Annotated in this window: 52 protein-coding genes, 1 tRNA gene, 1 pseudogene and 1 riboswitch (1 of these 55 only partly in view); of the genes and pseudogenes, 7 read left to right on the forward strand and 47 right to left on the reverse strand. The window is 32.3% G+C overall.

What is annotated here, in order from left to right; genetic code table 11:
• The 15 genes from rpoC to ACLUJM_RS04120 all read right to left on the reverse strand — a co-directional run.
• A partial coding sequence (gene rpoC, locus ACLUJM_RS04050) for a DNA-directed RNA polymerase subunit beta' (protein WP_412412271.1) occupies positions 1-3,011 on the reverse strand: 3,011 nt, incomplete at its 3' end.
• Positions 3,012-3,027: 16 nt separating this feature from the next.
• Positions 3,028-6,582 carry a DNA-directed RNA polymerase subunit beta gene (locus ACLUJM_RS04055; RefSeq protein WP_294685082.1) on the reverse strand — a complete coding sequence of 1,185 codons (3,555 nt, stop codon included), beginning with the start codon at positions 6,580-6,582 and terminating at the stop codon, positions 3,028-3,030.
• Between the two features lie 195 nt (positions 6,583-6,777).
• A complete protein-coding gene (locus ACLUJM_RS04060) occupies positions 6,778-7,464 on the reverse strand; it encodes an acyl-[acyl-carrier-protein] thioesterase (protein WP_294685081.1) in 687 nt (228 codons plus the stop codon).
• A 1-nt stretch (position 7,465) separates the two neighbouring features.
• A complete protein-coding gene (locus ACLUJM_RS04065) occupies positions 7,466-9,286 on the reverse strand; it encodes an ATP-binding protein (RefSeq protein WP_294685080.1) in 1,821 nt (606 codons plus the stop codon).
• Positions 9,286-10,239, reverse strand: a complete 954-nt coding sequence (locus tag ACLUJM_RS04070) for a DNA double-strand break repair nuclease NurA (protein WP_294685078.1) — start codon at positions 10,237-10,239, stop codon at positions 9,286-9,288. The genes ACLUJM_RS04065 and ACLUJM_RS04070 overlap by 1 nt, the downstream gene beginning before the upstream one ends.
• Positions 10,236-11,063 carry a 16S rRNA (cytidine(1402)-2'-O)-methyltransferase gene (gene rsmI, locus ACLUJM_RS04075; RefSeq protein WP_294685077.1) on the reverse strand — a complete coding sequence of 276 codons (828 nt, stop codon included), beginning with the start codon at positions 11,061-11,063 and terminating at the stop codon, positions 10,236-10,238. The genes ACLUJM_RS04070 and rsmI overlap by 4 nt, the downstream gene beginning before the upstream one ends.
• Positions 11,044-11,757 carry a tRNA1(Val) (adenine(37)-N6)-methyltransferase gene (locus ACLUJM_RS04080; RefSeq protein WP_294685076.1) on the reverse strand — a complete coding sequence of 238 codons (714 nt, stop codon included), beginning with the start codon at positions 11,755-11,757 and terminating at the stop codon, positions 11,044-11,046. Before ACLUJM_RS04080 ends, rsmI begins: the two co-directional genes overlap by 20 nt.
• Positions 11,758-11,807: 50 nt before the next feature.
• Positions 11,808-11,978 carry a DUF362 domain-containing protein gene (locus ACLUJM_RS04085; RefSeq protein ID WP_002835022.1) on the reverse strand — a complete coding sequence of 57 codons (171 nt, stop codon included), beginning with the start codon at positions 11,976-11,978 and terminating at the stop codon, positions 11,808-11,810.
• 88 nt (positions 11,979-12,066) lie between these two features.
• Complete coding sequence (locus ACLUJM_RS04090; protein ID WP_294685075.1) at positions 12,067-12,909, reverse strand: stage 0 sporulation family protein; 843 nt, start codon at positions 12,907-12,909, stop codon at positions 12,067-12,069.
• Positions 12,902-13,720: a DNA polymerase III subunit delta' gene (locus ACLUJM_RS04095; protein WP_294685074.1), complete on the reverse strand. Its 819-nt coding sequence runs from the start codon at positions 13,718-13,720 to the stop codon at positions 12,902-12,904. The genes ACLUJM_RS04090 and ACLUJM_RS04095 overlap by 8 nt, the downstream gene beginning before the upstream one ends.
• Positions 13,720-13,992, reverse strand: a complete 273-nt coding sequence (locus ACLUJM_RS04100; protein WP_294685073.1) for a cyclic-di-AMP receptor — start codon at positions 13,990-13,992, stop codon at positions 13,720-13,722. Before ACLUJM_RS04100 ends, ACLUJM_RS04095 begins: the two co-directional genes overlap by 1 nt.
• A gap of 8 nt (positions 13,993-14,000) precedes the next feature.
• On the reverse strand, positions 14,001-14,327 hold the full coding sequence (locus ACLUJM_RS04105; RefSeq protein ID WP_002837271.1) for a cyclic-di-AMP receptor: 327 nt from the start codon (positions 14,325-14,327) through the stop codon (positions 14,001-14,003).
• Positions 14,324-14,935: a dTMP kinase gene (tmk, locus tag ACLUJM_RS04110; RefSeq protein WP_294685072.1), complete on the reverse strand. Its 612-nt coding sequence runs from the start codon at positions 14,933-14,935 to the stop codon at positions 14,324-14,326. Before tmk ends, ACLUJM_RS04105 begins: the two co-directional genes overlap by 4 nt.
• Positions 14,936-14,985: 50 nt before the next feature.
• Positions 14,986-15,624: a 50S ribosomal protein L25 gene (locus tag ACLUJM_RS04115; RefSeq protein WP_294685071.1), complete on the reverse strand. Its 639-nt coding sequence runs from the start codon at positions 15,622-15,624 to the stop codon at positions 14,986-14,988.
• An 87-nt stretch (positions 15,625-15,711) separates the two neighbouring features.
• Positions 15,712-15,951 carry a pro-sigmaK processing inhibitor BofA family protein gene (locus ACLUJM_RS04120; protein WP_294685070.1) on the reverse strand — a complete coding sequence of 80 codons (240 nt, stop codon included), beginning with the start codon at positions 15,949-15,951 and terminating at the stop codon, positions 15,712-15,714.
• An 80-nt stretch (positions 15,952-16,031) separates the two neighbouring features.
• Between ACLUJM_RS04120 and tpx the strand changes: the two genes are divergently transcribed.
• Positions 16,032-16,538, forward strand: coding sequence for a thiol peroxidase (gene tpx, locus ACLUJM_RS04125; protein ID WP_294685069.1), 507 nt, complete (start codon positions 16,032-16,034; stop codon positions 16,536-16,538).
• A gap of 115 nt (positions 16,539-16,653) precedes the next feature.
• Here tpx and ACLUJM_RS04130 read toward each other — a convergent pair whose 3' ends face one another.
• From ACLUJM_RS04130 to rpsF, 9 genes are all read right to left on the reverse strand, one after another.
• Positions 16,654-18,729: a heavy metal translocating P-type ATPase gene (locus ACLUJM_RS04130; RefSeq protein ID WP_294685068.1), complete on the reverse strand. Its 2,076-nt coding sequence runs from the start codon at positions 18,727-18,729 to the stop codon at positions 16,654-16,656.
• A complete protein-coding gene (locus ACLUJM_RS04135) occupies positions 18,729-19,055 on the reverse strand; it encodes a DUF6110 family protein (protein WP_294685067.1) in 327 nt (108 codons plus the stop codon). The genes ACLUJM_RS04130 and ACLUJM_RS04135 overlap by 1 nt, the downstream gene beginning before the upstream one ends.
• 207 nt (positions 19,056-19,262) lie before the next feature.
• On the reverse strand, positions 19,263-19,571 hold the full coding sequence (gene trxA, locus ACLUJM_RS04140) for a thioredoxin (protein ID WP_002835037.1): 309 nt from the start codon (positions 19,569-19,571) through the stop codon (positions 19,263-19,265).
• A 9-nt stretch (positions 19,572-19,580) separates the two neighbouring features.
• Positions 19,581-20,948: a D-alanyl-D-alanine carboxypeptidase family protein gene (locus tag ACLUJM_RS04145; protein WP_412412272.1), complete on the reverse strand. Its 1,368-nt coding sequence runs from the start codon at positions 20,946-20,948 to the stop codon at positions 19,581-19,583.
• A 12-nt stretch (positions 20,949-20,960) separates the two neighbouring features.
• Positions 20,961-22,796, reverse strand: a complete 1,836-nt coding sequence (locus ACLUJM_RS04150; RefSeq protein ID WP_294685063.1) for a polysaccharide biosynthesis protein — start codon at positions 22,794-22,796, stop codon at positions 20,961-20,963.
• Positions 22,797-22,881: 85 nt separating this feature from the next.
• Positions 22,882-23,943, reverse strand: coding sequence for a branched-chain amino acid aminotransferase (locus tag ACLUJM_RS04155; RefSeq protein ID WP_294685062.1), 1,062 nt, complete (start codon positions 23,941-23,943; stop codon positions 22,882-22,884).
• Between the two features lie 53 nt (positions 23,944-23,996).
• Complete coding sequence (gene rpsR / locus ACLUJM_RS04160; protein ID WP_002835041.1) at positions 23,997-24,221, reverse strand: 30S ribosomal protein S18; 225 nt, start codon at positions 24,219-24,221, stop codon at positions 23,997-23,999.
• Between the two features lie 20 nt (positions 24,222-24,241).
• Positions 24,242-24,757, reverse strand: a complete 516-nt coding sequence (locus ACLUJM_RS04165; RefSeq protein ID WP_294685060.1) for a single-stranded DNA-binding protein — start codon at positions 24,755-24,757, stop codon at positions 24,242-24,244.
• 21 nt (positions 24,758-24,778) lie between these two features.
• The gene (gene rpsF / locus ACLUJM_RS04170) at positions 24,779-25,066 is read right to left on the reverse strand and encodes a 30S ribosomal protein S6 (RefSeq protein WP_002835043.1); all 288 of its coding nucleotides are present in this window, start codon (positions 25,064-25,066) and stop codon (positions 24,779-24,781) included.
• A 181-nt stretch (positions 25,067-25,247) separates the two neighbouring features.
• On the opposite strand from rpsF, the gene ACLUJM_RS04175 reads away from it, so the two are divergent.
• The gene (locus ACLUJM_RS04175) at positions 25,248-25,937 is read left to right on the forward strand and encodes a hydrolase (protein WP_294685059.1); all 690 of its coding nucleotides are present in this window, start codon (positions 25,248-25,250) and stop codon (positions 25,935-25,937) included.
• Entirely contained in the window at positions 25,930-26,463 is a 534-nt protein-coding gene (locus tag ACLUJM_RS04180) for a biotin transporter BioY (RefSeq protein WP_294685058.1), read from the forward strand. Before ACLUJM_RS04175 ends, ACLUJM_RS04180 begins: the two co-directional genes overlap by 8 nt.
• Before the next feature lie 46 nt (positions 26,464-26,509).
• Here the strand turns inward: ACLUJM_RS04180 and fni are convergent, their stop codons facing one another.
• The 5 genes from fni to tadA form a co-directional block, all read right to left on the reverse strand.
• The gene (fni, locus tag ACLUJM_RS04185) at positions 26,510-27,520 is read right to left on the reverse strand and encodes a type 2 isopentenyl-diphosphate Delta-isomerase (RefSeq protein WP_294685057.1); all 1,011 of its coding nucleotides are present in this window, start codon (positions 27,518-27,520) and stop codon (positions 26,510-26,512) included.
• Positions 27,521-27,546: 26 nt separating this feature from the next.
• Complete coding sequence (locus ACLUJM_RS04190) at positions 27,547-28,497, reverse strand: LCP family protein (RefSeq protein ID WP_294685056.1); 951 nt, start codon at positions 28,495-28,497, stop codon at positions 27,547-27,549.
• A gap of 123 nt (positions 28,498-28,620) precedes the next feature.
• Positions 28,621-32,826, reverse strand: coding sequence for an acyl-CoA dehydratase activase-related protein (locus ACLUJM_RS04195; protein ID WP_412412273.1), 4,206 nt, complete (start codon positions 32,824-32,826; stop codon positions 28,621-28,623).
• A gap of 67 nt (positions 32,827-32,893) precedes the next feature.
• A complete protein-coding gene (locus ACLUJM_RS04200; RefSeq protein WP_412412274.1) occupies positions 32,894-33,775 on the reverse strand; it encodes a TIGR01212 family radical SAM protein in 882 nt (293 codons plus the stop codon).
• A complete protein-coding gene (gene tadA, locus ACLUJM_RS04205) occupies positions 33,753-34,223 on the reverse strand; it encodes a tRNA adenosine(34) deaminase TadA (RefSeq protein WP_412412275.1) in 471 nt (156 codons plus the stop codon). Before tadA ends, ACLUJM_RS04200 begins: the two co-directional genes overlap by 23 nt.
• Positions 34,224-34,336: 113 nt before the next feature.
• Here tadA and ACLUJM_RS04210 point away from each other — a divergent pair, with 113 nt between their 5' ends.
• A complete protein-coding gene (locus tag ACLUJM_RS04210; RefSeq protein WP_412412276.1) occupies positions 34,337-35,443 on the forward strand; it encodes a ribose-phosphate pyrophosphokinase in 1,107 nt (368 codons plus the stop codon).
• Between the two features lie 9 nt (positions 35,444-35,452).
• Positions 35,453-36,529, forward strand: coding sequence for a pyridoxal phosphate-dependent aminotransferase (locus ACLUJM_RS04215; protein WP_412412277.1), 1,077 nt, complete (start codon positions 35,453-35,455; stop codon positions 36,527-36,529).
• A gap of 148 nt (positions 36,530-36,677) precedes the next feature.
• Here ACLUJM_RS04215 and fdhF read toward each other — a convergent pair.
• The 5 genes and pseudogenes from fdhF to ACLUJM_RS04240 form a co-directional block, all read right to left on the reverse strand.
• Positions 36,678-39,368 (reverse strand): annotated as a pseudogene (gene fdhF / locus ACLUJM_RS04220) (formate dehydrogenase subunit alpha); the annotation flags it as partial.
• Positions 39,369-39,375: 7 nt separating this feature from the next.
• The gene (locus tag ACLUJM_RS04225) at positions 39,376-39,831 is read right to left on the reverse strand and encodes a ferritin-like domain-containing protein (protein WP_094210024.1); all 456 of its coding nucleotides are present in this window, start codon (positions 39,829-39,831) and stop codon (positions 39,376-39,378) included.
• A gap of 39 nt (positions 39,832-39,870) precedes the next feature.
• Entirely contained in the window at positions 39,871-40,794 is a 924-nt protein-coding gene (locus ACLUJM_RS04230) for a 2Fe-2S iron-sulfur cluster-binding protein (RefSeq protein WP_294685049.1), read from the reverse strand.
• A 5-nt stretch (positions 40,795-40,799) separates the two neighbouring features.
• Positions 40,800-42,680 (reverse strand): NADH-quinone oxidoreductase subunit NuoF, encoded by a 1,881-nt coding sequence (locus tag ACLUJM_RS04235; protein WP_294685048.1) that lies wholly within the window; start codon positions 42,678-42,680, stop codon positions 40,800-40,802.
• Positions 42,681-42,694: 14 nt separating this feature from the next.
• Positions 42,695-43,180: a complex I 24 kDa subunit family protein gene (locus tag ACLUJM_RS04240; RefSeq protein ID WP_294685046.1), complete on the reverse strand. Its 486-nt coding sequence runs from the start codon at positions 43,178-43,180 to the stop codon at positions 42,695-42,697.
• 367 nt (positions 43,181-43,547) lie between these two features.
• Between ACLUJM_RS04240 and selB the strand changes: the two genes are divergently transcribed.
• Complete coding sequence (gene selB, locus ACLUJM_RS04245; RefSeq protein ID WP_294685044.1) at positions 43,548-45,425, forward strand: selenocysteine-specific translation elongation factor; 1,878 nt, start codon at positions 43,548-43,550, stop codon at positions 45,423-45,425.
• Between the two features lie 119 nt (positions 45,426-45,544).
• A tRNA-Sec gene (locus tag ACLUJM_RS04250) sits at positions 45,545-45,641 on the forward strand.
• A gap of 109 nt (positions 45,642-45,750) precedes the next feature.
• Here the strand turns inward: ACLUJM_RS04250 and metK are convergent.
• The 13 genes from metK to ACLUJM_RS04315 all read right to left on the reverse strand — a co-directional run.
• A complete protein-coding gene (gene metK / locus ACLUJM_RS04255; protein WP_294685043.1) occupies positions 45,751-46,929 on the reverse strand; it encodes a methionine adenosyltransferase in 1,179 nt (392 codons plus the stop codon).
• 46 nt (positions 46,930-46,975) lie between these two features.
• Positions 46,976-47,071: riboswitch (SAM riboswitch) on the reverse strand.
• 57 nt (positions 47,072-47,128) lie between these two features.
• Entirely contained in the window at positions 47,129-48,337 is a 1,209-nt protein-coding gene (locus ACLUJM_RS04260) for an ABC transporter permease (RefSeq protein WP_294685041.1), read from the reverse strand.
• Complete coding sequence (locus tag ACLUJM_RS04265; RefSeq protein WP_294685039.1) at positions 48,337-49,251, reverse strand: ABC transporter ATP-binding protein; 915 nt, start codon at positions 49,249-49,251, stop codon at positions 48,337-48,339. The genes ACLUJM_RS04260 and ACLUJM_RS04265 overlap by 1 nt, the downstream gene beginning before the upstream one ends.
• A gap of 1 nt (position 49,252) precedes the next feature.
• Positions 49,253-49,624: a VOC family protein gene (locus ACLUJM_RS04270; protein ID WP_412412278.1), complete on the reverse strand. Its 372-nt coding sequence runs from the start codon at positions 49,622-49,624 to the stop codon at positions 49,253-49,255.
• Between the two features lie 11 nt (positions 49,625-49,635).
• On the reverse strand, positions 49,636-51,372 hold the full coding sequence (gene pepF, locus ACLUJM_RS04275) for an oligoendopeptidase F (RefSeq protein WP_412412279.1): 1,737 nt from the start codon (positions 51,370-51,372) through the stop codon (positions 49,636-49,638).
• Between the two features lie 83 nt (positions 51,373-51,455).
• Complete coding sequence (locus ACLUJM_RS04280; protein ID WP_294685036.1) at positions 51,456-51,815, reverse strand: hypothetical protein; 360 nt, start codon at positions 51,813-51,815, stop codon at positions 51,456-51,458.
• 84 nt (positions 51,816-51,899) lie between these two features.
• Positions 51,900-52,517 carry a V-type ATP synthase subunit D gene (locus tag ACLUJM_RS04285; RefSeq protein WP_094207409.1) on the reverse strand — a complete coding sequence of 206 codons (618 nt, stop codon included), beginning with the start codon at positions 52,515-52,517 and terminating at the stop codon, positions 51,900-51,902.
• 4 nt (positions 52,518-52,521) lie between these two features.
• Positions 52,522-53,898, reverse strand: a complete 1,377-nt coding sequence (locus ACLUJM_RS04290) for a V-type ATP synthase subunit B (protein ID WP_294685034.1) — start codon at positions 53,896-53,898, stop codon at positions 52,522-52,524.
• Positions 53,899-53,906: 8 nt separating this feature from the next.
• Positions 53,907-55,673, reverse strand: a complete 1,767-nt coding sequence (locus ACLUJM_RS04295; protein WP_294685033.1) for a V-type ATP synthase subunit A — start codon at positions 55,671-55,673, stop codon at positions 53,907-53,909.
• On the reverse strand, positions 55,666-56,274 hold the full coding sequence (locus ACLUJM_RS04300) for a V-type ATP synthase subunit E (RefSeq protein ID WP_294685032.1): 609 nt from the start codon (positions 56,272-56,274) through the stop codon (positions 55,666-55,668). Before ACLUJM_RS04300 ends, ACLUJM_RS04295 begins: the two co-directional genes overlap by 8 nt.
• Positions 56,275-56,282: 8 nt before the next feature.
• Positions 56,283-56,591: a V-type ATP synthase subunit F gene (locus ACLUJM_RS04305; protein ID WP_294685031.1), complete on the reverse strand. Its 309-nt coding sequence runs from the start codon at positions 56,589-56,591 to the stop codon at positions 56,283-56,285.
• A 2-nt stretch (positions 56,592-56,593) separates the two neighbouring features.
• The gene (locus ACLUJM_RS04310) at positions 56,594-57,013 is read right to left on the reverse strand and encodes an ATP synthase subunit C (protein WP_002835084.1); all 420 of its coding nucleotides are present in this window, start codon (positions 57,011-57,013) and stop codon (positions 56,594-56,596) included.
• A gap of 13 nt (positions 57,014-57,026) precedes the next feature.
• On the reverse strand, positions 57,027-57,671 hold the end of the coding sequence (locus ACLUJM_RS04315; RefSeq protein ID WP_294685029.1) for a V-type ATP synthase subunit I. Its footprint extends 1,287 nt past the window's final position; only the last 645 of its 1,932 coding nucleotides appear in the window; its start codon lies beyond the right edge, outside the window; its stop codon occupies positions 57,027-57,029.

Here is a 57,671-nt window from a genome sequence, read left to right on the forward strand (position 1 = left end):
TTGATTGAACCTTCTGTTAATGGTTCTCCCTTTTCAACATGATCTCCATCGTTAACTCTGATGTGAGATCCGTAAGGAATTTGGTATATTCTTTCTTCACCATCTTCAGCAGTTACTATAACATCATTTCTCTTTTTGTTTTCTTGAATTTTTACAGAACCTTCTATTTCAGTAATATATGCAAGTCCTTTTGGTTTACGAGCTTCAAATAATTCTTCAACTCTAGGAAGACCTGATGTGATTCCTACTCCGGCAATACCACCTGAGTGGAAAGTTCTCATTGTCAATTGTGTACCCGGTTCACCGATTGATTGTGCAGCGATAATACCTACGGCTTCACCAATATTTACATGTTTACCTGTAGCTAAGTTTCTACCGTAACATTTAGCACAAACACCGTGTTTCATCTTGCAACCAAGAACACTTCTAACTTTTACTTCCTTAATACCTTTTGATTCGATTTTTTCAGCGATTGCTTCATTAATCATATCATTCTTGTGAACGATGATTTCGCCAGTATCTAGATCAAGAATATCTTCAAATGCATATCTGCCGATAATTCTCGATTTCAAATCTTCTACTTGTCTGTTGCCGTCTTTGATTTCTTTTGCAACTATATATTCATCTGTGCCGCAATCATCTTCAGTTATTATAACATCTTGTGATACATCAACAAGTCTTCTTGTCAAATATCCAGAGTCTGCAGTTCTAAGAGCTGTATCTGATAGACCTTTTCTTGAACCGTGAGTTGAGATAAAGAATTCTTGTACTGAAAGACCTTCACGGAAGTTAGATGTGATAGGAATTTCAATTGTATTACCAGCAGTATCGGACATAAGACCACGCATACCACCTAATTGTCTGATTTGGTTTTCACTACCACGGGCTCCAGAAACAGCCATGATATTCAAGTTATTGTCATCAGGAAGGTTGTTCATCAACGCTCTTGTAACGTCTTTAATACATTGTTCCCAAATAACAATTACTTTCTTGTATCTTTCTTCGTTAGTAATATCCCCTTGAAGATAGATATCTTGAACCATATCAATTCTTTGTTCAGCTTGATCAATTATTGTTTTCTTAGAATCTGGAATTGTAATATCTCCCATTGATATTGTCAAAGCACCAATTGTGGAGTACTTGTATCCCATAGATTTAATATAGTCCAATAACTCAGCTGTTCTAATATTTCCATATTTTCTAAATGTCAAATCTATGATTTTAGATAGCATTTTCTTATCAACTTGCAAATCAACTTCAAGTGAATATGGATCTTCTTCTCTATTTACCATACCCAAATCTTGAGGAATTCCTTCGTTGAAAATAAATCTACCCACTGTGCTTTCTACGATTTTGCTTGTTCCATCGTTATTAACACTATCACGTTTAACTTTTACAATTGTTTGTAATGTTACATAATGCATTGCATAAGCTAGCATCATTTCGTCAATATCTTTAAATACTAAACCTTCGCCTTTTTGACCTTCTTTTCTTGTAGTCATGTAAAATGAACCAAGTACCATGTCTTGAGAAGGTGTAGTTATTGGCTTACCATCTTTTGGTGCAAGTATGTTGTTCGTACTTAACATCAAAAGTCTAGCTTCAGCTTGTGCTTCTGGTGAAAGTGGCAAATGGACTGCCATTTGGTCACCATCGAAGTCCGCATTGTATGCTGTACATACCAATGGGTGAAGTTTGATAGCTTTTCCTTCAACTAGAATTGGTTCAAATGCTTGAATACCAAGTCTATGCAAAGTCGGTGCACGGTTTAATAATACTGGATGATCGACTATAATATCTTCCAAAACATCCCACACTTTGTCGTTTTCTCTTTCTACTAATTTCTTAGCGTTTTTAACATTGTGTGAAATCTCTCTTTTAACTAATTCACGAATAACAAATGGTTTGAATAATTCAAGCGCCATTTTCTTAGGAAGACCGCATTGGTAGAATTTCAAGTTTGGTCCGATAACTATTACTGAACGACCAGAATAGTCAACTCTCTTACCTAACAAGTTTTGTCTGAAACGACCAGATTTACCTTTAAGCATATCTGACAAACTCTTTAATGGTCTGTTACCAGGTCCTGTTACAGGTTTACCACGTCTACCATTGTCGATAAGTGCATCTACTGCTTCTTGAAGCATTCTTTTTTCGTTTCTTACAATGATTTCAGGAGATCCAATATCCAATAATCTTTTTAGACGATTGTTTCTATTGATTACTCTTCTATACAAATCATTCAAATCACTTGTAGCAAATCTTCCACCTTCAAGTTGCACCATAGGTCTGATATCTGGTGGAATAACTGGGATAACATCCATAATCATCCAAGAAGGATCATTTTTGGATTCTATAAAAGCTTCAACAACTTCAAGTCTTCTTAAAATCCTAACTTTCTTTTGTCCAGTTGCGCCTTCAAAAGTTTCAGTAAGATTTTTGTATTCTTCTTGTAAGTCTATTTTTTGAAGAAGTTCTTTGATTGCTTCAGCTCCCATTTTAGCTCTGAAATCAACATCTTCTTCGTATTTATCGCAGTATTCTTCGTATTCTTGTTCAGTTAATAATTGTTTTTCGTATAAATCAGTTTTACCTGGATCTATTACTACAAATGATGCAAAATAAAGAACTTTTTCAAGTGCTCTAGGACTCATATCCAATAACAATCCCATACGTGATGGAATTCCTTTGAAATACCATATATGACTTACAGGAGTTGCAAGTTCAATGTGGCCCATTCTTTCACGTCTAACTTTTGATTTAGTAACTTCTACACCACATTTTTCGCATACAATACCCTTGTATCTTATTCTTTTGTATTTACCACAATTACATTCGTAATCTTTTGTAGGTCCAAATATTTTTTCACAGAATAAACCTTCTTTTTCAGGTTTTAGTGTTCTATAATTTATAGTTTCTGGTTTTTTAACTTCTCCCCAAGACCATTGTCTGATTTTGTCTGGTGAAGCCAAACCAATTTTCATAGCTTCAAAAGTATTTTTTTGTACCAAGGAGCCCTCTCCTTTCTTATAGTCTATCATCGCTGCCGAATTCTGTAGAATCATCGTCTTCTTCTATCAATTCGACTTCTTCATTATTTTCATCAAGTAATTTAACATCCAAAGATAATGATTGAAGTTCTTTAATTAAAACTTTGAATGATTCTGGAATTCCTGGTTCAGGAATGTTTTCGCCCTTAATAATAGCTTCGTAAGTTTTAACACGACCTACAACATCATCTGATTTTACTGTTAAAATTTCTTGAAGAGTATGAGCTGCACCATATGCTTCTAATGCCCAAACTTCCATTTCTCCAAATCTTTGACCACCAAATTGAGCTTTACCACCCAATGGTTGTTGAGTTACAAGAGAGTATGGTCCAGTTGATCTAGCGTGGATTTTTTCTGCAACCATGTGGTGTAGTTTCAACATATACATATATCCTACAGTTACTGGGTTGTCGAAGTATTCTCCACTTCTACCATCTCTTAACCAAATCTTTCCTGTCTTTGGATATCCTGCTTCTTCCAAAGCATCTTCTATTTCAAGGTCGCTTGCACCATCAAATACTGGTGTAGCAACTTTCCAACCTAATTTATTAGCTGCAAGTCCCAAGTGAACTTCAAGTACTTGTCCGATGTTCATACGACTTGGCACCCCTAATGGGTTAAGAACTACTTGTACTGGTGTACCGTCTGGTAAATATGGCATGTCTTCTTCTGGCATAATTCTAGAAACGACACCCTTGTTACCGTGACGACCACACATTTTATCCCCAACCATGATTTTTCTCTTAGTAGCTACGAATACTCTAACTACCTTATTTACACCTGGTGATAATTCATCGCCGTTTGCTCTTGAATAAGTTTTAACATCGACAACAACACCAGATTCCCCATGAGGAACTCTCAATGAAGTATCTCTTACTTCTCTGGCTTTTTCGCCAAAGATTGCTCTCAATAATCTTTCTTCAGCAGATAATTCAGTTTCTCCTTTTGGAGTAACTTTTCCTACCAAAATATCTCCTGATTTTACTTCAGCACCAATTCTTATAATTCCCTCATCGTCTAGATTTTTTCTCATGTCTTCGCCGACATTAGGAATATCCTTAGTGATTTCTTCAGCGCCTAATTTTGTTTCACGAGCTTCTGATTCGTGTTCCTCTATATGAACAGATGTCAATACATCGTCTACAACTAATTTTTCGTTTAAAAGCATCGCATCTTCGTAGTTGTATCCTTCCCAAGTCATGAATGCAATAAGAATGTTCTTACCTAAAGCCATTTCTCCCATATTTGTACTTGGACCGTCTGCGATTATATCATCAACATCAACCTTGTCCCCTTTATTTACGATAGGTCTTTGATTGAAAGTAGTGCCTTGGTTTGCTTTTTTAAACTTACGAATAGTGTACTTATCAACTTTTCTATCTTCGTCACGAGTAATTTCAATCATATCAGAAGATACTTTAGTAACTGTACCTTTGTGTTTTGCTTTTACAACAACACCTGAATCTTTTGCAGCCTTGTGTTCAATTCCAGTACCAATAATTGGCGCTTGAGTTGCTAACAATGGAACTGCTTGTCTTTGCATGTTTGAACCCATCAATGCACGAGTGGCATCGTCGTTTTCCAAGAAAGGAATCATAGCTGTACCTACAGATACGATTTGTTGTGGACTAACGTCCATAAAATCAACAAGTTCTCTTGGATAAATATCATTTTCGCCGTTAATACCACGACCAGAAACTCTTTCATTTATAAATCTTGAGTTTTCGTCTAATGGTTCGTTTGCTTGTGCAATTATATATTTATCTTCTTCATCAGCTGTCAAATATACAATATCTTCTGTAACTTCTCCAGTTTCTTTGTCTACACGTCTGTAAGGTGTTTCCAAGAATCCATATTCATTAGTAGTTGAATAAGTTGTCATAGAAGTTATAAGACCGATGTTTGGTCCTTCTGGTGTTTCTATTGGACAAATTCTACCGTAGTGAGAGTCGTGAACGTCACGCACTTCAACGCCTGCTCTATCTCTTGACAATCCACCAGGTCCTAATGCAGATAATCTTCTCTTATGTGTAAGTTCTGCCAATGGGTTTGTTTGTTCCATAAATTGTGACAATTGACTTGAACCAAAGAATTCTTTGATTGCAGCTGTAACTGGACGAACATTAATCAATGATTGTGGAGTTGCCAAGTCAGGATCTTGAGTGCTCATTCTTTCTCTAACAACTCTTTCCATTCTTGATAGACCAATTCTGAATTGATTTTGTAACAATTCCCCAATAGTTCTAACACGTCTGTTACCCAAATGGTCGATATCATCTGTAGAACCAATTCCAAAGAATAAATTGAATTCGTAGTTAATGGATGCCAAAATATCTGAATGGATTATATGAATTGGGGATAATTGATGAACATTTTCTTCAATTGCTCTTCTGATTGATTTTTCGTCATCATTTTCTTCCAAGATTTTTTCCATAATAGGATAATAAACTTTTTCTGACAAATTCAAATCAGATAAATCCATATCCAAACCAAAACTATCCAAATCAACAAAGTGGTTACCAATAACACGAACACTTTGACCTTCGTGTCCAATAACATCAACAACATTGATACCTGCATTTTCGATTCCGATTGCCATTTCTTCAGTAATCAAATCTCCTGCAGTAGCTAATATTTCTCCTGTTGATGTATCCACAACATCTTCTTTTGCTTTTTGATTAGTTATTCTGTCTCTCAAAGATAATTTTTTATTAAATTTGTAACGTCCTACCTTTGCTAAGTCATATCTTCTACTGTCGAAGAACATGTTGTTTATCAAAGGTTCTGCACTTTCTAAAGATGCAGGATCTCCTGGTTTTAATTTCTTATAAATTTCAATTAAAGCACTTTCTCTGTCTTTTGAAATTTCTTTTTCGAGAGTTTTTCTTAAAATTTCAGAATCTCCCATAGCTTCAATTATTTCATCATCAGTGTCAAATAATAAAGCTCTAAGTAATGTAGTAACAGGTAATTTTCTAGTTCTGTCGATTCTAATATTCACTACACCACTTGCATCAGTATCCATTTCGAGCCAAGCACCTCTGTTTGGAATAACTGTAGATGCGAAATTGCTATTACCTGATTTATCAATTTCTTCGGCGAAGTAAACACCAGGACTTCTTACAAGTTGGCTTACAATTACCCTTTCAGCACCATTGATGATAAATGTACCGCTGTCTGTCATCAAAGGGAAATCACCCATAAAAACTTCTTGTTCTTTTACTTCTTCTGTGTCGGTGTTAATTAATCTTACTTTCACTTTTAACGGGCAAGAATAGTTAGTATCTCTGTCTTTTGCCTCTTGGATTGTATATTTTGGATTTTCCTCAAAATAATAATCCACAAATTCCAAAACAAGACTACCCGCATAATCTTTTATAGGACTAATATCTTCAAAAACTTCCTTAATACCTTTTTTTACAAACCAATCAAAACTATCAGTTTGAATACCAATAAGATTTGGAAGTCCCAAAACATTTTCGTTCCTAGAAAAGCTAACTCTGTCCGTTACTCCATACTTTTCAGTATGCATATACTTCACCCCTTATACTATCTTAAACTCCTAAATAATCTACTTTATAGCATAATTATCCATTTTTATACTGTATCTTAGAATTATATAACAACAGTTTTATTTTGTCAATTATTTTTTGCGAAATTTTAGCTATTTCCTAAAATTCAAAATAAAAAAACTCACAAAACAAAAAATTCATTTTGTGAGCTAAATTTATTTCGTAATTTTTATAATTGTTTTCAAAACTCCATCAGAAATTAATTTGAAATAAACGATGGAATCTTCTACCAATTTATAAATTTCAACAGTTTCATCTAGTTTAAGTTCTTTCTTATATACAACTTCCACCTTTTTAATTGTGTCATAGTCAAGATAATTTTCAATCCATTCTATATATCTAGCATTGTTTGCGTGATAATTGTAATCTATATCTGTTTTTCTTACAGTATACTCACCACACTTTTCATAATCGCCATCTAGTAACTCCACATCTTTTTCTATTATTTCATATCCATCTTCTCTTCCGTAAATCACTCCGAGATCATCACCTATTCTCATAGGAAGCTTCTTTTCCGGATTTACAAGCAGCCATTTTGTTTTAGCTCTTACAATTAGTTCGCCATTTCTAAAAACATCGTAGTTACGAAAAGCGTAGAATTTTCTGGTATAAGTGTGGTAAGTTTGAATTGTCAAATCGTCAAATCTTTCAGGCATATCATATATATCAACATCCCATTGATATATAATCCAACTCCCTTTCAAATCTTTAAGCTCTTCTTTAAGAATTTCTTCCTGTTTAATGGAACATTCAAGCATATAATCAAATAACTTGTTCAATCTTATTTTTGAATTTATCCCACAAAAAACGTTCATAACTTTCGTATTTAAACTAACTTTCATATTACTCCTCTTTTAAATAGTAGCTTTCTCCCATAATCGACTTTTTCTTAGTTATATATCCATCTTTGCTAAGTTTATTCAATTTATCTTCCAACTCATTAACCCCTATTTTTAGGTTATGTCTTTCTTCTATAATTTTGCATATTCTGAACAAATCTAATGTTATCGGAAATACATTGTCTTCTATTAGCATTTGTAGCAATTGTTTGTCGGATTCATTCTTTTTTTCTACGCTTAGTTGAAGCATTCTATACATCTCATCAAATGGGTTTTTGAATTTAGGTTGTGTAGTGTAGGCTAATCTAATTCTTGCAAACAAAGTTTTCCCAATTTGAGCTTGCGATATGAATACATCACCGTTTGATAGATATGGAAGTCTTCTTATTTCTTCAGAAGACAAATCGGTTTCTTTCCTAATAACTTCAAGGTCTTTTTCAGTTGAAATCCTGAAAATAAATTTTGTAGATAATTGTGCAATTGTAGTTTGTTCGATTGCTGCCATTCTTTGAGATGCTAGTATCAAAAATACCCCGTATTTTCTACCTTCTTGTGCGATTTCTTTAATTATTCTCCTAGTTACAGAAATCTGGTCGCTGCCACAGAAATTATGTGCTTCATCAAAAACCATGCAAATAATAGGAAAATAATCGCCAGTCGTAGCATCAACGTATCTTCTTCTTTTTCTGTAGCAAGAATTTACCGCATAAGAAGCATATAAGTTGAGCATTTTTTGAGTCCCTTGAATTATAACTGTCTTACCCTCTAATAGTGCTTCAAAAAGTTTTTGTGAGGAATTCAAGAATATATCTGTATTCAATAATCTGTTAAACCTTCTTATAACAGCCTGAAGTGAATCGACATTTACAAGTTGTGAAAATCTTTCATAATATCCAGTAGTATCATCGTCTTTGTCAGACAACGCTTTGGAAATAGTAGTCAAATAATCTAAGAAATCATTAGCACTTGAATGGTTAATATAATCTTTGTCTAAAATCGCTTCGTAGGCGGATTTCATGGATTCTGTAAGTTCTCCTTGGGTTTCGATTAAACTTATAAGTTCGTATCTGTTCAAATCTGGAAAATTAATCCCCAAATCTTCTCCAACTTTTAAAACTTCAAATCTATCAGAAAAATCTATCCCGTAATTTTCCATAGTTCTGTCTTTAAAAACCATTTGATTATGAGGGTCAAATACTATTGTCGGAACCGATTTTTTCATGAGTTCTTCTATCACAACACGAAGCCCATATGATTTACCAGAACCCGATCCTCCAAAAATACCTATGTGAGGATATTCAATCATGTTGTAGTAGTTAAACAAATACACCAATTCTTCTTGGTCGTGAATTTTTTGATTGGAATCCATTATTTTAAGCAAATTCTTGTATTCATCAGGGCAAGTTTTATAAATTTCTTCGGTGTTTTTTATAATTCCTATTTCTAGGGATTTGTCAATTGAACCAGAGTAGAATAAGTGTTTAATTTCGTCAAATTTTGGTTTTCTAACAATAGATCCTGCTTCTATTGCAAATGCTGGATCGTCCATCACGCGGAATTTGTATATATATTTGATTCCATCAGAAATGTTGTATCCTACTGATTTGAGTTTTAAAATCTGTTCTTTTGTTATATAAGAATCCGCCGTATTAGACTCCATAAATTCGTTGACGCTGTGAGTTTCAGTAACTTGACACAATATATCACCTTGTTTCAAATCTTCCACTATCATGTATTCGTTGATCCTTAATCTATCGTATTTACTTGCCACGAAACATTCGATTTGGTCGGTCATTCCGACTACTCTAAAATCTAAATCTTGCATTATATAACCCTCTTACTCCTTTGAGTTCGAAATATTGATTGATAAATTTCTGTATCCAAATATTTTTTCGCCAAAATTTCAGCTTGTTTGTTGTCAATTCTAGTTTTCTTATCAACCATATCTAATAAAAATGGTATTCCTCTCGTATTTTCATCACACATCGTAAGTACAAATGAAATTATTTTATTAAAATCATTCCTATTTATCTTTGGAATATCAATAGCTATCACACTAGGTTCCTTAGAAGTCCTAATGAATGCTTGCTCAATTTCGTACTTTTCTTTTCTGGATTTATGATCATCCACAATAAATCCTTCATTCATATCCAAAACATTAAACAAAGCTTCCCTGTCGAAAAGCATTCCAATTTCCTGTTTCAAAGATATCATTGTTTCCATTATAATTTTAGTGCTGACCTCTTCAACCACGCCAACCATAAGAATGCCTTTGTCCTTGCAAACATTGACGAGATTTTTGTATTCATTTTCCGCTTCAAGTGCATACCTCATTAGAGTTCCATCCATCATAAGTATTTTTACATTGTGATTTAGCACTGCATCAGTCGCAACTGCAAGTTCAGTAGCACATAATGTTTTCTTAGATATATCAAATTGGTCCTTTTCTGAAAAGTTATCAACCAAAGGGCACAAAATATCCGCCCTAACCACAGGCTCTTGGTCGGATCCTAAAAGTGCCATGGATTGAAAAAACTCTACATAGTTAGGATAATTGGCACCAATTCTATTTACAGACCCATCGACAACGCAAATATCTCCTGCATTTTTAATCTCTTTTAGCTTTTCAATGCTAAATGTATCAAAAAATTTAATATCGCCAATTTCTCCTGTTATTAATTTTCTAACATCTTTTCTGGTTAATTTTGCGATATTTTTACGCTGTTTCAAGCTTTTGTCTAAATTAGATACTGCATCAATCAAATCTTTTGAAATCATAATTCTAAGCTCACTTTGTAGACATCATTTTTCTTAAGATCGTATAAGTCACTTACTATTTTAACTGCTTGTTTTTTTGAAATTCCATCGTCAATAAGTTCTGTAAGCTTTTCTTTTACATCTATATCTTCATCTTCTTCGATGAGCTTGTCAATTACAATTACAAACTCCCCTTTTACAGTTTCATTTTTTAGCATTTCCATCACTTCAGCGCACGTTCCTTTGATAACCGATTCGTGAATTTTAGTAAGCTCTCGTAGAACACAAATTTTCCTACTTCCTAAAAACTTACTAAGTTCTTCTACTGTGGATTCTATCCTGTGCACCGATTCGTATATTATAGTAGTCATTGTAGCATTTTTGATTTGCTCGTAGAATTTGTTTTTTTCTGCGTTTTTTCTTGGCACAAATCCCAAAAACATAAATTGCAAACTATCAAAACCACTTCTCACCAGAGCAGTTATAGAAGCACTTGCACCAGGCAACACTTCAATATCAACATCCCTATCAATCGCTTTTTCCAATAAAATTTGTCCCGGATCGCTTATTGATGGCATTCCTGCATCACTTACTACTGCGCAGTTGATATTTTCCAGTAAAATTTTGTCGATAATTTCTTCTGACCTGCTTTGTTCGTTGTGCTTATGATAACTCACAAGAGGTGTTTTAATATCATAATAATTTAATAATTTTGAAGTATTTCTCGTATCTTCACAATAAATAATATCTACGTTTTTCAAAACATCCAACGACCTCAATGTCATATCTTCTAAATTTCCAATTGGAGTTGGCACAACGTAAATTTTAGATTTTTCTAATTCCATATATATCCATCACCTCTTGTGTGTAGTCTTCATTTTTGTATATAATCAAATTCTTCTCAAAAGTCAAGAAAGGTTTCTGATTTTTCACAAATTGTATCATAACTAAATTGGGCTTATCGTCAAATCTAGATTGTACAAATCTAATTCTTTTCGCTTCCATATTATAATTTCTTCCAATACTAAGTAAATCAACCAATCTTTCGCATCTATTTATCATAAACAAAGACCTATTCGATTTGAGCTTTAACTTTGCAAATTCAAACAAATCTTCCAATTTCATTTCATTATCGTATCTCGATGTATGAAAATTGGTATTCTTATTAGAAATACCATGTCCATTTTTCTGATAAGGTGGATTGACTATTATGTTGTCGATAGAATCGTTTTTGATGTCAACATTTTTAAAATCATCATTGATAACATCGGCATTTTTCAGATTATTTATGGCTATAGTTTCTTTTAACATCTCTGCCACATCTTTTTGAATTTCAATTCCAATGCAATATGACAAATTATACAAACTCATACACCTTAACATCAGTATTCCCGTACCACATCCTATATCGATAAGGTTAGTATCTCTTTTTATTTTCGCAAAATCAGTAAGGAGTATTGAATCTATCGTAAAAGAAAATTTCTCATCATCAGCAATTATTTTTAAATCTGTTTTCGGTATAAAATGTTCTCTTTTCATATTAAAAAAATAGACCACTCAAAAATGAGTAGTCTAATTCTCCCCTAAAATTAGCAGTCTTGATGTGGAGCATCTACTGGACATACGTCAGCACAAGAACCACAATCGATACATGCATCTTGATCAATTGTATAAATGTCCCCTTCAGAAATACAATCTACTGGACATTCAGGTTTACATTGTCCGCAAGCGATACAATCGTCAGAAATTTTATAAGCCATATTGCTTTACCCCCTTGTAATTTTAGAGCGTATTATGTATTTATGCTCTACAATCATTATTACACACTATTAGAATAAATGCAAGTGTTTATTGACATTTATGATTACATCCACCGCACTTATTGAAATCAACTAATTCATCTACATTCATTTGAACTAATTCTTCAGTTTCATCCTCAGTTTTCACTTTAACTTTTACGGATTCCAAAAGAGTATTCGTTTCAGTAACGACACCTTCACCCATTGTAGTTGTAACTTTTTGACCTACATAAGGCATTTTTTTCAATTTGCATTCATATCCTTCCTGCTCATAATTCAAACAGCACATAAGTCTGCCACAAAGTCCACTAATTTTTGAAGGATTCAGTGATAGAGATTGATCCTTAGCCATTTTGATACTAACTGGATTGAAGTTTCTCATATATCTATTGCAACAACATCTTTGACCACATGGGCCAATTCCTCCAGCAATCTTAGCTTGATCTCTCACTCCAATTTGTCTCAACTCTATTCTGATTTTGAAAATTCTGGCTAATTCCTTTACTAATTCCCTAAAATCGACTCTTTCCTCTGAAGTAAAATAAAAAATAACCTTGTTATTATCAAATGTATATTCACAGTCCACTAATTTCATATCCAGCCCGAATTCTTCAACTTTTTCTTTGCAGATTTCGATGGATTCTTTAGCTTTCTTCTTGTTTTCCATGTAAATATAATCATCAGCGCTATCAGCCATTCTTATAATCGGCTTCAAGTCTGAAGATAATTCTTTTTCATTTATTTCAAAATTTTCTTTTACAACAACTCCATATTCAATACCACGAGCAGTTTCCACAATAACGTGGTCCCCAATCTTGTATTTCAAATTATTGGAGTCGAAGTAATACACTTTACCAGCTTGTCTAAAACTAACACCAGTTACATCAAGCATAGTTTTCCTCCATTATATACAATAAAAGCTCTTCCATAGAAAGCTCAAAATTCGCATTAACTTTAAAATATCCTCTTACAGACTCAATCTTGTCCAAAGTATCCACGATAATTCTCTCATTAGCCTTTGGATATTTCTTGTACAATTTCACAAAATCTTGGTTTAATGAAGATCCATCGTGAGTTTTCACATACTTTAAAAAAGACGAATAAAACTCGACAAAAAAATCAAATAAAACATCATAATCTTTTTGAAATCCCGACAAATATTCCTTTGAATCCAACATAGTCAAAAGATTTTGTCCCATAGATTTATCCAATATATCTAAAATCTCTGAGTAATCAAAATCTTCTCCTTCTCTTTCACTTAGATAATTGATAACTTGACACCTGGAAATAATAGTTTTGAGAAGTTTATTTTTGTTGTCTGTAAGTAATATAAAATATACAAAAGACTTTGGCTCTTCTAAGTTTTTCAAAAGAGCATTCGAAGCCTCTGTTCTCATCAAATCGGCCTGTTTTATCAACACGACCTTGTTTTTAGATTCAAAAGGCTTTGTTGATACAAACTTTGCAATATCTCTAATCTTATCTATTGTTATCGAATTTTTCTCAGGTTCAATAACCAAAAGATCGGACAGTTTCTCCCTTTCAAATTTCAACTTCAAATTTGAATTACTAACAAGCAAATTGTATATCAAAGCCTTCGCATCATAATTTATTTCGTTTACATTCTCACCATATAGCAAATATTGGTTAGAAATTTTATTATTCTTAACTTGATTTATCAAAGTTTCGTTCTTAGGTAACATTAAAACTTTTTAAAATCCTCTAAATCCATAACGAAAATATTAGCCTTTGATTCATTATCAGACTCAATATCATTTTCGTCACATACTTTTTTAATCAAATCTAAAATAGATCGTTCTTTTTCCACATCAGTACCTATCAACATTGTAGTATTTCCTTTTTTCAAAAAACCACCTGTTGATGATAATTTAGTAGAAGAAATTTTATTCTCCAACAATTCTTTTGAAAGAATATGACTCAAATCATCTTCCATAATTACAACTATAAGTTTCATAAAATCACCTAAAATCTCAAATACTTATCTACTTCTAGTAAAAATACAGTAGCTCCACCTACCATAACCTCTACAGGATATGATATGTAGTTAGTTCCTGGCATACTAACAGAAAGCATTGAAGTTGTAGTTTCTCTTGATTTGCAATCATTTTCAATGATTTCCAAACATTTATCTACATTTTCATCTTCAGTACCTATCAACAAAGTACTGTTACCTGTCTTCAAAAATCCCCCAGTTGAAGCCAACTTAGTAATTCTAAAACCAGCTTCAGTAAGGTCTGCATTCAAATTATATACATCTTGATCTTGAACAATTGCAACAACTAGTTTCATAAAACATTTCTCCTTTTTAAAACGTTAATACATTGATTAAATACATCTTCAATAGATTGAGTTGCATCAATAATTTCTATATCCTTTTCAGAATTTAGAATTTGCTTATATCCATTATATACCCTTTCATGGAAATTATTACCCTCTTTTTCAAGTCTATCCGCTGTATCCAATGAAGATTTTCTCTTTAAAGTAGTAATAGGATCCACATCGAAAAACAAAACGAAATCAGGAAAAACACCATTAATAGCAAATTCGTTTATTTTTCTGACATTTTCTATTCCCAAATCTCTTCCTACGCCTTGATACGCAAGTGAAGATATAAGAAATCTATCGCACAATACAATTTTATTTTCGTTTAGTGCTGGTAGAATTGTTTCTTCAACATGTTGTGCCCTAGAAGCTGCATATAATAAAGCTTCTGTTCTATAACCCATCTTCGTGTTTTCAGTGTCCAGTATCAAATCTCTTATTTTTTCGGCAATAGGACTTCCGCCAGGTTCTCTAGTTTTGATTACTTCATAATCATTTTCTATTAAATAATCATAAACTTTTTGAATTATAGTTGATTTCCCACTGCCATCTGGACCTTCAAAAGTAATAAACATATTTTATTCTATAAAAAAAGCGAGTTAACTCGCTTTATTTTTTCTATTTATTATTCTGCGTCTTCTTCTTCAGTTTCGCCAACTGTTGGAACATCTGCAGATACTTCAGCATTATCATCTTCGATTACTTCTTCTTTTGGTTCAGATAATGAACATACTGCTTCTGTTTCTTCAGCAAGAACTTTAATGTCTGCATTCTTGAATACATCTAAGTCTTTTACTTCAAAAGTGTCACCGATTTGCATATCAATAACTGATACTACAGCTTCGTTTGGTAAGTTCTTTGGTAAACATTCGATTTCGATTTCGTCTAATAATTGCATCAATACTGATGGTTGAACTCTGATTTCATCTCTTCCTTCTAATACAACTGGAATAATAAATGTAGAAACTTCACCCATATTGATTGATTTAAAATCAACGTGCACATAGTTGTTTTTGAATGGATGTTTTTGAACATCTTTAATAATTACAGTGTGATCTTCACCATCAACATTTACATCTATTAGGCTTGAAGTACCTGCCATTTGATGAACTTTTCTCAATTCTTTTTCATCAACACATACGTTAATTGGTTCTAAGTCTTTTCCGTAAATAACTCCCGGAATCATTTCTTTTACTCTTAATTTCTTAACTGCATTTGAGCCAGTTTTATCTCTTTTTTGCATATCTAATTTATAGTTAGTCATTTATTTTCCTCCTAAGTAATCTAAAATCTCTATTAATTATACCAAATAAGTGATTTGTTCGCAACAAATTTAATATATTAGTTGATCTTATAAGACAAAATAATAGAGACACAAAATAATCAATCCAGGAATTCCTAAAATTCCAGCAATTAACATATCAACTAAATTATATGGAATATGAAGATTTGCTAAACTTAAAAATATATTTAAAATAAAAATTCCAACAAATCCAGATAGTGCATGCATTCCTAATTTAAATGAAATTTTAAAAAACAGTGCCAGAATCGCAAAACTAACCAGTACGACAATAATAGTAGCTAAACTCATTAAAATCAACTCCTCTTGTTTATTTAAATAAATTTTTGGGTATAAAAACATGTGAATAAAATTATAAGGAGGTCTATAACATGGACAAAAGACAAGAAACAACATTTGCAAACAACCCTGTAACATTATTAGGAACTAAAGTAAACGTAGGAGACAAAGCTTCCGACTTCACTTGCTTAAATGCAGAATTGAAACCAGTAAAATTATCTGATTACGATGGCAAAAAGAAATTAATTTCTGTTGTACCATCAATCGATACTGGAGTATGTGAATTCCAAACAAAAGAATTCAATAAAAAAGCTAGTGAATTTGACAACACAATTATATTTACAATTAGCTGTGATTTGCCATTTGCACAATCAAGATTCTGTGCAGCTGAAGGAATCGACAACCTATTAGTCCTAAGCGATCACAAAGATTTAGATTTTGGTTTGAAGTATGGTTTCGTTATGGAAGAATTCCGTCTTCTTAACAGAGGTATTGTAATTTTAGATGAAAACAACGAAGTTAAATACGTTGAATACGTAAAAGAAAATACAAATCACCCTGATTACGATAAAGCTATAGAAGCCTTAAAATCACTTTAATAAATTATATCATGCAAAAAATTGATAATACTTTCGAAAAGTATACAAAATATTAAAGATTAATAAACAAAAATCTCGTAACCGATTTTTCGATTACGAGATTTTTTAATTTAAATTAGATTTTGTATTTTTTCATATTTCTACCAGCAATCATAACCGTAGATAAATTGTGAAGAAGTGCTGATGAAGTATTGGTCAATATTCCCATAACTCCTAATATTATCAAAGTTGAATTGAATCCTACAATTTGTCTGTAATCAGAATCAATTCTTTTTTTCATTACTTTTGATAATTTCACAACATCAACAAGTCCATCTAAGCTGTCTGATCCTATCGAAATATCCGAGATTTCCTTCGCAATATCTGCTCCTTGATGCATTGAAATTCCCACATCTGCACTTGATAATGCAACAGAATCATTGATACCATCGCCAATCATTACAACCTTATTGCCCTTTTCTTTTTCTTGCAAAATATAGTTTTGCTTATCTTCAGGTAAAACTTGTGATTGATAATAATCCAAATCCAATTGTGAAGCAACACTGTGAGCAGAATTTTCTGCATCTCCTGTCAACATTGTGATGTTTGTAAACGACAAATCTCTCAATGATTTTACAACATCAAAAGCTTCATCTCTTAGAGGATCTTCAATACAAATTACAGCGATTAATCTTCCGGCAAATGCCAAGTACAATAGCGAATAATCTTCTTTTAATTTATCTATAATTTGTTTTGTTTCATCATTAATTTTTATTCCTTCATCATCAAGAATGAAATGTTCAGATCCAATCAAGGCATCCTTGTCGACAATCTTAGTTCTGATTCCATGAGCAACAATATACTCTGGTTTAGAGTGCATTTCTTCGTGCTTCAAATTTTTATGCTTTGCATGTTCAACCACAGCTTTAGCAATCGAATGTGGGAAATGTTCTTCAAGACAAGCCGCTATTCTTAAACACTCATCTTTCGAAATTTTATCGAGAGCTATTACTTTTACTACTCTTGGCTCAGATTTTGTCAACGTACCAGTTTTGTCAAACACAATCGTATTTGCTTCAGACAAGTTTTCCAAATATTTTCCGCCCTTTACAAGGATTTTTTCTTCAGATGCTTGACTAATCGCCTTCATTACGGCAATTGGAATAGTTAATTTTAATGCACATGAGAAGTCCACCATTAAGAACGACTTAGCTTTTTGAAGATTTCTTGTGAACAAATAAGTCAATGCTGCGCCTATAAATGAATACTTCACAAGACTATCAGCTGTGTTCTCAGCTTTCTTTTGAGCGAGTGACTTGTTCTTTTCACTTTCTGAAATCAAACTGATAATATGAGATAATCTTGAATCATCGTGTTTTTTCGCCGTTTCGATTAGAATAGAACCTTCTTCAATTGCAGTTCCTGCAAATACAACACTGTCCGATGTTTTTTTGACAGGATTTGATTCTCCAGTGAATGAAGATTCGTTAACCATGGCAACACCATTGATGACTTTTCCATCAACAGGAATGCTATTACCTATTTCAACTTCGACAATATCTCCAATTTCAACATCTTTAATATTTTTAATGATTTTTTCGTCATTTTCAATGACAAATACATTATCGATATTCAAAGCCAAAGAATGCGCCAAATTTTCTTGAGATTTTTTCATTGTATAATCTTCTATTTCTTCACCTAATCCCAACAAGAACATAATATTCGCAGCATCTGCAAATTGTCTTGTTGCAAGAGATACTGAAATAGCTGTTGCATCCAACAATTCAACATTTAGTTTTCTATTGAGTAAAGATTTAATTCCATTTTTTATGAACGGATAAGCTCTAAAGAACAATGCAACTGTTCCGATTGGAGCAGGAAGCATATATTTGAAAAAGATTCTTCGATACATCGCATTTCTCAGAATATTAAACAAATCATTTTCTGATTGTGCTTGAAAATCCACATTATCTATTGATGTATTCTCAATTGTATCCATATCTAAATCAAGAATAAACTTCGCCAATTTCGAAACACAGTTTTCATCATAACTAACAGTAATAGAATTAGTAAGAAGTGAAATCTTACATGATCTCACTCCACTAACTTCTTCTATACAATATTTAAGTTTATTAAGATTTTCTTTTTTTAAATTATCTTCATAAACAAAACGGCATCTGCCCTTTATTCTGTGGGCTATTGACGCTCTCATTATTTATTTTCTTCCTTTTTTTTATCTTCAACCTTTTCTTCAGTTTTTTCTTCTTGTTCTTCAGCTACTTTTTCGATGTCTTTTTCATCGTTTTTCTTGGCTTCTTCTTTTTCTTCTCTTTCTTTTACATCTTTTGCTTCTGCAATAACATCCTCTGCAGAAATTCTAATATTTTCAACAGTTTTATCAATAGATTCTTTAACTTTTAATCCTCCAACAACTGTACTAACAGCAGCTTTTTTAGCTAGCTTTGAATTCAAAACTTTTCCACCAATAGCTCCAGCTATTATTCCTGCACCTACGCTAATTATTTTTTTGTTTATCATATTATACCTCCATAATTTTATACCTTAGAATATTTGTAAATTTTTACATAAAATTTACAATTTCTTTATATTCTATCTCACCCTTATTATATAATCTTTTTTAAAAAAATATAAGTCTTTTCTTGTTTTTTTATTATTTATTTTGCTTTTTATAAAAAAGAACTAATCTTTTTTGTGATTAGTTCTCGCTTTCAAATATTTAACTTGTTATTTTAACATATCCAAGATATATTCTTTTTCAACCATACCTACAGTAGATTTTATGATTTCTCCATCTTCAAATACTAAGATTGTAGGAATACTCATTACTTTGTATTTTCTTGAAATTTCTTGTGCTCCATCTACATTTAGTTTGCAGATTTTGATGTTTTCGTCTTTGTTTTCTTCATCAATTTCTTCAATTATTGGGGCAAGTCCTTGGCATGGTCCACACCAATCTGCATAAAAATCTACTAAGATTTTTCCCTTTGCTTGTATTACTTCTTCATCAAAATTTTCGTTGTTTAAATAAATCATATTTCACCTCTAATTATTGTTATCAATGTTGCTATTATTTTCGTTGTCTCTGTCATTTCTATTGGTATTTTGTTGTTCATTTTCAGAATTTTGATTATCTCTTTTTCTTTCGGAATTTTCGTTGTCTGAATTATTACCATTTTCTGAATTTGAGTTATTATTATCTTCTGAATTTCTATCAGAGTTGTTCTCAGAATTATTGGACTTTCTATCTTCGTCGTTTTGTTTGTCGTTATCTTCTTTGTTGTTTTCAGTATTTGATACATTTTCATCTGCAACTTTTAGGTATTCTTCCAAAGTTAGATTTTGATCGTGAAGAATTTTTGCCAAATCAATTCCCACATATCTGAAATGCCATGGTGCAAAGCTTACACCTGTGATATCTTTCTTTCCTTCAGGATATCTTAGAACAAAACCGTATTTGTATGCATTGTCCATTAACCATTTATATTCTTTGGATTTTGAAAAATCTAATTTGTATTTTAATGTGTAGTCTTCGCCTATTAAATCATAAGCAAGTCCTGTTTGATGTTCTGATGTTCCAGCTTTAACGAATTTTACATCTTCTACATCTTCTAATTTGGATTGTTGCTCAAATGATCTGTAGTCGCTTACACTTCTCAAAATTATACTATCTTTATTTGCATCATTAACCATCAATGTGAAAGACTTACGAGCATCTTCGTCAATTCCTGGGTCATAATCTGAAGGCAATGTATAATCGCTATTTACGATTAAAACTCCCTTGATTACTTTGAATTGATTTTTGTTTTGTATATCAGACAAATCAGATTTTAAGATATATCCTTTTTTGCCATTATACACAACATACGAAAAATCTCCTTGGTCGGAGTAGTATTTTACATAAGAGTTGTTAGGAACTTGTTCAAGCACAGTGGATACTTTTTCGCCCTTTTCGTATAAATTTGTCATTTTATTAGTCATTGAGAATTTCACCAAAGATTGAACAACTGGTTGTGGTTTTACTGGTGTTTGGTTAGTAATAGATGTTTGAGGTTGCGGTTTTGCTTTATCTTTGTTAGCTACTTTTTTCACTGCAAAAATAATCAAAAGTATCAAAACTATTGCCACAATAGCCAATATAATTCTTCTACGCATCAGCTTTTTCTTTCTAGCTAGTCTTTTTTGTCTAGCTATTCTTTTTCTTTCCATTTCAACCATTTCTGGAGTCAAAACTATTGTTTTGCCCATATCCTGTTCGTGGTTGTAGCTATTTCTTTGTCTTCTCATTTCTCTACGATTTTTTTCGGCATTTTTCTTTCTGCGTCTCATTTCGCTTTCCGAAACTCTTCCGCTTGAAAAATCGTATTTTTTATTAATATCACTATAACTTGATTTTTTTCTATTATCAGCCATATTCCACCTCTCTTATTGATGTTCTACATCCGGAGTATAATTTGGTACGATTTTTTGTAACTGATTTACAATTACTAACTTAGAGTTTTGTTCAGTAGTTTTCTTCAAATCTACTAAATCGTTAGATAATTTATCAATATCGTGAACCACCGGTTCTTCTACAAATATCATATCATATTTTGTCTTGCTTATATTGTTCGCTTCTATTAAAGTTTCTTCGTAAAGTTTTTCTCCTGGTCTAAGTCCTGTAAATTCTATCTTGATGTCTTTGTCTAATTCTAAACCAGATAATTTGATAAGTTTTTTCGCCAAATCTACTATTTTTACAGGATCTCCCATATCTAATACAAATATTTCCCCACCTTCAGCCATAGCACCTGCTTGCATAACCAATTGGCAAGCTTCAGGTATTGTCATGAAATATCTGATAATATCCTTATGAGTAACAGTAACTGGTCCACCTTCTTGAATTTGCTTTTTGAATAGTGGAATTACTGAACCATTTGATCCAAGAACATTTCCAAATCTAACCGCAACATATTCTGTCTTTGAGATTTGGTTTTTGGATTGAACTAAAAGCTCACATATTCTCTTAGTGCATCCCATTACTGATGTCGGATTAACCGCCTTATCTGTGGATATCAAAACAAATTTCTTAACGTTATGAATATCGCAACAATCTATAATGTTTTTTGTACCAAATACATTGTTAAGGACTGCTGCTTGTGGTGAATGTTCCATTAAAGGAACATGTTTATGAGCTGCTGCATGAAATACTACATCTGGTTTGTGAATTCCAAATATAGCGTTCATTCTATCGAAGTTTCTTATAGACTCTATAATAACATCAATAGGTGCATCATGATCATTTCTTAAAATTTCATTTTGTATATCATAAGTAGTATTTTCGTAGATATCAATCATGACCAATTTTTTTGGTTTGTATCTTAAAATTTGTCTACAAAGTTCACTACCAATAGATCCTCCTGCGCCAGTAACCATCACAACTTTATCGGTCAAAAATTCATTTAGAATTTTCTTGTCCAAAACCACTTGATCACGACCAAGCAAATCTTCGATTTGAACATCCCTTAAATCTTTCAAATCCATTTTAGAATCTATGAATTCATAATATCCAGGCATTATTTTAACCTTGGCATTTAGTTTTTCACATTCATTTAGAATTTGTTTTTTTCGTTCTGAATCTATTGTTGGAATAGCTAGTACTATTTCTTCAATGTTGTATTCTTTTGCTTTTTCAACGATATCTTTTGTGCTTCCAACTACAGGTACCGATGATATGCTTTTATTTATTTTAGTATTGTCATCATCTAATATGCATACTGGCGTAGATTTCATTTCGGGATGTTTAAGCATTTCGCGAACTACCAAAACTCCTGCTGCTCCTGCACCGATTACCATAGAATTTACTTGACCTTCGACATTGTTTTCTGGTGTAGATTTTTTATCCGTTTGAGTTCTAGCAATCATACGAACTATCAAGATTAAAACAACTTCAAAAACAAGTGCAATCAAGAAACTTGACCTTGGAAGTGTTGATTTTGCAACAATCAAAAACAACGACGACACACCACTTGCAATAGCAGTATATACTCCAGCTTTAAGGTAATCTTCAAATGTCGCATATCTCCACATTACCTTGTACATTTTGAAAATAAAAAGTATCAAAATTTGTATTATAGTAACTATAGCCGCGTATTTAAAGTAATAACCCATATATCTTGCTGGTACTTGTCCATCAAATCTTAAAAGTAATCCTACAATATACGATATATTAATAATTAGAGCATCTAAAATCCCTAATACGATATTTCTGTATTTATTCATTCTAACTCCTCTGATAAATATTTTTTATCGTATCTATTATATCATAAATACAAAATAAAAATATCTACCAATTAACTTTTGACGTTTAAATCTCAACTCTCCAATTAAAATCGTCTTTTATTTTTCCAAATTGTAAATCAGTCAAAGTTTCATAAACATGAAGGCTAATTTCTCCGATTTTTCCAGCATTAACTTCCATTTCATATCCATCATACAAGAGCTTACCCACAGGACTGATTACAGCAGCTGTTCCCGTTCCAAATATTTCCAAAAGCTCTCCTTTTTTGTAGTAATCTACAATATCCTCAATCGAAATTCTTTCTTCACAAACTTCCATTCCTTCGTGTCTTAGTAATTCGATTACAGATTTTCTAGTTATTCCTTCCAAAATGCTTCCATTAATCATTGGAGTTATAACTTTGTCTTTTAATACAAAGAAAATATTCATAGCTCCTACTTCTTCGATGTATTTTCTCTCAACACCATCTAACCACAATACTTGTGAGTATCCCTTTTCATGTGCGATGTCTTGACTTTTCATACTAGCAGCGTAATTACCGCCAGTTTTTGCCATTCCCATTCCGCCTCTTACAGCTCTTACATACTCTTTTTCAACATAAATACTAACAGGATTCAATCCATTTTTGTAATATGAACCACTTGGAGAAGCAATTATAATAAGTTTGTATTGACTACTAACCTTTACTCCCAATTGTGCATCAGTTGCAATTATGAAAGGTCTTATATACAATGAACAACCCTCTTCCTCAGGTATCCAATCTCTTTCTAAATCTACAAACTTGTACAAATATTCCAAAACTTTTTCTTCATCGATTTGTGGAATACACAATCTATCATTACTTTTATTTAATCTTTTTAAGTTTTCTAAAGGTCTAAACAAATATACTTTTCCATTGTTTTTATAAGCTTTCATTCCTTCGAAAACAGTTTGTCCGTAATGAAAAACCATAGCAGATGGATCAAGACAAATATTTTGATAAGAAACAATTCTTTCATCATGCCATCCTTTTTCTATATCATAGTCCATAATAAACATATGGTCAGTAAAAATTTTACCAAATTCTAATTCATCACTGCTTAAATATTTTTGTTTTGGGTTTGTAGTCTTCTCTATTTTTAAACTCATTTTCTTCTCCTTATATGTAAAAAAAGCTACCATCAAGGTAGCTTAATTATTTCTTATTCAGCACTGTATGGTAATAGTGCAACTTGTCTAGCTTTTTTGATAGCGTCAGTTATTTGTCTTTGATGTTTTGCATTTAAACCAGTTACTCTTCTTGGTAAAATTTTACCTCTTTCACTGATATAATTTTTAAGCATGTTTACATCTTTGTAATCAATAACTTTTGTTTTATCCTTTTGGAATGGATCTATCTTTTTTCTAGGTCTAAATCTTCTTTGCATATCTTTAAAACCTCCTACTTTTAGAATGGAAGTTCATCAACATCAGTTGGAACTGCATTGTCTCCCATTCCGAAATCATCATTACTCTTATGAATATCGTTTGAATTTTGGAAATTGTTGTTTTGGAAAGAATTATTGTTTAATGATTGGTTATTGTTGTTGTAACCTTGATAGTTACCTGCATTTGATTGTGAACCACTTGATTCAACAAAATCAAATTGATCGACAATTACATCAGTCGTATAAATTCTTTGTCCTTGTTGGTTTTCATAAGATCCTGTTTGAATGTGACCTGTCACAGCAATTCTATTTCCTTTGTGGAAATATTGTCCAATAACTTCTGCCGTTCTACCGAAAGCTACGCAATTGATAAAATCTGCAGTTGGTTGATTGTTGTTTTCAGCTTCCATTCTTTTTTCTTTAGATAATCTTCTATCTACAGCAACACTAAATCTAGCGTTGGCTAATTGAGTATTAGCTGAATATCTAACTTCAGGGTCTCTTGTCAATCTACCCATCAAACTAACATTATTCAAAACATTTCCTCCTCTTAACGATTATTGTTCGTCAACTCTAACAACCATGTATCTAATGATTTGGTCGAATAATCTACATCTTCTTTCGATTTCCTTAACAAATTGTGGATCCAAATCGAAGTTTACAATATAATAGTAACCTTCTTTGATGTAGTTGATTTCATAAGCTAATTTTCTTTTTCCCCAATCGTGAACTTCTTCAAGTTTACCATTTTCGTCGATAACTTGTTGAATTCTTGAAAATACAGTATTTCTGTCTTCTTCTGATAATTCTGGCTTAAAGATTAGCACTAATTCATATTTATTCATATGACACCTCCTTGTGGTCTATTTGGCTCCTATCCGGAGCAAGGATTTACTTATATATATTACCATAATTTAGTAACAATTACAACAAATTAATCAAATATTTTTTTTGAGATTTTCGTTTGCCTTAATCCACTTATCTATTATAATATAAATATGAAATTCATTTTTAAGGAGGCATCTTATGGAAAAGAAATATATACCAGAAGTAGAATCAAATTTGAGACATAGATTAGTACATATTCCAGAGGCAATGTATAAAGCATCTGGCATAACAGTTTTAGGAAAAAGAATTAAAACTCTTGTCTTCACAACAGACATAGCGATAATAAATAACACAAATGGACACGCAATAATGGCAGTATATCCTTTTACACCTACATTATCAATCACAAATGCTATTATAATGTCTTCTAGCCTGCCAGTTTTTGCGGGAGTTGGCGGCGGAATTACTTCAGGAATTAGAAGTGTAAACATTGCATTGCAAGCTGAAATGTTAGGCGCTTATGGAGTAATTGTCAATGCTCCTATGAAAAATGACACGATAGTAGAAATGAAAAAAGTGTTGGATATTCCTATTGTTGCTACAATTGTATCTGCATACGATGATATCGAAGGCAAAATAAATTCCGGTGCTGCGATTTTAAATGTATCTGGAGGAAAGAAAACAGCTTTCTTAGTCGAAGAAATCAGAAAAAAAGTCGGATACGAATTTCCAATAATTGCAACAGGTGGTGACAATGAACAAAATATTATGGATACAATAAATGCCGGAGCAAATGCTTTAACTTATACACCACCAACATCTGGAGAAATTTTCCACAAAGTAATGGCAAATTACAGAGAAGATATGAGAGAAAAGCAAGATGAGTAAAAGCATCAATACTAAAGAACTCATAAAAATCGCTCTATTTAGTGCGTTAATAATAATCGGATCTTATATAATAATTCCATTATTCCCAGTTCCTATATCGCTGCAAAGTTTGTTTGCAATAGCATCTGGATATTATTTGAGTAAAAAATATTCAAATATGTCTGTTTTGTTGTATATTGCACTAGGACTTATCGGTCTTCCCGTTTTTGCTGGAGGAAAAGGTGGACTACAAGCAATATTCTCACCAAGTTTTGGTTATATATTAGGGTTTTTGGCACAGACTTTTTATGTAAAATACAAAAAACAAAACTTATCTAATTTTAATTTATTTATTATGTTCATGATTTCATCTTTAATAATCTATGCTTTTGGAGTCGTGTACATGGGAGTATTTTTCAAATTATCCGACAAGCAATTCGATTTATGGAAATTATTATTTACAGGTATGATAGTTTTCTTGCCTGGAGATATTTTGAAAGCATTGCTTTTTAGTTTTGTTACAAAAAGAGTAGAAAAATACATTTAAAAAAGTCATACAAGTTTGATAATAAAATCAAATTTGTATGACTTTTTTATTCTGTAATTTCTTTTAATTTACCAAATACTTTGTAGTCTATATTACGCAATTCACTTATGTTCTTTGCTCCAAGCATTACCATAAGCATCTTCAACTTATATATTAAGCTATCCAAAAATTCCTTAGCGAATTCGTAACCACCATGCATTAGATAAGATAGCACTTCCCCACTCATAGCAGTCATATCAGCACCAAGTACCAATGCTTTTACTATATCTATGGATGTTCTAATTCCTCCACTTGCAATCAAAAACAAATCATCTGGTTTATCTTGTAAGTCTATTAATATTTTCGCCGTTGGAATTCCCCAACAATAAAACTCAGAAAATTCCATATCAAACCTTCTGTTATCTTCTATTTCAGAAAAATTTGTTCCTCCAAATCCAGCTATATCGATGTATCTAACACCTAAATCGTACAGCTCATTTACAGTTTTTTTGTTCATTCCATATCCCACTTCTTTTACAATTATTGGGATATCTGTATTTTGAATAATATTTTTAATATTATCTTTGATACCTGTAAATTCTCTGTCTCCTTCTTCCATTATCAACTCTTGAATCGGATTGAGGTGCAGACCAAACATGTCAGCATCAATCATTTTAATGGATTTCTTAACGGATTCTAAGCTTTCTCTTGCAGAAAGATTTCCTATTACTATATTTTCATTCTTTGTCAAATTTTCTCGTACAAGTTCAAAACTTTCGATTGCTTCTGGTTCAACAAGCGCAATTTTTTGACTACCAACTGCCATTGGAATATTGAATGTCTTACACAATCTAGCCAAATCTTCATTTATGTCACAGCAGGAATCTCCCCCACCTGTCATTGCGTTTATCATAAATGGATAGTCGATTTTTTTACCGTTAAATTCCATAGATAAATCAACATCATTTAAATCAATTTCAGGTAGAGATGTGTGTTCCAAATACACACAATCCAATAAATTATTGCCCTTATATTCAGATTTCAAATAATTTTCAATGTGTTCTTGCTTTCTTTCCACAAACATACCTCCCAAAAACAAAACCACTAATTATTTTGAGATTCTTCCTCATCTTCTTTATTGTCATGATTAGTGATAGTATCGTCCAGTTTGTATTCAGCAAATAATCTGTCTACAATTTCTGGTAATTTTTCTTCATCAGCCATATACCAACTTATTCCATCATCCTTGTATTCTCCTGGAAGTATATAGCTATGTATTTTGCTAGATGAAAAGTTAGGAAGTTTTGTCAGATAAGCAGTCATATCTCCCAACGGAATGTTTGTCTTTACATCTTTTTTGAAAATATCAACCATCTTTGGCATTTTCGTAATATTCGATGGGCTCAATAATTGATCCAATAATGTTTTTATGAAGTAGTGTTGATTTTCAATTCTAGCTTCATCTGATCCTCCAAGTGGATGACGAGCTCTTACATATTGCAACGCTTCAGCTCCATTTAGCTTAGATTTTCCTTTTGGAATATGCATTTTTATTGTAGGAAGATTAATTTCTACTGGAGAATCAACCTCAACCCCTCCCATAGCATCTACAATATGTTCAACACTATCAAAATCAACTTCAACATAATAATCTAAATCTATTCCCAGTAAATCTCTCAACGCTTTCAAAGATCCTTTTGGACCTTCATACGCGTGTGCTGCATTTACTTTGTGAATATTGCCATTTAATCTAATTTGTGTATCTCTCGGTACAGATAATATGTCAACATTTCCCGAATTAAAATTAACTTTGCAAACCATTATCGTATCAGATCTTTGATGATCCGTTGTGCTTACTTCTTTATCAATGCCTAATAATACAAATAAAAATTCATCTGGTATATTTTGTTCAATTACGTTATTTTTTCCTAATTCATCGCCTTTAATATCAGAGCCAGTTGTTTTTAAGCTTCCCAAAAATTTACCAGCACCAAAATATCCCCCTAAAAATAGTGCTAGCGAAATAAAAAAGACAATAACAGCTCTTTTCTTCATTCTTTCCTCCAATTACTTTCTTAATGAACAAAGCACACGGATATACCGGTGCTTTGTCATAACACTTATTTAATTATATCAAAAACAATGAAAATTTACACTAATTTTGATTTTTTGTAAGTTTTAGTTACTAATTTTCTCTTTTGCTTGCGAAAGCATAAGCTTAATTCTGTTGATTTGGTTAACTTCACTTGCACCAGGATCGTAATCAATAGGAATGATATTTGCTTGCGGATACAATTGTCTAATTTTTTTGATAACGCCTTTTCCTGTAATATGGTTAGGAAGACAACCAAAAGGTTGTATGCACACAATATTATTGGCATTTATGTGAATTAATTCTATCATTTCAGCCGTTAATAACCATCCCTCACCATATTGATTTCCAAGTGATACAACTTCTTGTGCGTAATCTTCTAATTCTTGTATTTTTAGTGGATGAGTAAACTTCGACTTTATTAATTGACTTCTGATGTATTTTCTATAGTGTTCAATTAAATTTACTCCCATGTTGCACATAAATCCTGTGAATTTTGATTTGGATAAGAAGTTTCCCTTATGGTATTCATTTCTCAAACAATAAAGCACAAAATCTGTCAAATCAGGCATAACAACTTCACAGCCTTCTTTTTCTAATAAATCTTGCAAATTATTGTTAGCTTGAGGAAGATATTTTACTAGAATTTCTCCTACAATACCAACTTTTGGTTTTTTGATATCCAAAAGTTCAATTTTAGAGAAATCTCCTATAATTTCATCGACAGTTTGTCTGAATAGTTTTGAACTTGATTTCAAAACTCTCTTTTGACATTCTTCAATCCATTTTTGTTTTAACATATCTGTTTGTTTTTCTTTTTCGTATGCTCTGGTGAAATTTGATAATCTCATAATCAAATCTCCGTACAATACTGCAACAATCATCTTTTGTAAAACCAATGGAGAAAGGTTAAATCCTTCGTTTGTTTCGATGTTTTGCCATGAAATAGCAATCACTGGAATATTTTCATAACCTGCTTCTTTTAATGCTTTTCTTATAAATCCAACATAGTTACTTGCTCTGCAAGCTCCTCCAGTTTGACTCATTAATAAAGCTAGCTTGTCAGTATCATATCTTCCAGAATTTATAGCTTCCATCATTTGACCTACAACGGTAATTGAAGGGTAACAAGCGTCATTGTTTACATATTTTAATCCTTCGTCGATAACTTTTGAATTTACATCTTTCAAAAATTCAACCTTGTAGCCATTATCTTTGAATAATGATTCCATTATTTCAAAATGATCCGGAGCCATTTGTGGTGCAAGAATTGTGTATTCTTCTTTCATTTTCTTAGTGAATTCAACTTTTTCGACGTGATATGATTTCTTCACATTTGGAATGAAGTTCTTCTTTTCAAGTGCTTGAATCAAAGATCTAATTCTTATTTTAACAGCACCTAGGTTGCTGATTTCATCTATCTTTAATACAGTGTAAATTTTTCCTTTAGCAGACAAAATTTCATTAACTTGGTCTGTAGTTACTGCGTCAATTCCACATCCAAATGAATTTAGTTGAACCATTTCCAAATCCTCACTATTTCCGACAATTTCTGCCGCTCTGTAAAGTCTTGAATGGTATACCCATTGATCCAAAACTCTTAAATCACTGTCGACATCATCTTCGTAGTCAATTATGGAATCTTCAGATAAAACTCCTAGTCCAAGGGATGTGATAAGTTCAGGAATTCCGTGGTTGATTTCTGAATCCACATGATATGGCCTACCAGCTAATACGATTGCTTTTTTACCCATTTCACGAATTTTAGCCAAAGACTTCTTGCCTTCGATTTTTACATCTTTTCTGTATTTTTCAAGCTCATCCCATGCTACATCAACACTATTAGATATATCCTTATCTGAAAGTCTTAGTTCTTTTAATTCATCTATTAGTCGTTTTTTTAATTTATTCTTATCTTGGAATGAAATGAATGGGTTGAAGTATTTTGTATTTTTCAATCCATCGACATTGTTCTTAATCACTTCTGGATATCCTGTTACGACTGGGCAATTTATATGGTTATTAGCCTTGTCGTATTCTTGTTTTTCAAAAAATACTGAAGGGTAGAATATCATATCGACATTTTTTTCTAACAAATCTTTAATGTGACCGTGAACTAATTTTGCTGGATAACAACATGTTTCACTTGTAATCGAAGATATACCTTTTTCGTAAATTTCTCTTGATGATTTAGAAGACAATACAACTCTGTATCCTAAATTCGTGAAGAATGTATGCCAGAACGGATAATTTTCGTACATATTCAACACTCTAGGAATTCCTACAGTCGCTCTTGCTTTATCTTCTGGAATGCTCTTATATCCAAATAATCTCTTGTTTTTATATTCGTACATATTTGGAAGCTTGTCTTTTTTATTAAGACTAATTCCAGCTCCTCTTTCGCATCTATTTCCAGTAACAAACTTTTTGCCATTTGCAAATTTATTTATCGTCAATTTGCAATGGTTAGAACAATATTTACATTCTGCTTGTTCTTGAGTATATTCAAATTTTTCAAGTTCATCCTCAGATAAAATCGTAGAATATCCTGTTGATTTTTCTTTTGCAATCAACGCCATTCCCATAGCTCCCATAAGTCCCGAAATATTTGGCCTTGTAGGAACTTTACCTGTAATTTTTTCGAAAGCTCTTAGTATCGCATCACCGTAGAATGTACCACCTTGAACTACGATATGTTCACCTAATTTTGATGGATCTCTAAGTTTGATAACTTTTTGGATTGCGTTTTTGATTACTGAATAACACAAACCCGCTGCAATATCGCTGACACTGGCGCCTTCTTTTTGTGCTTGTTTTACTTTCGAATTCATAAAAACTGTACATCTTGAACCTAAATCCACAGGATTTTTTGATTCAAGTGCTTTTTGTTGAAATTCTTGTACAGATAAATTCAAACTATGAGCAAAGGTTTCAATAAATGATCCGCAACCAGAAGAACACGCTTCGTTCAATTGAATAGAATCAATTATTCCATCATTTACATGCATAGCTTTCATGTCTTGACCGCCAATATCCAAAACAAAATCAACATCTGGATCAAAATATCTAGCAGCAGTCAAATGTGCTATTGTCTCTACTTCACCAAAGTCGACCGACAAAGCTTGTTTTATAAAATCTTCACCATAACCTGTTATACCACTACTTGCAATTTTTTGGTTATCATTTAGTTTAGAATAAATTACAGATAATTGTTCCTTAACTAAATCAAGTGGATTTCCTTGGTTATTCGCATAAAAATCGTAAACAATGTTGCAATCTTCATCAATTACTACAATTTTACTAGTAGTTGAGCCCGCATCAATCCCCAAATATAAGTTTCCTTGTACTTCGTAAAGATTTTTGAATTTCACGTTTGATTTCTTGTGATTTTCGTAAAATTCTTTTTTTTCTTTCTCATTTTTAAATAATGGCTCAAGTATTAACTCATCGCTAATTTTTTGCTTTTTGTCATAAGATCTGTTCAACAAATCCTCGTATTTTACAGACTCTTCATCCATTGATGCAATAGCTGCTCCCAATGCCACAAATACTTGAGCATTTTCAGGACTGTAGAATGTGTTGACACCATCATCTAGTGTTGTGATGAATCTATTTCTTAATTCTGATAAGAAATAAAGTGGCCCACCCAAAAATACGATATTTCCTTCAATAGGTCTACCACAAGCAAGATTTGATATTGTTTGATTGACAACAGATTGGAATACACTAACTGCCATGTCTTCTTTTGTTGCGCCCTGGTTGATCAAAGCTTGAATGTCAGTTTTTGCATATACACCGCATCTACTTGCAATCGAAAATATTTTCTTGTAATCTTTGGCTAATTCGTTAAGACCAGATGCATCCGTCTTTAACAAAGCTGCCATTTGGTCTATGAATGCTCCAGTTCCACCTGCGCAGATGGAATTCATTCTTTGTTCTACGTTTCCTTTTAAATAAGTTATCTTACTGTCTTCTCCCCCAAGCTCAATACACACATCAGCATTAGGGATATATTTTTTTATAGCTGTAGTACCAGCTACAACTTCTTGTATAAATTCGATATTCAAATTATCTTCAACATACATTCCGCCACTTCCAGTGACCATAATTGTACAATCGCTGTTTTTGAACTCTGGATGTGAATCGTATGCTTGTTTAAGAACATTTTTGGTAGTTTCTTCTATGTCAGAACGATGTCTAGTGTATTCTTGAAATAAAATTTCGTAGTTTTCATTTATAATGACAAGCTTGACAGTAGTTGAACCTACATCTAATCCCATGTGGATTTTCATTTTATCCCTCCATATTCCTATACTAAGTTAGTATATTTCAAAAGCACAAAAACTTCAATAAATTTTTTTATGTATTGTATTTTTTAATTTTACTATTAATCTCCGAAATTACTCTCAATTTATCACAAGACCATTTAGGAAGATAAAGTTTTGGTTTAAAAGCATCTCCAGTCATGCGATGAACTACAGTGTCTTCGTTTAAAATTTTAAAACTATCGACAACCCAATCAGTGTATTCATCCATCGTTAGAATTTTAAATTTATTTCGTAGATAATAATCGTACAACCTTGAATCTGTTTGTATATATAATGAATGAATTTTGATTCCCCAAATATCATGCATTTGCGTTTGATACACACTTTCCAAAAAATCATCCTCAGTTTCATATGGAAGGCCTGCTATTACATGCGAGATTACTTTAATGTCATTATCCATAAGTTTTTTTGCCATATCAAAATAAACATCATTGCTATAAGCACGATTGATTAATTCTATCGTAGACTTTTTAGTGGATTGAAGTCCCATTTCAACCCACACATCCACCTGTTTGTTTATATCGCGCAAAAGTTTTATCTTTTCATCATCTAAGCAGTCTCCTCTGGTGGCTATATCAAGCACCAACACATTTTCGTTATCAATAGCATCTGAGTAAATTTCTCTAAGTTCATTTACTGGCTTGTAAGTATTGGTGAACGATTGAAAATACGCAATGAATTTGTCTGCTTTTTTCTTTTCAGATAATCTTTTAATTTGCAATTCAACTTGGTCCTTGATTGAATATTCATTAAAAGTAAATTCACCAGATCCACTTTCAGAACAAAAAATACAACCGTTAGAATTTTTTCTATTAGGACAACTGAATCCACCATCTAGCGGTAATTTGTAAACTTTCGTGCCGTATGTTTTTTTCAAATAATCACTTAATCTATTTATTTCTATTTTTTTCACGAATCCCCCTGAAAAAACTCTGCATCAATTCGACGCACTCTTTTTCCATGATACTTTTTACTTCTATTTTATGATTGAGTCCCTCGTAATCATTTAATGATAGTAAAGACCCACAAGCTCCTCTTTTTTTATCAAAAGCTCCGAACACAGCTTTTGGTATTCTCGAATATATCAAAGCTCCTGTGCACATCACACAAGGCTCCAATGTCACATACATTGTGCAATCATCAAGCCTAAAATTTCCAATAACTTTAGTTGCTTGATTAATAGCTTTTAATTCTGCATGCCTTGTCGCATTGTTATCTGTTTCCACACTGTTATAAGCTTGAGCAATTATTTCGCCATTTTTTACAATAACACATCCAACTGGAACTTCGTCCATATCAAATGCAATCTTCGCTTGTTCGATAGCTTTCATCATGAATTTTTCATCATCATTATTCATCATTTATAAAACACCTTTCCTATCCGATTATATCAAAAAGTTTGTGTTATTTAAATTTGAATACGGAAATTGTTTGTGATATTCTTTATATATAATGTAGTATTTAAGGAGGACTTATGTCAGAATCAAAATTTGAAGAGTTTCCATACGGAGAACTTGGAATCATAGCAATGAAAAACATTGAAGGTTTGGCAAAAGAAGTTGACGAACTTTTAATGAAAAAAAACGATGCAACAGAAAGTTATTTATTAAAGATAACAGAATCCAGATTTAGTAATGGTGAAGGTAAAGTTACAATCGATGAATCAGTTAGAGGTCGTGATATTTTAATCATATCAGACGTTGGAAATTATGGATTGAAGTACAATATGTTCGGTGAACAAACTATAATTGGTCCAGATGAACACTTCCAAGATATCAAAAGAGTTATCTCCGCAATTAATGGAAAGGCTTCTCGTATCAACGTTATGATGCCTCTTTTATATGCATCTCGCCAACACAGACGTAAATCCAGAGAATCACTTGACTGTGCAATGGCGCTTCAAGAGTTAGAAGACATGGGAGTAGATGGAATTTACACATTTGATGTTCACGATCCAAACGTACAAAATGCAATTCCATTGATGACATTTGAAAATATCTATCCTACAGCAGAAATAGTTACTCATTTCTTAGAAAAAGAAAACATAACTACTGATGAATTAGATAAGAAAAACATGATTATAATATCACCAGATACTGGCGCAATGGATAGAGCAATTTATTATTCTAATATTTTGAAACAAGACATAGGATTATTCTACAAAAGACGTGATTACACAAAAGTAGTAGATGGCAAAAACCCTATTATTGAACACAAATATATTGGACGTGAAGTTGAAGGAAAAGACATTTTAATCGTAGACGATATGATTGCTTCTGGCGGATCTGTTATTGATATAGCAAAACAATTGAAAAAACAAAAAGCAAACAGAATATTCTGCGCAGTAAGTTTCGCTTTGTTTACTGAAGGTCCTGACAAATTCGATCAAATGAATAAAGAAGGATACATTGACGGAGTTTATTCTACAAACTTAACATACGTTCCAGAATCAATCAAAAACAAAGAATGGTTCCACGCTGTAGATATGAGCGAATTGATGAGTGAATTTATTCACCACATCAACAGAGAAGAATCCATCTCAATTTTGTTAGATAAAACAAGAGGTATTAATATTTTATAAGGAGAAAAAATGAAATCATCTCATGGAGCAAATCTTTTTGAAATTCAAAAAGAATACGGATTTAATATAGATGAAATCAAGGATTTCAGTTCAAACGTCAATCCTTTGGGCCCTAGTCCTAAAGCTATGACTAAGCTTGAAAATAATCTTAATAAAGTCGGAGTATACCCTGACCCAAATTACGATCAATTACTATCATCTATTGAAAAATACACCAATGTATCAAGAGACAAAATCTTGCTTACATCTGGTAGCACTAATTTGATTTCATCATTTATATCTCTAATCAATCCAAAAAACGCAATAATATTCAACCCTAGTTATTCTGAGTACGAAAGAGAACTCAACAAAATCAACTCCAATATAATTTCTTACGATTTGGATAAATCAAATGATTTTGCGATAGATTGTGAGAAATTATCGAGAATGATAGAAGAAAATGACGTAAGTCTTGTAATATTAACCAATCCTAACAATCCAACAGGATATGCTATTGAAAACAGAAAACTTGAAGAACTCATCAAATCAAACAATTGCTATTTTATGATAGATGAAACTTATGTTGAGTTTTCAGATGTATACAAATATTCAGCAGTAAATTTAACTGAAAAATTCGATAACCTACTTGTTATACGCTCTACATCGAAGTTTTTCGCAGCTGCAGGAATAAGATTGGGTTACGGAATAACTGGAAATAAGAAACTTTACGATGAAATAAATAAACACACCAATTTGTGGAACATAAATATTTTTGCCGACATTCTTGGTGGCGAGATGTTCACGGATACTGATTACCACAAAAACGTGTTCGAATTTATTAATAGTGAAAAAGAAAAAATGATATCTACTTTAGAAAAAATAGATTGCTTGAAAGTTTATCCTTCAAAATCTAATTTCGTACTATGCGAAATATTGGACAAAAAATTAACTGCACATGAATTAAGAGAAAAATTAATTCCTCATGCTCTTATCATAAGAGACTGTGCATCGTTTAATAATTTGAGTGAATACTTTTTTAGATTTTGTATTTTGGATGAGCAATCAAACGACAAATTGCTAAAATTGATTGAAGATATTTTAAAATAATCGCAATTTAAAAGATCCCAGATTTTAAAAATCTGAGATCTTTTTTGTTTGTTTAAATTACTTTTTTATCTTTTTTGTGTTCGTCTGATAATAAAGTTGCCATGTTAACAAATCTTTGAATTGTATCCTCATGATCTGGATGCAAATCAACTTTTTCAACATGAATTGCACACACTTTATACTCACCAGTTCCTGTAATTGGATCGTAGTGATTTGATGTCACTTCGTTTACTGGAGATTCTCTGTAGTGGAATGTCATGAATATCATATTAGGCAATACTCTGTCAGTTACTACAACACGAGTTACTATGCTTCCCCTTCTTGAAGTAACTCTGATAGTATCCAAATCTTTTACTCCCAATCTTTCTGCATCCTCAGGATTTATTTCAGCAAGTTCATAAGGACTTACTCCATCCAAATCTTTAGAGTATCTTGTAGTAATGTTATAATGATACAACATTCTTCCTGTACTTAAAATCATTGGATAATCTTCATCAGGCAATTCTTCTGATGGTCTGTATTCTATTTCCATCATTTGACCTTGACCTCTTGCAAATATACCTTTGTGCAAGTATTTTGTACCAGGATGAGATGTTGTAGGACATGGCCATTGTAATCCAACTTTGTCAATTCTTTCGTAAGTCATACCTCTGTAACTTGGCATAGTTACTCTCATTTCTTCAAATACATCTTCACTAGTTTCATAATCGAAGAATACATTTGGATTGATGATTTTACTTACATCACATAAAATTGACCAGTCATTTCTCGCTTGTCCTGGAGGAGCTACAGCTTTTCTGACTCTTTGAACTCTTCTTTCAGTATTTGTAAAAGTTCCATCCTTTTCTGCATAGCAAGTTGCTGGGAATACAACATCAGCAAGCTTAGCAGTGTCGGACATGAATATATCTTGAACTACTAATAAATCCAAGTTATTCAATGCTCTTTTAACGTGGTTTGCATCTGGATCTGATAGAACAGGATCTTCTCCCATTATATACATCGCCTTCAAATTGCCCTTAACGGCTTGATTAAACATTTCAGGAATTTGATATCCAAGATTTGGACTCAATGGAGTTTTCCATACGCTTTCGAAAAATTCACGAGCTTTTGGATCTGTAACTTTTGCATAAGCAGGATATGTGTTAGGTAAAGCTCCTAAATCACAAGCTCCTTGTACATTGTTTTGACCTCTAATAGGGTTAATACCGCCAGATTCAATACCTACATGGCCAGTTAACATTCCTAAATTTGCCAAGCTCATTACGTTTTCTGTACCATGAGTATGTTCTGTAATTCCCAATGTGTAGAATATACCTGCTTTTTCTGTCTTAGCGTATAGCAAAGCAGCTTCTCTGATTAAATCCTTATCTACTCCAGTTACCTTTTCAGCTTCATCCAAATCGTACTTCATTACAGTTTTCTTCAAGCCTTCAAAGTTTTCAACACGAGATTCAATATAATCTTTGGCTTCTAATCCTTCTTCTATGATAACTTTCATCATAGCATTTAACAAGAATACATCCGTACCTGGATTTAATCTCAACCAAATATCCGCTTCTTCCGCTAAGCCAGTTTTTCTTGGATCTACAACTATAAGTTTAGTTCCTTTTTTAACTGCTTGTTTCATCTTATTACCAATAATAGGATGTGCTTCAGTAGCATTAGAACCTATAACAAACAACAATTCTGCACCCAGAATTTCTTCTATAGAGTTTGTCATAGCTCCACTTCCTAATGTAGCTGCAAGACCTGCAACTGTTGGAGCGTGTCAGGTTCTGGCGCAGTGATCGACGTTGTTTGTTCCAATCGCTGCTCTCATCATTTTTTGGAATACAAAGTTATCTTCGTTTGTACATCTAGCAGAACTTAAACCAGCAATAGAATCTGGACCAAATTCCATTTTAATATCTCTTAATTTCTTTCCAACATAACCAATAGCTTCATCCCAGCTACATTCAAATAATTCTCCATTTTTTCTAATTAATGGAGTTGTCAATCTTTCATCTGAGTGAATCATATCTGTATGGAAACGCCCTTTTATACAAAGTGAGTTTTGGTTTACATAACCATCACATGGTTCAACACCTTGAACTTTTCCATTTTTTACAATCAAGTTAAATTGACATCCTGTACCACAGAATGGACAAGTTGTCTTTACTTTTTCTACTTCCCAAGGTCTAGTGTCTTTTAATTGTTTATTAATCAATGCTCCAGTTGGACACACGCTTATACATTGTCCACACATACGACAGTTTTCCTTTGACAAAGGAAGGTCAAAAGCTGTAGAAATATATGAATCAAATCCCCTGTTTTTAAAATCTACAGTATGTGTACATTGAACTTCTTCACATACTCTTACGCATTTCCCGCACAATATACATTTGTTTTGATCTCTAAAAATCAATGGATTGCTATCATCAACTTCATGATTTTGAACTTCTATGTCATAGTTACCGTATTTACCTAAAACTTCTGGGTTTTTAACGCCATATCTGTAGCACAAATCTTGTAATCTACAATTTCCAACTTTTGAACATGTCAAGCAATCCTTAGGGTGATTCATCATCAAAAGTTTAAGTATATTTTGTCTAGTTTTAATTAATCTATCAGTTTCCGTCTTAACAACCATTCCGTCTTTGACCATAGTAGAACATGACGTTTGAAGTTTTCTGGATCCTTCTATCTCAACTAAGCACATTCTACAACCGCCAAATTCGCTCAGGTATTTATCGTGGCACAATGTCGGAATATCAATCCCTATTTTATGCGCCGCTTCTAATACAGTGGTATTTTCTTCAACTTGAACATCAATACCATCAATATTTATATTTAACATATTACACCTACCAAACTTCGTTAAATCCTACATTCAAAAATATTTCTTCTAGTTCAGTTTTATGCAATTTTTCCATTTTAGATAATCCAGCAAAAATATCTTGTTCAGCTTTATCTAAGCAAGAATTTGCAATATCAGCGTACAATTGCATAGCTTCTTCTTCTCTTTTGATAGCTAATTTGATAGCATCTCTGAAGTCCATTTCCGTAGTCATTCTTGGTCTATCAATGTCTTGTGATAAATTATAATCTTCACTATCATCAATTTTTATAGTTTCAGCTTTAGTTTCTAAGAATTTTTGTAAGTAATCTTTGTGTTTCAATTCTTCCTTGCTAAGTCTTTCAAAAAGACTTTTTGTTTGAGGATCCTCTGCTTTTTCAGCTGCATTTTTGTAAAATGTGTACGAATCATCTTCTCTATTAACAGCATCATCAATAATTGATATTAATTGTTCTCTATTCATAACTTCACCTATTAATTCTCTATATTTATTCTTGATTTTTTACTCGTTTATTTTTTCGATTTTTTCTAAAATCTTATCCAAACCTAAGACATTATTCCAACTAGCTTCCACAAATTCTCCGCCAATCTTTTTGTAAGGTTGTTTTGGATTATCTACATTTAATAATTCCGTAGTCAATCTACCCTTTAAGCAAAGTGGTCTGCCATTTTCTGGACTCAATGCTCTCAATGCAAGGTTCTTTCCATTCTTTCTTAAAACTTCGAATTCACAACCGTATTCGCAAACCCTACATTGAACTTTCTTAGTTTCTAATTCCCATTTTCTTCCTAAATTCATAGCTCTCTTATCCATCAATGCTCCTACTGGACAAGCTACTACACATCTATTGCATGAAATACAATAAGAAGATTCAAATGTATCATTAATATCTAAGTTAATTCTTGTTTGATATCCTCTATTTGAGAAATTAAGTATTTTTCTATCATCCATAACATTACAAGTTCTTACGCATTTTCCGCATAATATACACTTGCTATCATCTCTAATGATGTATGGTGAAGAATCATCGACTAATTTTTCTCTTTTTGCTCCGTCATGTTCTCTGAATTTTACTCCGTATTCATATGAATATTTTTGTAATTGACATTCTCCAGATTTTTGACATGTCAAGCAATCATTTGGATGAGAATCCAACAACATTTGAAGAATTCTTTGTCTGTGTTTTATTAATCTATCTGTTTTAGTATGAACAACCATGTTGTCTTTTGCCAAAGTAGAACAAGCTGTCATAAGTTTTTTACTACCTTCAATTTCTACCAAGCAAAGTCTACACGCACTCACTACATCCAAGTTTTTGTCATAGCATAAGTTTGGAATATCTATTCCATTTTCCCTTGCTAGTTCAATAATGAATTTAGGCTTATCAGTTTTAATTACTTTTCCGTCAATAGTTACAGTAATCATACTATCTATCTCCTAACTACAGCGTGAACAGGACATACAGTTTCGCAATTACCACATTTTATACATTGAGATTTGTCGATAACGTGTTGTTTCTTAACTTCTCCTTCTATACAACTTACAGGGCAATTTTTAGCACATTTAGTGCAACCTATACATTTGTCTGTAATTTCATATGATAAAAGTGCCTTACATGCATGAGCAGGACATTTCTTATCGTAAATGTGAGCTTCATATTCATTTCTGAAGTATTTTAATGTTGAGATAACTGGATTTGGAGCTGTTTGTCCAAGACCACAAAGTGAAGCTGATGTGATAGTATCACACAATTCTTCTAATGCTTCGATATCTCCATCTTCACCTTTTCCGGAAGTGATTTTTTCTAGAATTTCAAGCATTCTCTTAGTACCTTCACGACATGGAACACACTTACCGCAAGATTCATCTACAGTAAATTCAAGGAAGAATCTAGCAATATCAACCATACAGTCGTCTTCATCCATTACAATCATTCCACCTGATCCCATGATTGAACCGATTTTTCCTAATGATTCGAAATCAACTGGAGTATCCAGGAATTCTTCTGGAATACATCCACCAGATGGTCCACCTGTTTGAACAGCTTTGAACTTCTTTCCATCTTTAATTCCGCCGCCGATATCAAATATTATTTCTCTTAAAGTAGATCCCATTGGAACTTCTACCAAACCAGTGTTTACAACTTTACCACCTAAAGCGAATACTTTAGTTCCTGGTGAACCTTCTGTACCAAAACTTGTAAACCAATCTGCACCTTTATACATAATTGCTGGAACATTAGCAAATGTTTCAACGTTATTGATAATAGTTGGTTTATCCCACAATCCTCTTTCAGCAGTTCTGAATATTTTAGTACGAGGCATTCCACGTCTTCCTTCGATAGATTCCATCAAGGCAGTACCTTCACCACATACAAAAGCTCCTGAACCCAATCTCAATTCGATATCAAATGAAAAATCAGATCCAAAAATGTTGTTTCCTAAAAGATTCATTTCTTTTGCTTGTTGTATCGCAATTCTCAATCTTTTAACAGCAATTGGATATTCTGCTCTTACATAGATAAAACCTTGATTAGCACCAATCGCTCTACCGCAAATAGCCATACCTTCTAGAACTGAATGAGGGTCTCCTTCAAGAATTGCTCTGTCCATGAAAGCACCAGGGTCTCCTTCATCAGCATTACAAATAACATATTTTTGACTGTTTTCTACTTTAAATGCTGATTCCCATTTTCTACCTGTTGGGAAACCTGCTCCACCACGACCTCTTAATCCTGATTTTTTCATTTCTTCAATTATGTATTTTGGGTCTAAATCAAAAATGGCTTTATGTAATGCTTGATAACCATCTGCGCCAATATATTCATTCAAAGATTCTAATTGAATTTTTTCTACATTTCTCAATGCAATCTTAAATTGTTTGTCGTAGAAATCAACCGAATTGTATTTCAAAATTTTGTCATCTTGTTTTGCATTTTCGTACACTACATCTTCATCAACCTCATCATTAACGATTGATTTGTCTACAATGCTTTTAACATCAGATAACTTAACTCTTGTGTAGAATATTCCTTCAGGATACACAACAACGTTAGGACCAGTTTCACAAAGTCCAATACATCCAACTGGAACAACCGCAACATTATCAATATTTTCTTCTTCTATATATTTATTGAACTCATCAATCAAAGATTTTGCTCCTGTAGCTTCACAACCAGCTCCACCACACACAACAATTTGTTTTTCCTTTGGATTTGTATGTTCAACATAAATTTTATCCTTTACGAGTTCACGCATTTTAATGTTTTTTGCAAACTCATCTCTTATCTCATTAAGTTTTTGAATATCCATAATAAACCCCTAAATTAATTATATTTACTAACAATAGATTCTAATTCGTTAACAGCTACCTTACCATACACATCTCCATTAATTACAATAACCGGAGCTAATGCACATAATCCAACACATCTACATGCAGTAATGGAAAATTTTTGGTCTTCAGTAGTGCTTCCTGCTGGAATTTTCAAAATCTCTTGTAGTTTTTCAGAAACTCTTTGAGCTCCTTTTACATAACAAGCAGTTCCTTCGCAAACTTGAATATCGTACTTTCCTTTTGGAATCAAAGAAAATTGTGCGTAAAAAGTAATAACACCGTAAATTTCTGACAAAGGAATGTCCAATATTTTAGAAATCATAGTGATAATTTCCTTTGGTAAATACCCAAATTCATCTTGTGCACGTTGTAATACCGGCATCAATGGACCCTTAATGTCCTTTTTGCTTCTCACAAATTCTCTAAATTCTTCGACTTGAGAAGCATGTTCTTTTAAGTCAAATGTAAAACTCATTAAAATCCTCCTAAAAAATTGTTTTCCTTCAGTTATTAAGATTATTTTCTTATTTATATTTTTTATTATACCACTTATATTTCCTAAAGTAAATTAGTATTTTGTTTAAAATCCTTATTAATATTCATTATCACTTTATTAACTAGCATAATATCGCATTATTTATGTATATATATTCTTATAAATGTATCTTTTGGTTAATCAACTTTAATATAATGATAAAGTAATTGACAAAAGTATTTTATATTTACTTTACCGTTTTAAACCAATACGTTTGTCAAAAAACTTATGAAAATAATTTCCTTATGTTTTATAAAAAATAACGAAATATGATATAATATACGTTAGTAAATTAATTGGAGGTTATATGGATTTTATTATAGGTACATCTGGCCATATCGATCATGGAAAAACTACATTAATAAAAGCTTTAACCGGAAATAGTACTGATAGACTACCGGAAGAAAAAAAGAGAGGAATTTCTATCGATTTAGGTTTTAGCTATTTTGATCTTCCAAGTGGTCAAAGAGCTGGAATAATAGACGTGCCAGGTCATGAAAAGTTTGTAAAAAATATGATGACTGGTACTTTTGGAATGGACATGATTCTTTTATGTATCGACTGTAAAGAAGGTGTAATGCCACAAACTGTTGAACATTTGGATATTCTTAGGTTTTTAAATAAAACTGAAGGTATTGTTGTCTTGACAAAAAGAGACTTGGCGACTGATGAAGAAACACAAAAGACAACCGAACAAGTAAAAGAATTAGTTAAGGGAACTTTCCTTGAAAACTGTCCTGTTTGCGAAGTGGATTCTGTTTCAAAAAGAGGAATAGATAATTTAATTCAAATGATAGATTCTGAATCTAAGAAATTAAAGCAAAAACACGCTGAAAGAGATTACAGAATGAATATCGACAGAAAATTCAATGTCAAAGGAATTGGAACAGTTGTTACTGGAACACTTCTTGATGGAGATATTCACAAGGGAGAATCTTTTATATATCCTATTGAAAAAGATATTAATATTAAAAACATTCAAGTTCACAATAAAAATGTAAATGTTGCTCACCCATCCCAAAGAGTTGCTTTGAATATCAATCTAAATTTGGATGAAATCGACAGAGGATATGTTATTGCCAAGAAAAACTCACTAAAAGCTTTCAATATGATAGATGTTAGACTTACATTGTTAGAAAGTGCATCGCCTTTAAATCACTGGGATAGAGTAAGATTGTTCCACGGTACAAAAGAAATATTCGGAAGGGTAGTTCCACTTGATAAGCAAGTAATTCAACCGGGAACACAGGCTTTAGTTCAAATAAGACTTGAAGAAAAAATCTATGCAAAAACATCTGATCCTTTTATTTTAAGACAATTTTCCCCACAAGTTACCATCGGTGGTGGTATTATAATTGATGGTTCTGTAAGAAAGCACAAATTATTCGATGAAGAAATAATTGAAAATCTTAAAATAAAAGAAGAAGGAAAAATCAAGGATATTATATTGAATTATCTTGAAGATGAGATTTATCCTACAAAAATCGATGATTTGGTATTCTATTCTTCGGAATCAAAAGACAAAGTTTTAAAAGAATTAGACGAACTAAAACAAGAAGATAAAGTTGTAATTAGAAATGATAAAGTATTAGAAATAGAAGCTTACTTAAAATTATTAGGTAAATTAAAAATGTTTGTGATATCATTCCACAAGACAAATCCTTTATTACCTGGTATTAACAAAGAAGAACTTCTTAAAAAATTACAACTTGATGACGATAGACCATTCTTCAATTACATGCTTAAAGACTTAAACGACCAAGAGGTTTTGATGGAAGAAAGTGGTATAATATCTTCTAAATCTCACAAAGTTCAGTTAAGTGATGAAGATGAAAAAATCAGAAAGAAAATGCTTCAAGATATTTGTCAAAACCAATTCGACAAATTATTGAAGATAGACAATGTTGTTCACAACCAAAAAGACAAGACTATTTTAGGCATTTTATTGCAAAAAGACGTCGTAATTTTAAGAGATAACTTTTTGATTTCTAAAAAATGTTACGACAAATTCATCAAAACTGTCGATGATCATTTCAATAACAACAAAACTTTGAATGTAAAAGAACTCAAAGATATGCTTAATATGTCAAGAAAAAGTGCAATCACTCTTTTAGAAACACTAGATATTAAAGGTTACACTAAGAGGATTGAAAACGACAGAGTTAAAATAAAAGATTTTAAATAATAGAACTGGGCTTTGCTTGTGCATTGCCCTAATCTATTATGTATTTATTACATTTTTGTGAATTAATTGTAAAATAATTTGTAAATTAACTTTGTTTTTGGTATAATATTAAGGTATTTGGGAATTGATGGGTGCTGGTGTGCCCTGCGGTCTTCAAAACCGTCTCAGGTAGTTAAGAGCTGCCCGGGTAGGTTCGATTCCTACCATTTCCCGCCATACATACTCTAGATAGCTAATTTTAGCTATCTATTTTTTTTGGAGTACTAAATAAGTACTAAAAAAATCAGTGAATGTTGAAATATTTTAACATTCACTGATTTTTATTTTATAGATATTTCTTCAAAGCTTCAGCTTTGTCACATTTTTCCCATGATAAATCCAAATCATCACGTCCGAAATGTCCGTAGCTTGCAACATCTCTGTAAATAGGTCTTTGTAAATCCAATTTGTCGATTATTGCTTTTGGTCTTGCATCAAAGTTTTCATTTATTGCTTCAATAATTTTTTCTTCTTCGATTTTATTTGTTCCAAATGTGTTGATGAACATACTGATTGGTTTTGCAACTCCGATTGCATAAGAGAAACCTACTTCACATTTGTCGCAAAGTCCAGCTGCTACGACATTTTTTGCGATATATCTTGCAAAATATGCTGCTGATCTATCTGTTTTTGTAGGGTCTTTTCCACTGAATGCTCCACCTCCGTGATTACAGAATCCACCGTAAGTGTCTACTATTATTTTTCTTCCTGTAAGTCCAGCATCTCCCATTGGTCCCCCTATTACGAATTTTCCTGTTGGGTTGATGAAGAATTTTGTGTTTTCATCAATCATAGATTCATCTACGATTTTCAAGATAACTTCTCTTTTGATGTCTTCTTTTAATTGTTCGTAATCAACATCTGGATCGTGTTGTGTTGAAACTACTATAGCTTCAATTCTTTTTGGAGCGTCGTTTTCGTATTCAACAGTTACTTGTGTTTTGCCATCTGGTCTCAAATAATTCAAGATTTTTTCTTTTCTTACAGTAGCAAGTCTTCTAGCTAATTTGTGTGATAATTCCAATGGCAATGGCAATCCTGATTCTGTTTCATTAGTTGCATAACCAAATACCATTCCTTGGTCTCCTGCACCGTATCTATCGTATTCGTCTGATTTGTTGCCCTTGTATTCTTCAGATTCATCAACGCCTTGTGCGATATCTGTAGATTGTTCCTCCAATGAAGTGATGATTGCGCAAGTTCTTGCATCAATACCATAATCTGCATTATCATAGCCGATTTCTTCCAAAGTTTTTCTAACTATTGATCTGATGTCTACGTAACTTGTTGTAGTTATTTCTCCCATTACCATAACAAGTCCTGTTGTTGAACAAGTTTCACAAGCAACCCTTGCATCCTTGTCTTCTTTAATAATAGCATCTAATATTGCATCAGAAATTTGGTCACAGACTTTATCAGGATGACCTTCAGTAACTGATTCAGATGTTAAAAATATGTTTTTCATAGTACCTCCATAAAAAAATCCTCACCTGAAAAGGTAAGGATGTGTAAACTTATCTTTCAGGATTTCCTGTGGGATTTAGCACCTAATTTAATAGGTTGCTGAGTTTCATAGGGCCCATTCCCTCCACTACTCTTAATAAGATAATTATCTAGTTGTTACAATATAACACTAACACTATTTGCATATTCTGTCAAGTGTTTTAATCGATATTTTCCATTGCGCTTTTGCGATACATTTTTATTGCTTTTATTAACAATAAAACTATCACTACAAGCATCAATCCAAATGATATTCCTATTTCCAATAACTTCACATCATTCAATAAAAATCTAACTGGCATCAAGGTTGCAGATGAAAAAGGCACAAACGATAATATTTTAATCAAAATATCGCTGTCTTTTCCTAATGAATTGATTATTACAAAGAATAATCCAACGAGTACCAAAAATATTGGAACTATTAGGAAATTAACTTCTTCCGCTCTTTTTACAGCAAGTCCAAGAATTTGGAACAATATCAAATACAAAACAAATCCAAACACTACAAACAAAAGTATAGTCAACAAGAATTTTAGACTCAAAGTATTTGTGAAAAACGTCCAAATTCCTTCTGGATAATAGTTTTTATTAACAAATATTCCGATTATTCCCGCAATAATAAATATAAAGTATTGGATTATTCCCAAAACTGCTGAACTTAATAGTTTGCCAAACACAAACACACTTGGTTTTGCTGATGATAGTAGAACTTCAATAGTTTTGTCCTTTTTTTCTCTGGAGATATTGTTACTCATAACACTTCCGTAGAATAAAATCATCAAATCAAAAAGTATTACGAAAACTATCGAAAACACAAATGAGTGCGAACGGTCTTTATTCAAAACTTTTTCTGTAAAGTCGATTTTCTCTTTTGAGTTTTTCTCGATTATTCCAGGATCCACTCCATTATTAATCAGACTTTTATCGTAATTATACTTCTCCAAAGCTTTTGTAAAGCGTTGTGAATGATCATCCATAAACTCTTTGTTTTTTATATAAGAATTAAATTTTGTAGGACTTTCAACTACAAATCCAATGTTGTATTCTCCATTTTCGACAGCTTTTTTCACTTCATCTTCGGATTTTAGGATATTTTTATCATCAAGTCCCATAATAGTCTTCAAATACTTCACATCAATTTTGTTATCAGATGAATAAATACAAGTTTTATCAAATGTAAGAGTGTTAATATCTATGGTTGCGTTTTTGTTCGCTCCAGTATTCATGCTATTAAAAATAGATGGCATAAATCTCGGCAAAAACGACAAAGCAAACACCAATATTGTGATTACTAATGTTGCAATCAAATACGAATTGTGTCTTATTATAGAATTAAATTCAAAATTAAATACTCTACTAAATTTTTTCATTATTCTCTAACACCAACCTTTGACACAAATACATCTTGAAGACTAGGTTCGTATTGACTGAAACAATTGATGTCGATTTGATTTAACATCATAAATTCTAGTATATCTTCTTTGGTTACATTCTCAGTAAGTCTGACCAAAAGCTTGAATTCTCTGACAACAGCATCTGGATATATCAAATTTTCTGACTCCAATAACTCTTTTAATTCCCAAATTCCCATATTGTTTGCATTAAGTAGCATTTTTTTCTCAGCCATTGAAGTTTTGATTTCATTCAAATCCCCATTCAAAATAATTCTACCTTCTTCAATAACGCAAACATCTCTGCAAAATTCTTCAACATAACTCATCAAATGGCTGGAGAATATAACTATTTTTTGATTTTGTATAAATTCTCCAACAGCCAATTTTAGTTCATGGGCATTGATTGGATCAAGTCCAGAAAACGGCTCATCCAATACCAAAATATCAGGGTCATTTAAAAGAGCAGAAATAATTTGAACTTTTTGCCTTAAACCTTTGGATAAAGTGGACAATTTTCTGTTCTTGTGTTTTGCAAGGTCAAATCTGTCAAGCCAATATCTTACATTTTGAAGAGCACTTCTTCTGTCTGTACCTTTAAGTCTTGCAAAATAATACAATTGTGTAAACACTTTTTCGTTGGAATACAACCCTCTTTCTTCTGGAAGATATCCGATATTAACTTCATTATAATTAATGGGAGAGCCGTTAATCAAAACTTGTCCACTATCAGCACTCAAAACATCCGTAATGATTCTCATAGTTGTAGTTTTTCCGGCTCCATTTCTACCCAAAAACCCAAAAGCACGTCCGCTTTCAACTTTAAATGAAATATCGGTTAAAACTTTGTTATCTCCAAAAGATTTATTCACATGTTTTAACTCAAGATTCATACTATTTACCAATTATTTCGATGTTAAATCCATCTGGATCCTTCATGAAATAAAATGTTGCAACACCTTCAAGTCCACCTAATTCATCAACTTCATAACCTAAAGATTTGTGATATTCGTGTGATTTTTTCAAATCTTCAACTTCAAAAGCCATGTGACCGTAGAAATCGCCATGAGTATAATCTGTCTTCCCGTAGTTATAAGTCAGTTCGATTTCATAGTTGTGATCGCTTGTCATATACACAAGTGTGAACTTATCTTCAGGGAAATCTTTCTTGCTTGTAACTTCCATACCTAAAGCTTTTTCATAAAACTCGATTGATTTTTCCAAATTAGTTACTCTGATACATGTGTGTAATGATTTATATTTCATGAATTTCTCCCCTATTTATTGACAATTTTTTCAAATTCTAATACTTTTTCTTTAAAAACTTCAAAAGCAGTTCTCAAAACTTCTTTATCTTTGATGTTTGCTCCAGCGTTTTTAAGTTGTACTAGAGGATAGTTTTTGTTACCATCTTTTAAGAAATTCTTGTAGTTTTCCAAATCTTGCTCATTTCCCGATAAAATCTTTTGTGACAAGATTGATGATGAACTAAGACCTGTAGCATACTTATACACATAGAAGTTAGTGTAGAAATGAGGGATTCTTGACCATTCGTACTTAATCAAATCATCTGATACAACACTTTCTCCGAAGTATTTTTTGTTTAAGTTAAGGTAAATTTCGTTGAAATCTTCTCCAGTTAATGCCTTTTCTTCTTCAACTAATTTGTGAGTTTCTCGTTCAAATTCTGCAAACATAGTTTGTCTGAAAATTGTTGATTTGAATGAGTTGATGTGATGATCTAACAAGTATAGTTTTTCATCGTCATTCTTAGCGTTTTTAATCATATAATCCAACAACAACATTTCGTTACAAGTACTTGCAACTTCTGCAACAAATATAGTATAGCCTGCATATTTGAACTCATTGTTAGCTCTTGAATAATATGAATGAATTGAATGACCCAATTCGTGAATCAAAGTGAACACAGAATCCACATCATTTGTGTAGTTTAATAAAATGTATGGATAAGAATCGTATGATCCCCAACTGTAAGCGCCTGGTTTCTTGCCATCTTTTGGATAAACATCAATCCAATTTTCTTCAAAAGCTTTCTTCATGATAGATTGATATTCTTCTCCCATTGGTTTTACAGCTTCAATCACCATTTTCTTAGCTTCTTCAAATGGAATTTCACGATCAAAACCTTTTGTAGATGGAACATAAACATCGTACATGTGGTGCTCATCTAATCCTAACAATTTTGTTCTTGCCTTGTAGTATTTGTACATGTATGGCAAGTATTCGTGCACAATGTCGATTAAATTATCGTACACAACTTCTTCAACATCGTCGTTGAATAATTCCATTTGTCTTGCACTGTCGTATTTTTTGATTTTAGATAGTATAACCAAATTTTTGATATTCGCATACAAAGTAGAGCCAAAAGTATTGTTGTACTTAGCTAATTCATCGTAATATTTTTCAAAAACTTCTTTTCTTTGTTCACGTGGAAGCTTAGATAATAGTGGAACAAAATTAGCATTTGTAAGCTTTTCATCGATTGATTCTACATAAGGAAATTCCATATCTGTGTTTTGCAAACTGTAGAAATCATTGTGTGGGCTTGACATAGCTTCACTCATAAGAGAAATAATGTTTTCTTCTTCTGCAGATAAAGTGTGTTCCTTAAATCTCAAAATCTTTTTGAAGAATATTTCATAACTTGGATTTTCTCTGATAAGTTTGTCTTGTTCATCTTCTTTTAATGATAAAACAAATGGTTCAACAAAAGAAAATCTAGATTGTAGCTTGTTGTACAATGATGACAATTCCAATTCCAATTTTACACTATCTGAAACCTTGCTGTTTTCATCCTTTTTCATTGAAGCGTAAGTGTACAAATTATCCATTACTCTGTCAGTTTCGAAAAGTAAATCCATTATTTTTATAAAATTATCCTTTTCATTTTTCTTCAATTCATCAATTTTATTAATATTTTCGTTAACTAATTTAATATCTTTTTCAATTTCGTTCTTGTCCTTATACATCTTGGACAAATCCCAATTACACATATAATCACCTCTATTTATATAATACCTCAAACCGTTACCATTCACAAACAAAAATAAGGAATTCTTTTTTAAATTCCTTAAAATTATTTTTTAATTATTTTAAAAATATTTCCTCTGTTAAATGCTAAAAAAAACAATCCAACTAAAGAAAGTTGCCAGTCCAAAATCCAAAATCCCCAAGATAAAAGAGGTTTATCTTCTGATATTTCAAGCAAATACGATCTAATAGCTCCAAATGTCAACAAAGATAATATTATATAGATGGATAAAAATACATAAAGCACTTTATTCAAACTGAAATTTGTTAAATACATTATCAACAACCAACTAATAAATAATTCCAGAGCAATATATAGTATTCTTAAAATATTTTCAGAAAATTTCTCTGGTTTTTTTATATCTTGCCACCAAATACAATGTGTCAAAAATTTTAACGTATTCATATTCATCCTTCTCTTTTTAATTTATTTGCTATATACATCATACAACAAAAAAACGGTCAGGCAAACCATCTGCCCAACCGATATTTATTTCTTTTTCTTTTTGACCATCTTCAATCTGAAGAATTCTTCTCTTTCTTTTTCGGCTAAGATATCTTCAGTATCTTTAATTGATTGTTCGTATTTTGGAATTTGTATTTTATCCAACGCATTGGCACGTTTTTGAGTTTTTTTAATCTCTTTACCCAATTTATACACTGCATTTTCCATTTCAGCCAATTCGTATATAGTTTCTCTGATTTTGTTGAATGCAAGAACAGCCCTATCGAATGATGCATTAGTTCTGAAGAAACCATATTGTGCTTCGGCTTTTGATTTTGGATATACAATATTCGGTACTTCAACTCCCATTACTGATTTGTAAATTATATCGAATTCTTTTTCGTGACTAATCGAATGGGAAATTTCTTCAAGTCTATCAGTTCCAACTGTTATGGATGCTTCTGTCAAAAGCTCGTAAGCCTCATCGAACTCTTTTTCGATGGAATCTTGAAGAGTTTGTGCTTTTTTCATTAGTCCCATCATTTCTTTGATGAGGACAGTTCTTTTTTTATCCAAAAGATTGTAACCTTTTTTGGAAAAATCCAGTGTTTTTTTAGCTTTTATTAAATTCCCCTTAGTAGGAGTCATCTTATAAACTGCCATATAATCACCTGTTCATATATTTTTTAATCATATCTGGTGACAATCTATCCAATTCGTTTTGTGGTAAAATCTTCAATAAATCCCATGCAAGATCTAATGTTTCTTCTATTTCTCTGTTTTCATAATAATCTTGTTTTACAAATTTGTTTTCAAATTCGTCTCCAAATTTCAAATATTTTTGATCAGCTTCACTCAAATCATCTGCTCCGATAATTTGTGCCAAATCCCTAACCTCTTGAACATGAGAATAACTTGAAAATAATTGACTACTTACATCCGGATGATCTTCTCTTGTATATCCTTCACCAATACCATCTTTCATAAGTCTCGATAATGATGGAAGAACATTGATTGGTGGATATATGTCTTTTTGCATCAAACTTCTTTCCAAAACAATTTGTCCTTCAGTAATATATCCTGTTAAGTCCGGAATAGGATGAGTGATATCGTCATTAGGCATCGTCAAAATTGGAATCAAAGTTACAGAGCCTTCTGCATCTTTAATCATACCTGCTCTTTCATACAATGATGCCAAATCAGAATACAAATATCCTGGATAGCCCTTTCTAGAAGGAACTTCTTCTCTTTTTGAAGAAACTTCACGAAGAGCTTCTGCATAACTTGTCAAATCAGTTATTATTACCAAAACGTGATAATTTTTTTCGAAAGCCAAGTATTCTGCTGCAGTTAGAGCTGCTCTTGGAGTTATAATTCTTTCCATTATTGAATCGTCAGCGTAATTTACAAACATACACACATTATTCAATACACCAGATTGTCTGAAAGTATCTTCAAAAAATCTCGCTTCATCGTGTTTTACTCCAATGGCTCCGAATACAATTGCGAAGTTATCTTCGTTAGCGCCTTTGATTTTGGCTTGACGAACGATTTGTGCAGCCAATCTATTGTGACTCATTCCAGATCCAGAAAATACCGGAAGTTTTTGTCCTCTAATAAGAGTCATCAAACAGTCTATTGAACTAATTCCTGTTTGAATGAAATCTCTTGGATAAACTCTGGAAACTGGGTTTATAGCACGACCATTTACGTTGTAGTATTTAGCTGCGTAAATATCCCCACCATTATCTATTGGTTGACCAATTCCGTTGAATTTTCTTCCCAAAATATCTTCTGACAAAGCTATCTCAAATGGTCTTTGTGAAAATCTAACCCTAGTATTTTCGGTACTCATTCCTGCACTGTCTCCAAATACTTGGATAGTAACAGTATCGTCGTTAATATTTACAACTTTGCCGACCATTGGTTTATCAGAGGCAGATGATTTTACTTCTACAACTTCTCCAAAAGATGCTTCATTTACATTTTCAACTTCTATAATTGAACTTTCAACTTTTTTTAGTTTAATGTATTCTTTTATCATAAAATCACCTACTTTTCGTACTTGCTAATCAAATCGTTGTAAAACTCTTTGATTTCATCATTCAAATCTTTGATGCCACTTAAATCTTCATTAGGAATTGTGTTTTTCATAGCAATAACTTTTGAGTACAAATCTGCATTTTTAACTTGAGAAATAGGAATTTGCTCTTTGATTGCCTTGTGACCTTCTTCATATAACAATTTTATAGTTTTAAGCATTTCAACTTGCTTTTTAAGGGGAACGTAAGTATCCACTTTACTAAAAGCATTTTGTTGCAAAAATCCTAGCTTCATTACATTTGAAATGTCCAAAATCAATCTTTGATCGTCTGGAAGAACATCTTCACCAACAAGCATTACTATTTCTTTTAATTTGTCTTCTTCGTATAACAATTTAAGCATTTGATTTCTCAAATCTACAACATCTTCGCCAAGTTTAGATTCGTAATAATCTCTTAATTTTTCAACATAAGAAGAATAGCTACTCATCCAGTTAATAGCAGGATAGTGTCTTGAATATGCCAAGTCCTTGTCCAATCCCAAGAACACATTAACAAATCTCTTAGTATTTTCAGTAACTGGTTCACTAAAATCTCCACCAGCCGGAGAAACTGCTCCGATGATTGTAACTGAACCTTCATTGTCATTCAAAGTTTTGACAATTCCCGCTCTTTCATAAAATTGTGCAATTCTCGATGGAAGATATGCAGGGTATCCTTCTTCTGCAGGCATTTCTTCTAGTCTTCCTGAAATTTCACGAAGAGCTTCTGCCCAACGAGAAGTAGAGTCAGCCATTATTGCGACATCATATCCCATATCTCTGAAGTATTCCGCCATTGTAATTCCAGTGTAGATACTTGCTTCTCTGGCTGCTACCGGCATGTTGGAAGTATTAGCAATCAAAACCGTTCTTTCCATAAGTGGTTTCCCGTTATTTGGATCGATAAGTTTTGGAAAATCTTCCAATACTTCTGTCATTTCGTTACCACGTTCGCCACAACCAATGTAAATTATGATATCTGCATCAGCGTATTTTGCCAATTGGTGTTGTGTCATTGTCTTTCCTGTACCAAATCCACCTGGAATAGCCACAGTACCACCTTTTGCAAGTGGGAAGAACACATCCAAAATTCTTTGTCCAGTTTCCAATAGACGATCCACATCTAATCTTTCTTTGGAAGGTCTAGGAATTCTAATTGGCCAGTCTTGATACAATTTGATATCTGTCAAATTACCAAAATCATCTTCCACTTGCATAATAGTCGTTTCAATATTGTACTTGCCATCTTCAAGTACATTTTTTACAGTACCATTAACTCCAACTGGAATCATAATTTTGTGAACAATAGCTTCTGTTTCTGGAACTTCTGCTATGATTTGTCCTTGAGTAACTTTATCTCCGTCTTTAACTTTAATAGTGACATCCCATAATTTTTCTTCATCAATAGAAATAAGTCCTATACCTTCTGGGATAAAAGTTGAAAATTTATCTCTAATATCTTGTAGTGGTCTTTCAATACCATCAAACATATTCTTCAACAAACCAGGTCCCAACTTAAGTGAAAGTGGCTTGTTAGTGTGATAAATTTCGTCGTCCTTTTTCAATCCTTCAGTTTCTTCATAAACTTGGATAACTGCGATATCATCCTCAAGACTGATAACTTCTCCAATTAATTTTTTTTCACCGATTAACACCATTTCCTTGGCAGTAAAATCAGTCATGTTTCTTCCTTTAATTACAGGACCGTTTATAGAAAAAATCTTACCATTATTCATTGATATCACCGCCAGTCATTAGATTATGAATATCTTCTCCCATTTGATGTTTACAATCTTTCATTTTTGACAAGTAAGTGTAATCAAAATTCACTGTTTTTTCAACGTCTTGAATCATAAATCCTCCCAAATAATTGTTAGGAATGGATTTGATTTCTTCGACTTTTTCACAACTTAAATTCTTAGTTACATAATCGTAATCATTTTGTAAAACCAATAACACTACCTTGTAGTCCAACTCAGATAAGTTTTCTTTAATATTTTTGATTAGTTTTTCCTTGTAAGTATCAGTCTTTACAAAATCCAATATTTTTTTAGTAACATTATCAAATAATTTTTGCAATACATTTTCTTTCAAAACCAAAAGCTCTCTTCTGCTTTCTTGTTCAGCAGTTCTCAATTTTTCTATAGATTTTTGTTCGGCTTTTCTGGTTCTTTTCTTCAAATTAATATTGTATTCATCAATTAACTTTTGTTCGTAATTTTTTAGCTCATTTTGATTAGAGTTTTTTACATCGAGAAGTCTCTTTTCATAATCTTGTTTCTTATTCGTATAGATTATCTTGTTAAAAATATCTAATTTCTTTTCTAATAAAATCATTTCTACCTCTAATCTACCTTAATTCCTATAGATCCCTTGATGTATTTCATCAAGAAATCTTTGTCTTCAAGTCCATTTCTTCCGGGTATTGTTACAACCAATGGTTTCTTACCCTTGTCTTTGTGTTTTGTCACCTCATCTGTGATTGTATTGAACACCTCTTCAGTAATAATGACAACACCCAAAGTATCATCCATAGTTGCAGCCTTGAAAGCTCTCTTCATCTCTGCTTCTGTTTTGGCTACTAAACCAGTGATTCCAGCAAGGCGCATACCAAGATTTGTAACATTATCCGCACTTATAATTACGGATTTCATAATTATAATTGTTGCAAAATAAGAATTGAAATAACCAATCCGTAAATTGCAATACCTTCTGCTAATCCTACATAAATTAATGATTTACCTAATAATGATGGATCTTCACTAACAGCTCCCAATGCTGATGAACCTACAACACCTACTGCATAACCAGTACCAATTGTTGCAAGACCTGTTGATAAAGCTGCTGCTAAAAGACCAAGACCATTAGATGCACCAGCTGCAGATTCTGCAAATGCTGAGTTTGGCATTAAAAATACAAATGCCATTACAAGACATGGAATTATAGCAAAAAGATTAGTTCTTAAAGCTTTTTTTAATTTTGTTTTTGATGAATCAGTGTTGTTATATAACAAATAAACACCTGAACCTATAGTTAATAAAACTATTATTGCTGTTGAAATTAAAATAAAATACATAAATTTATCTCCTTTAAATTCTCTTTATAGTTGGTTGGAATAAAATTCCGTCACCTTTAAAATACTTACTAAACAATTCATAATATTCAAGTCTCAACGATTGAATAAACACAATCAAACCTTCAAGACCCAAAATCACGATATTACCTACAATTATCATAGCTACATTCCCTGCATTTGTTCCTATCATCTTACCGATAGATGTGAATGCCAAGAACAAACCAACGTGGTTGATAGCAAATGCTCCTACTCTTATAAATGATACCGTTGAAGAAAACATCGAAATCAAAGTTTCAATAATTGAAAATGAACTTTCGACATAATAACCTGTAACATCTAATCCATTGTGAAGAGGTCTTCTCTTGTACAAAAGTTGTGTCAATGGAACCTTGAAAATCATAACGAAAATCACAATCAACATACACGCCGCAATCACTCCAACAGGCACAATGTGTAATTCTAATGCTACAGTTGCAGCTAATAACAAGAACAACAAGAACAATAAAAATCCTGCCAAACCTTCTTGTCCGAAAAGTCCTTCTTGCACATCTTTAAAAATATAATTATTGCATAATCCTAAAACATAAGCCATCAATAAAAGTACAATTCCAAGGCCTATAGCTATAATCAAAACCTTGTTGATATTTTCAAATGGTTT

It is taken from the genome of Finegoldia sp. (assembly GCF_046991905.1).
Classification (GTDB): domain Bacteria; phylum Bacillota; class Clostridia; order Tissierellales; family Peptoniphilaceae; genus Finegoldia.

Bases quoted from the DNA above. Each gene is read 5' to 3' on its own strand.
- ACLUJM_RS04090 (WP_294685075.1), bottom strand. From the start codon at position 12,909: ATGCTTGATGTAACTGGTGTTAGTTTTAGACAAGCTGGTAAAGTGTAT.
- ACLUJM_RS04065 (WP_294685080.1), bottom strand. From the start codon at position 9,286: ATGCAAGATTTAGATTTTAGAGTAGTCGGAATGACCGACCAAATCGAA.
- ACLUJM_RS04280 (WP_294685036.1), bottom strand. From the start codon at position 51,815: ATGAATACGTTAAAATTTTTGACACATTGTATTTGGTGGCAAGATATA.
- ACLUJM_RS04130 (WP_294685068.1), bottom strand. From the start codon at position 18,729: ATGAGAGCGTCAATAGCCCACAGAATAAAGGGCAGATGCCGTTTTGTT.
- ACLUJM_RS04100 (WP_294685073.1), bottom strand. From the start codon at position 13,992: ATGAAACTTATAGTTGTAATTATGGAAGATGATTTGAGTCATATTCTT.
- ACLUJM_RS04060 (WP_294685081.1), bottom strand. From the start codon at position 7,464: ATGAAAGTTAGTTTAAATACGAAAGTTATGAACGTTTTTTGTGGGATA.
- ACLUJM_RS04195 (WP_412412273.1), bottom strand. From the start codon at position 32,826: ATGAAAATCCACATGGGATTAGATGTAGGTTCAACTACTGTCAAGCTT.
- ACLUJM_RS04210 (WP_412412276.1), top strand. From the start codon at position 34,337: ATGTCAGAATCAAAATTTGAAGAGTTTCCATACGGAGAACTTGGAATC.
- ACLUJM_RS04120 (WP_294685070.1), bottom strand. From the start codon at position 15,951: ATGAGTTTAGCTACTATTATTGTCGTACTGGTTAGTTTTGCGATTCTG.
- trxA (WP_002835037.1), bottom strand. From the start codon at position 19,571: ATGATTTATTTAAACAACGAAAATTTTGATGAAGAAGTAATACAAGCA.
- ACLUJM_RS04150 (WP_294685063.1), bottom strand. From the start codon at position 22,796: ATGAATAAATACAGAAATATCGTATTAGGGATTTTAGATGCTCTAATT.
- metK (WP_294685043.1), bottom strand. From the start codon at position 46,929: ATGAAAAACATATTTTTAACATCTGAATCAGTTACTGAAGGTCATCCT.
- ACLUJM_RS04310 (WP_002835084.1), bottom strand. From the start codon at position 57,013: ATGTATTTTATTTTAATTTCAACAGCAATAATAGTTTTATTAACTATA.
- ACLUJM_RS04095 (WP_294685074.1), bottom strand. From the start codon at position 13,720: ATGTTACCTAAGAACGAAACTTTGATAAATCAAGTTAAGAATAATAAA.
- ACLUJM_RS04300 (WP_294685032.1), bottom strand. From the start codon at position 56,274: ATGATTTTATTAGAAAAGAAATTAGATATTTTTAACAAGATAATCTAT.
- rpsF (WP_002835043.1), bottom strand. From the start codon at position 25,066: ATGAATAAATATGAATTAGTGCTAATCTTTAAGCCAGAATTATCAGAA.
- ACLUJM_RS04215 (WP_412412277.1), top strand. From the start codon at position 35,453: ATGAAATCATCTCATGGAGCAAATCTTTTTGAAATTCAAAAAGAATAC.
- ACLUJM_RS04135 (WP_294685067.1), bottom strand. From the start codon at position 19,055: ATGATAAACAAAAAAATAATTAGCGTAGGTGCAGGAATAATAGCTGGA.
- rpsR (WP_002835041.1), bottom strand. From the start codon at position 24,221: ATGCAAAGAAGATTTAGACCTAGAAAAAAGATAGATCCATTCCAAAAG.
- ACLUJM_RS04225 (WP_094210024.1), bottom strand. From the start codon at position 39,831: ATGAATAGAGAACAATTAATATCAATTATTGATGATGCTGTTAATAGA.
- ACLUJM_RS04285 (WP_094207409.1), bottom strand. From the start codon at position 52,517: ATGGCAGTTTATAAGATGACTCCTACTAAGGGGAATTTAATAAAAGCT.
- ACLUJM_RS04240 (WP_294685046.1), bottom strand. From the start codon at position 43,180: ATGAGTTTTACATTTGACTTAAAAGAACATGCTTCTCAAGTCGAAGAA.
- tpx (WP_294685069.1), top strand. From the start codon at position 16,032: ATGGACAAAAGACAAGAAACAACATTTGCAAACAACCCTGTAACATTA.
- ACLUJM_RS04230 (WP_294685049.1), bottom strand. From the start codon at position 40,794: ATGATTACTGTAACTATTGACGGAAAAGTAATTAAAACTGATAAGCCT.
- ACLUJM_RS04085 (WP_002835022.1), bottom strand. From the start codon at position 11,978: ATGGCTTATAAAATTTCTGACGATTGTATCGCTTGCGGACAATGTAAA.
- ACLUJM_RS04105 (WP_002837271.1), bottom strand. From the start codon at position 14,327: ATGAAACTAGTTGTTGCAATTGTTCAAGATCAAGATGTATATAATTTG.
- selB (WP_294685044.1), top strand. From the start codon at position 43,548: ATGGATTTTATTATAGGTACATCTGGCCATATCGATCATGGAAAAACT.
- rsmI (WP_294685077.1), bottom strand. From the start codon at position 11,063: ATGGAATTAGAAAAATCTAAAATTTACGTTGTGCCAACTCCAATTGGA.
- ACLUJM_RS04290 (WP_294685034.1), bottom strand. From the start codon at position 53,898: ATGATAAAAGAATACATTAAACTAAAAAAAGTTGAAAGTTCAATTATA.
- tadA (WP_412412275.1), bottom strand. From the start codon at position 34,223: ATGATGAATAATGATGATGAAAAATTCATGATGAAAGCTATCGAACAA.
- ACLUJM_RS04155 (WP_294685062.1), bottom strand. From the start codon at position 23,943: ATGAGTTTAAAAATAGAGAAGACTACAAACCCAAAACAAAAATATTTA.
- ACLUJM_RS04295 (WP_294685033.1), bottom strand. From the start codon at position 55,673: ATGAATAATGGTAAGATTTTTTCTATAAACGGTCCTGTAATTAAAGGA.
- ACLUJM_RS04265 (WP_294685039.1), bottom strand. From the start codon at position 49,251: ATGAATCTTGAGTTAAAACATGTGAATAAATCTTTTGGAGATAACAAA.
- ACLUJM_RS04055 (WP_294685082.1), bottom strand. From the start codon at position 6,582: ATGCATACTGAAAAGTATGGAGTAACGGACAGAGTTAGCTTTTCTAGG.
- ACLUJM_RS04175 (WP_294685059.1), top strand. From the start codon at position 25,248: ATGGAAAAGAAATATATACCAGAAGTAGAATCAAATTTGAGACATAGA.
- ACLUJM_RS04305 (WP_294685031.1), bottom strand. From the start codon at position 56,591: ATGAAATCCGTAATTATAAGTGCGGATAATGTTACAAATCTTGGTATG.
- pepF (WP_412412279.1), bottom strand. From the start codon at position 51,372: ATGTGTAATTGGGATTTGTCCAAGATGTATAAGGACAAGAACGAAATT.
- ACLUJM_RS04145 (WP_412412272.1), bottom strand. From the start codon at position 20,948: ATGGCTGATAATAGAAAAAAATCAAGTTATAGTGATATTAATAAAAAA.
- ACLUJM_RS04260 (WP_294685041.1), bottom strand. From the start codon at position 48,337: ATGAAAAAATTTAGTAGAGTATTTAATTTTGAATTTAATTCTATAATA.
- tmk (WP_294685072.1), bottom strand. From the start codon at position 14,935: ATGTTTATTACTTTTGAAGGTCCAGATGGCAGTGGGAAATCAACTATA.
- ACLUJM_RS04235 (WP_294685048.1), bottom strand. From the start codon at position 42,680: ATGGATATTCAAAAACTTAATGAGATAAGAGATGAGTTTGCAAAAAAC.
- ACLUJM_RS04080 (WP_294685076.1), bottom strand. From the start codon at position 11,757: ATGAAAAGAGAACATTTTATACCGAAAACAGATTTAAAAATAATTGCT.
- ACLUJM_RS04115 (WP_294685071.1), bottom strand. From the start codon at position 15,624: ATGACTAACTATAAATTAGATATGCAAAAAAGAGATAAAACTGGCTCA.
- ACLUJM_RS04190 (WP_294685056.1), bottom strand. From the start codon at position 28,497: ATGAAGAAAAGAGCTGTTATTGTCTTTTTTATTTCGCTAGCACTATTT.
- ACLUJM_RS04180 (WP_294685058.1), top strand. From the start codon at position 25,930: ATGAGTAAAAGCATCAATACTAAAGAACTCATAAAAATCGCTCTATTT.
- ACLUJM_RS04070 (WP_294685078.1), bottom strand. From the start codon at position 10,239: ATGATTTCAAAAGATTTGATTGATGCAGTATCTAATTTAGACAAAAGC.
- ACLUJM_RS04270 (WP_412412278.1), bottom strand. From the start codon at position 49,624: ATGAAATATAAATCATTACACACATGTATCAGAGTAACTAATTTGGAA.